Here is a 57,671-nt window from a genome sequence, read left to right on the forward strand (position 1 = left end):
ACTTCCACCACCAAAGCCTCCACCAAAACCGCCTCCACCAGATGATCCTCCGCCGCCCCAATCGCTACCGCCACCACCTCTATTACCACCGCCTAACAACATAGCCCAAAACAAGGCGTTTGATGCACCTCTGCCTCCAATAATTTCGCTCCCACCACCACCGCCTTTTCTAAATATGATGATGATAATTACAATAATTATGATTAAAAATATAGCACTCGAGCCACTTTTTTCCTTGCTTGTTGTTTTCGTTTCGGCTTTATATTCGCCTTTGGTGTATTTAATAATTGATGTGGTGCCTGCATCTAAACCTGCATAATATTCGCCTGCTTTAAAATTTGGTTTTATGTCGTTTTCTATAATTCGTTTGGCATACACATCAGGTAATGCACCTTCTACGCCATATCCGGTTTGAATTGAGATTTTTCTGTCGCCAACCGCGACAACAATCATTATTCCATTGTTTTTGCCACTTTGGCCCACACCCCATTTTCTGCCCAGCTCTAATGCATACTCATTAATGTCGTAGTCGCCTACCGATTTTAAAATTGCAATCGCAATTTGTGTTGAAGTAGAATCGTTAAAAGCGACAAGTTTGCTTTCGAGTTGACTTTTTTCTGATGCCGATAGCACATTTGCATAATCGTTTACCAGTGTGGTGGGTTTTGCAGGAAAATCTTGCGCAAAGCCTAAAGAAAATATTAGACTAAAAACCGCTAAAAAAAGTAATTTTTTCATTTTCTATTTGTTTTCCTGCTGATCTAAATAAATAATATCGTTGGGCAATTCGTTAATATCGCCCGCCTCGTAAGGAAAAAACAAAGCCAGCTTCTCTCCTGCTAGTGCTACACCTGCAATAATTCCATCTGCTAAATTTCCATTTTGAAAATGTGCACTCATAGCAACTTTAGTCATCTCCCAAAAATCATTAGGAACAACCTTATTTATTCCGGCATCGCCTAAAATGGCAAATTTTTGGTCAATGTGTGCCAAATAAATTAACACACCATTTCTTTTTGCAGTTTTATCCATGCCTAATTTTGCAAAATACTCCAAAGCCTTATCATAAGGGTCGGTTTTGCAATGTTTATCTATCGCAATTCTAATTTCACCAGATGTTGCTTGTTCGGCATCTGCAATGGCATTCGCAATTCTATCTTGGTCCGAAGCGGAAAATAATGACATATTTTAAATCTATTTAACTAAAAAGGGCAATGTTGTTTAAATTTAAACAGCCATTACCCTTAAATATTTTACTTTTGAGAATTAAAATTCAACCTTTGGAGCATCTTTAGCACCTGCATCAGATGCGAAATAACCTTTGGGTTTAAAACCGAACATACCCGCAGTTAAGTTGGTAGGGAACGATCTAATTTTGCTGTTGTAAACCTGTACCGATTCGTTAAAATCTTTTCTGGCTACCGTAATTCTGTTTTCGGTACCCTCTAATTGAGCCGATAACTCGCTAAATTGTTGTGTAGCTTTCAATTCAGGATAGTTTTCTGTAATCATAAGCAATTTACCTAAAGCCTGACTTAACTGACCTTGCGCTGCTTGATATTTCTGGATATTCTCTGGCGATAAATCATCAGCTTTTACAGTCATTTGAGTTGCTTTTGCTCGTGCTTCTACCACTGCGGTAAGTGTACCCTGCTCAAATTTAGCGGCACCTTTTACAGTACTTACCAAATTCGGAATTAGATCTGCACGGCGTTGGTATTGTGTTTCTACAGCACCCCATTTAGATTTTACATCTTCATCGTTCTTTACCATGGTATTGTAACCACATGAGCTTAGCGTGGTAACTGCTATAAATGCAGCTAAAATTCCGAATACTAATTTTTTCATTTTTATATTTTTTTAATTGTGATGTGGCAGTCAGATTTATCGTCCATTTAGATTTTTAAAATCTCGACCGGTTAATTTCTTTTTTATTGAGGTTCAATTTACAAATTAGATTACAAAAACTATACCTTGTTACAGTTTTTTTATTTTAACTGCCAGCTTGGCAAAAAATCTTTCTGTTGAAATGATTATAAGTTGTTAAGAATTTGCAGCATTGATTTATTTCAGTGAGGGATTTGCAACATTTCTCGAATAACTTAATCTTAAACATCCATAAAATCCCATGCACTTTGGTAAGCATTTAGTTTTTCTGCGTACGCAATAAAATCTGCGTAAAATGGAAATTGAGATAAAGTAGCGCTATCGCCAACAATAACCAATTTTTTTCTAGCCCTCGTCATGGCAACATTCATCCGTCTAACATCCGATAGGAAACCAATAGCACCTTCATTGTTGCTCCTCGTCATGCTTATATAAACCACATCGCGCTCTTGGCCTTGAAAACTATCAATTGTATTGGCAACGATTTTTGTGACGTGTTGTTGTACATTTGGCATGGCAAGCAAATAATCTTTTAATAAGTTTACTTGCTGTTTATAAGGTGAAATAATGGCAATACTTGGAAAGTTTTCAGCACTGTAATTTAAGTTCAGTTCATCAACTAAAATTGATAAATGTTTACATAAAAAGCTGGCTTCTTCGGGGTTGGTAGAACTAGTGCCTTCTAATTTCTCCTCAAAACCACAGCCAGCAGTATCTAAAAATATTAGTGGATGATCTTTTTCAAACAGTAATCGATTGGCGACCGAATGATGTGCTTTTAAAGCATTTTTATAAAATTTTTGAGCGGAGAAACCCATAATTGAAGTATTCATCCGATATTGTTCCTCCAGCAATATAACAGCTTCAGGGTGTAAATGCACACATTTTTCTAAAAGGGTAGTACTCAAGCCTTTTTTAGCAGCTTCTGTAGATTTTAGCGTTGGCGATAGCTGAAAATGATCACCTGCTAAAATTATTTTTTTAGCTTTTAGGATCGGGATCCAGCATGCAGGTTCGAGTGCTTGGCCAGCTTCGTCAATTACAATGGTTTCAAAAGTTAAATTTTTAACCGTATAATGATTCGATCCAACTAATGTTGCCGTAATTATTTGGGCTTTACTAATAATGTCGCTGATGATGTAATCTTCGGTTTTGCCAACTTCAGCCATAATTTTATGCGCTTCATCAAATAGCGCTTTTCTTTGATCTCGCTCTGCTTTACCAAAATTGCGCTTATATTTATGTGCCATGTTTTTATATTCGTTGGCTTGCTTTTTTAAGGTTTTTATTCCTTTAGTTTGGCTGTGTAAAGCCATTTTGCTATCTAAAGTTAAAGCCAATAACTGCTCAGACACCCGCGCTGGGTTGCCAACTCTCAATACATTTAAACCTTCATTATGCAGTTTTTCGCTTAGTAAATCAACTGCAGTATTGCTTGGTGCAACCACTAAAATTTGTTTGTGGTTTTGGGTTATTAGCACTTTTATAGCTTGAACCAAAGTGGTTGTTTTGCCAGTGCCGGGCGGACCATGAACAATGGCAATTTCATTTGCCGAACATATTTTATTTAAGGCGTTTTGTTGAGATTCATTAAGTGCGGGAACAGAAATTTCGGGTAGTTGGGTGTTAAAAGATGGACTTTTTTCGCCTGTTAATATTTTAATTAAGCGTTCATCGTTTTCATTTTTGATTAATGCACTAGCTCTTTTAAGCGCATTTTGCATTTCATCGTAACTGTTATTGTCAAAAAGTAAATCAATACCAAGTTTTCCATCGCGAGTCCAATCGGGCAATTCATCAACTTTTAAACTAAGTTTAAGTTTGTTTCCGCTTATGTAAGCAATCACACCTTCAATGCGGTCGGTTTTTACATCATGATTAGAAAACAATACAACCGATGAGCCATTACGAAGTTGATGTGAAATATCTTGATGACTCGGGCGCTCAATATCGATTGTCAAATAATCGCCTCTACCAATTTCTGTGCCTTTTATGCTTATTGGATACCAACTCCAACCGTTTGCTCTTCGCTCTGAAACCGATGAAGATGCTACCGATTTTTGGTATAATTTTAAGTCTTCTTCTTTTTCAATTTGGAGCAATTCGAGTTGCTTTTTGAAATAATCCATGTGGCAAAGATAAAATGTTATTTGCTTTTTTTGGATATTGGTTTGGGAGAGTGAGATTATGCGAGATATTAAAGTAAAAAGATTGCGAAGGCGTAGAAAAAATGCCTTCGCAATTACGAGTTAAGCAGATAATTATATCCAGATGATATTTTACGCTTTTTATTTACGATAGAATTTAGAACTTTGCAGTGCAAAATCGTTCATACATAATTTTTTCCATTTTGGATTCATCAAGCGCAAATCAGGATAGTACAAATCAGCCAGCAACCGGATCTGCATCTTACAAAATTTCGCCAAACCGTATTCGAGTGGCGGTTTCTTTATTTTATTTCGGACAGGGAATTGCATTTGCATCTTGGGCAAGTCGCATACCAGATATTAAGCACAGTTTAAACCTATCAGATGGGCAATTGGGCAGTATTTTGCTAGCCTTGCCGGCTGGACAATTATTAACGATGTTTTTTTCGGGCAGGTTGGTTACTCGTTTTGGAAGTAAAAGAATTTTAACCATTACCGCACCACTATATGTGTTGGCCTTAAGTAATTTAGGATTGGCAACTGCACCATGGCACCTCACGGTTTTTCTGTTTTTGTTTGGTGTAATTGGTAATATGTGCAATATTTCGGTAAATACTCAAGGCGCAGAAGCAGAAAAGTTATTTGGCCGACCGATTATGACGTCCTTTCATGGCGCTTGGAGCATTGCAGGTTTTACAGGGGCTTTGGTTGGTTTGTTAATGATGAATCTCCATGTTATACCTTATTATCATTTTTGGTTTATTGTAGTTTTAATTTGGATAAATGTCTTTTTTAATCACAAATATTTAGTGCCTGGTAAGGGCGCAGTTAGGGAAAGATCGCGGAAATTTGTAATGCCCGATTCGAGTTTATTGCAGTTAGGCATTATTGGATTTTGCAGTATGGCAACCGAAGGTGCGATGTTTGATTGGAGTGGCGTTTATTTTAAAGAAATTGTTAAAGCGCCAGCATCGCTGGTTATTTTGGGTTATGCATCTTTTATGGTAATGATGGCAACCGGCCGTTTTGTTGGCGATAAAATTATTGCAAAATTAGGAAGACGAAGAACAATTCAGTTTAGTGGTTTAATTATTTCTTCTGGTATGTTTTTATCGGTGCTTTTCCCTCACATCATTACTGCAACTTTAGGTTTTATGTTGGTAGGTATAGGTGTTGCCAGTATTGTGCCATCGCTTTATAGTATCGCTGGTAAGCACAATAAAGTAGCCCCAGGCATTGCAATTACAATTGTTTCGGGGGTAAGTTATTTCGGGTTTTTGTTAGGTCCGCCATTAATTGGTGGCATTTCGCAACTCTCCAGCCTACAATATTCTTACGGGGTAATTGGTTGTTTTGGCTTACTAATAAGTTTTTTGGTCGTTAAAATTAAGGCGATAGATTAGTGATTTATTTATGTGGCGAAAGGTATTGTAAGAATTTGTAACAGTTTAAAACGCTAATATGTTAACGCTTCGGTTTACATAATTCTTCGATTGTGAAACAAAGATTAGCCATCATTTCTAACTTGCCAAAACGAATCAAAACCAAAACTTTTTATCGATAAATATGTTTTAATAACGCTTATCTAACAAAGTTTATTAAACATTTTTTATATGGATAAATTGCAAAAAGCATTAGTTTGTGGGGTGTCTGGTACGAGCTTTATGACTGCTTCAAGCGCTCTAATGTCACTGTTGCCAAATGAGGAGTTTAGAGAAACAGATCAGTTAGAAAAGTTGATCGGAAGAATGTTCCCTTTTCTCTCCAAAAATGCGAAAGTGATTGCAGGTTGGGGCGCTCATTATGCAGTGGGTGTTATTTTTGCTTTAGTGTATGTTGAGCTTTGGGAGAAAAAGGAAATTGAACACAGCATTAAAAACGGCATTATCTTAGGTTTATTGAGCGGAATATTAGGCCTTTTTGTATGGAGAGCAACTTTTAAAAACCATCCTTTGCCTCCTAACAACCGAAAACTTCATTTTTATCTTCAAAGAATTCCTGCGCATGTAGTTTTTTCGGTATTTGCCACCATAACTTATAACATTTTAAAACAAAAAGAGCTACAACAGCAACCTGCATAGTGCAATAGTTTTACTTATTTATAGTTGCCGAGTTATAGTTGCCAATATTAAACTATTCGTAAAAAAAAGTGGCAACGGTGAACACGTACCAAATTTTGTTGATGGGTTAGAAAGACCGTAATTAGGATAATTTTTGAAATGTTTGATTTTTTTGTTTGTTGAATGAGATATTTATAATATAATTGAGCTAAAATTAATTACGATGAGCGAGGATAAAATCATCAAACTGTTGATGAAAGGCAGAACATTACCCGAGATTTCTGAATACCTAAAGGAGAAAAACGTTAGACCCAGTAGTCTCAGTTATTTAGAAAAATTGTTGAAAGCCATGAAAGATGAGCATAAGGCAAAAACCATGTTTCACCTAGGGGCTATTCTATCAACAAAAGCAATTACGAAGAAGGGGTTGAAGAAATAATTTGAATTTGATAATTTTTCAACTATACATTTTTCGTTAATGATGTTTCTGCTTAAAATTTAGTATAATTTTTAAAGTTCATTCAAAATTCATTTTTGTGAATTATTTTTAGAACATATTTAATTGAGAAATTTTCTTTATTGAGATGTAATTACAGCGAGTGATTTTCATCGATGTTATTGATTATGGCAGGGAAAACTTGCGATATTAAAGTGTATTTACACCATACACTCAGTTATTTATTACCATATTGTAAAACCTTAAATCTAAATATGAAACCATCTACACTGCCAAATGAATTGAAGACTTGGCATGATACGCACAAGCACACTGCATCGTTTGGACAAAAGTTAGCCGATAAGGTTGCTACGGGAATGGGTTCTTGGAGATTTATAATTATCCAAACGGTAATTGTAATTGCTTGGATGGTGATGAATGTAGTTGGTTTTATTTACCATTGGGATACCTATCCATATATATTATTGAATCTGTTATTTTCTACGCAAGCGGCCTACGCAGCACCGATTATTATGATGGCTCAAAACAGGCAAAACCAACGTGATAGAGCGCAAGCGGATAGTGACTATAAGACTAATATTGCCGCAAAGAAAGAAATTGAACAGTTAATGAAGAGGCTGGATGCTATTGAATTAGATAAACTTGATAAGATTATTTCGTTGTTGGAAGCTAATCCTAAAAGTTAAAAAACTAACGTTTTCCTGGTTTTTGAAAATGCCGAAGTTTGCGAAATAAATTGATTACTCGAAGCGTATATCAGAAAAGCCCCTCAACTTCTTGTATTGTAGATGCACTTTTGCTTATAAAATGCGAAGTAAATTTCCCTAACCGTATTACCCGATTTTTACACCTTTCCAAAAAGCAACATATCCTTTAATTTCTTTTGCTGCATCTTTTGGATTGGCATAATACCATGCTGCATCTTCGTTTTTCTGTCCGTCAACTTCTAAAGTATAGTAAGATGCTTCGCCTTTCCAAGGGCAAGTGGTGTGCTTGTTCGATGCTTGAAAAAACTCTTTTTTTAACGAGCTAGCAGGGAAATAATGATTGTTTTCAATTACAATTGTATCATTGCTTTCGGCCAAAGTTTTATTGTTCCAAGTCGCTTTCATAATTTTTATTTTTTTAAAGTTAACCGCTAAACAGAGAATTTGTTTGAAAAATTTGTGTATAATAAATATGGAGTTCAACATTAACTTTTCATTCCGTTGCAATAATTGATCTCACAAAGTTTTTTTACCTTTGCCGTTATGAAATATCTTATCGTTGGTTTAGGAAATATCGGTCCGGAATATGCACATACACGGCATAACATTGGATTTGATATTGCCGATGAACTGGTTAAAAGCTTAAATGGAAGTTTTGATAACATCCGTTTGGCTTATTACGCCGAGGTAAGTTTTAAAGGTAAAAAGCTCCATGTAATAAAACCAACTACTTTTATGAACTTGAGCGGCAAGGCTGTTAACTATTACATGAAAGAGCATAAAATAGCGCCAGAAAATGTTTTAGTTATTGTTGATGATTTGGCTTTACCGCTGGGTAAACTTCGATTAAAATTACAAGGAAGTAGTGCTGGACATAATGGTTTAAAAAGCATTGAAGAAGTTTGTGGCGGACAAAACTATGCGCGGTTACGTTTTGGTATTGGCAACGATTACCCAAAGGGGAGGCAGGTTGATTTTGTTTTGGGCTTGTTTGATAAGAAAGAACAATTGGAATTACCAGCTTTAGTTGATAAAAGTGTAGAACTGATAAAAAGTTTTGTAACGATTGGTCCTGCGCATACAATGACTGCTTTTAATAAATAATCATATTAAGAAAGCTCATAAACTAATTTTGATTTCCGTTATATGCTAGCGTAAATGTGTTGCGGTTTACGAGTTCCCCACCTTCTTTTAAAGGAGGGGGTGTAATAGGTTTGTATGGTGACGGTTTAAATGCCACTATAATAATTACAAATATTTAAGCTAGGTTTTATTTGCGTTAGGGATAGAAGCGATATACTTTTTTGTTAAAGATTACCTCAATAAATTACAAAAAAGATAAAGCGGATAGCCCGCCCGAACGCCCAAAGAAATCTTATAGTTTCTATTAAGTTTGCTGAAAACGACAACGGGTAGAATTAAAAGAGATTTATGCGCTAATGATTAAACAAAAAAAGACCACCTTTCGATGATCTTTTTAAAAATATGATGAACCTTAACGGTTATTTAGCCTGACCTTGCGCTCTCGCAATATACCCATCAATTAATTGCGCTTCTGCACTTTCTGGATACTGCGTTTTGATTTTTGTATATGCATCAGCAGCACTTTTAAAATCTTTGTCGGCCTCGTAAACTAAACCCAATTTTTTAAGAAACATTGGCGAGGTAAACTTGCTCGCCTTATCTGAAGCTTTTTTGTAGTAAGTAACTGCTTGCTTGTAATCTTTCAATTCGCTATAAGCATCGCCCAATAAGCCTAAAGCCAATGGATCTGCTACTGGACTGCCTGTTGCGCTGTATTTACTTAAAGATTCTACCGCTTTTCTGTAATCGCCTTTACGCAAATAAATACCACCTAAATACAAATTTGCTAAATTAGCAGACTTGGTATTGTCATAATCTGTAGCAATTTGCTCTAAACCTGGATAACCTGGGAAACCATTTTTACCTGGCTCGCCTTTAAGTGCGTAGTTAGATAAAGAATCGATGCCGACAGCTTGTTCTGCTCTAAACATTTTGCCAGAAGCTTCTTCTGCACGATTTTTTAGGTAAAAGTTTTGATACCAAAAATATACGCCAACCAATACAATGATAGCAGCAACTATAAATAATAAGCTTTTACCGTTTTCTTGTAAAAATGAACCTTTTCTGATCGGTTGAGTTGGGTGTTTATCTGTTGTGGACATGTTTGTTTTAAAAATTAAGATTGCAAAAATACATTTTTCAATCAAACTATCAATCTTTATTTCAAGTATTTAATTAAAAGCTAGTTATTTTAGTGCTTAAAAAACGGTAAATTGCGCCATAATTTATGTGGTTAAAGAATATTACGCTCCTTAATTTTAAAAACTATAGCGAAGCTGGGCTTAGTTTTAACGAAACTGTTAATGTTTTTACAGGCAATAATGGATCTGGCAAAACGAATATGCTTGATGCAATACACTATCTGTGCCTATCGAAAAGCTACTTTAATCCTATAGATAGTCAGCAAATAAAAACTGCGGAAGATTTTTTTATGATTCAAGGCGATTTTGATCGCAACGATAGGAATGAAAAAATTAGTTGTGGGGTAAAAAGGAATCAAAAGAAGCAATTTAAGCGCAATAAAAAAGAATATGATAAGCTTGCAGATCATATTGGATTGTTTCCGGTAGTGATGATTTCGCCTTATGATGTGAATTTGATTATGGAGGGTAGTGAGGAACGCCGAAAATTTATCGATAACGTTATTTCGCAAACCGATTCGCACTACCTCGATCAGTTAATTGCATATAACCGTGTGTTGCAAAACAGAAATGCGCTACTAAAGCAGATTGCAATAACAAAACGGTACGATGCCACTTTGTTGCAAATTTTAGATGAACAACTTATGGCGACTGGAAATAAAATTTTCGCCATTCGGAAAGCATTTATGACTGAATTTATTCCGCTTTTTAACCAATATTACGCGTACCTTACAGATCATAAAGAGTTGGTTGCGCTTAATTACCAATCGCAATTAAATGAGACTGGTTTTGATGAGTTGTTGAGAAAATCAGTTGAGAAAGATAGGGTTTTAGAGCGAACAACAACAGGAATTCATAAAGATGAGTTGGCATTTTTAATTAGTGATATGCCTTTAAAAAAGTTCGGCTCTCAAGGGCAACAGAAATCTTTTTTAATAGCTTTAAAATTAGCGCAGTATGCTTATTTGGCTAAAAATAAAGGATTTAAGCCGTTGCTTTTGCTTGATGATATTTTTGATAAATTAGACGATAATCGTGTGCAAAAATTAATGCAGATGGTTTCTCACCAAGATTTTGGGCAAATTTTTATTACAGATACTGGTATTGGCCGGGTAAAAACCATTTTCGAAGCCATAAAGGTGGAGGCAACTTTGTTTACAGTAGATAACGGACAAATACAACATGCGTAAACCGAATGATATTATTGTAAAGGATGCGATTAGCAAAATGATTGATGTTTATCGAATCCGTAAGAAATTTGATGAAACGGCGATTGTAGCCATTTGGCCAGAAATTATGGGTACTGCTATTGCAAATCGCACTACACAAATCTACATTCACGATAAGAAATTATTTTTAAGGATAGAATCATCGGTAATTAAAAATGAACTGCTTATGGTTAAACAGGGCATTATTAAAAGATTAAATGATCATGCTGGTAGCGAAGTGATTACAGAAATGATTTTTCTTTAACGGATTTTAAGCTGATCAGACAGAAATCTAAATTCAGTTTCCGTAACGCTATCCTGCAAAGCATAGGATAATATTGAAATTATCTTGCACCCGCATAAGCGTAACACTGGTATGCAAATGATGGAATAAAAAATGAGCTTGCCGAATCCTTTAATTTTTTAAAGTTTATTCAACAAGCTCAGTTTAGTAAGTATAATTATTAAGGCTTTTTTTAGCTTTTGCCACCAAAAATCTTTGATAAAACCCAGATGATTAGTGCAAGTACAATTACAACTACAATAACACCAGACCAAACACCGGCTTTAAAAATGCCTCCAATAACTTCGCAACTACTTAAAGTAGTACATAAAAAAGCAATAATTGCTAATGGGAATATCTTTTTCATATCTATGTCAATTTTAATATTTAACAATAGAAGTTTGTAAAAAGTTTTACCGAGCAGTTATTTTCCGTTTACTTTTAACAACTCAATTTCGAAAATAAGTGTGCTATAAGGAGGAATATCTTTACCTGCGCCATTTTCTCCATAAGCTAATTCGTAAGGAATGTAGAATTTATATTTCGAACCTGCAGGCATTAATTGTACACCTTCTGTCCAACCGGTAATTACTCTATTTAGTGGAAAAGATATTGGTTCTCCTCGATCGTACGAGCTGTCAAACTGTTTGCCATTAAGTAAAGTTCCTTTATAATGCACCAATACAGAATCTGTTGCTTTAGGTTTAACACCTGTTCCAGGTCTTAAAACTTCGTATTGAATACCACTAGCTGTAACCTGTACACCAGCTCTTTTTTTGTTTTCTTCTAAAAATGTTTTTCCTTCTGTAATATTCATTTTAAATTTATTTTTTTTAGCGAGTACTAAAGCTTCGTTTATAACTTTTTGAGCTTTTTGTGGATCCAATATTAAATTTTTGCCTGTAAAGGCATCTTTCAATCCCATCATAAAAATATCGTAACTCATTACATCAATTCCGTTAGATTTTATGCCAGCACCTACCGATGAACCGAAAGCATAACTTGCAGAATCTAATTGGGTTTTTAACCGTTGTATTGTGCCAGATTTTGTGCCTACTACACTATTCTTTTTAGTGATTGTTTTTTTTGCCATTGGCTTTTTTGCCACTGGTTTTTTTGTTTGTGCGAAACCGCCAATTGTTAAAGCAGTTAAAAATACTGCAAAGCAAATCTTCTTCATTAGTGATGTGTTAATATTTTAATAATGTTGTTTATTGTTTCTATTTCAATTTGGAAAGATACGAACTCTTTTAAAACAATAAAACCCCGAAAATGCGGGGTTTTAAAAAGTATTTTTGTTTTCTAAACTAGAAACGCTCGTCTGCTTTGAAAAAGAAATTGCCTTCAATTTCAGCGTTCTCGTCAGAGTCTGATCCGTGTACTGCGTTTGCATCGATAGATTTTGCATATTTTTGGCGGATTGTTCCTTCTGCTGCTTCTGCAGGATTAGTTGCGCCAATTAACGTTCTGAAATCTTCAATCGCATTGTCTTTCTCTAAAATAGCTGCAACAATTGGTCTTGATGACATAAAGGCAACTAAATCTTTATAAAACGGACGTGCCGCATGTACTTCGTAAAACTTACCAGCAGTTTCTTCAGTAAGTTTAGTGTATTTTAATGCAATAATTTTAAAGCCTGCATTTGTAATGTCGTTCAATATAGATCCAATATGGCCGTTTGCAACGCCATCTGGCTTAATCATGGTAAATGTTCTGTTTGTGCTCATCGTATTTTAGAGTTTTTTTGCAAAACTACATTTAAATTATCGAATTAAAATATTTGCATTACTCAAAACAGAATTTTTGACTTAAAACTGCGTGTCGATTCTTATTTTTGTACACTATATAAATGCTTTCTAACTAAAGCGTTAAATGCTGTACAACTAATATTAAAATTACTTAGCTTTGCAACGCAAAAAAATATGCTTACACTAACAGATTTAAAATCATTACTGGCTACGCCACAAAAAATTGTAATAACCACACACCATAAACCAGATGGCGATGCAATGGGCTCGTCGTTAGGTTTGTATGCGTATTTAATACAAAAAGGGCATCATGTGCAGGTAATTACGCCTACAGATTATCCTGCTTTTTTACATTGGATGCCTAACAATACCAATGTTGTCATTTTTAATGAGGATGAAGCGAAAGCAGCTAAATATGTAGCAGATGCGGCGATTATTTTTTGCCTTGATTTTAATACACTAAGCAGAATTAACGAGTTGGGTGAGCTGGTTAGAAATTCGGATGCTAAAAAAGTGATGATTGATCACCATTTAGAGCCCGAAGATTTTGATGATTATCGCCATTGGAACATAAATGCTTGCGCAGCAGCTCAATTGGTTTTCGATTTTATTGTAAATGAATTAAAAGATGGCGAATTTATTAATAAAGATGTAGCCACCTGTTTATATACGGGCATAATGACCGATTCTGGCTCTTTCAGGTTTGCTTCTGCTAATGCAGCAGTTTATCGCATTGCGGCCGATTTAATTGATAAAGGTGCAGAGCACGATAAAATTCATCAATTGGTATATGATAATTCATCAGAAGATCGCTTGCGGTTTTTGGGCTATTGCTTATCTAATAAATTAGAAGTTTTGCCTGAATTTAATACCGCAATTATCTCGGTAACTAAAGATGAGTTGGCTAAGTATAAAAGTGGCACTGGAGATACTGAAGGCGTGGTAAATTATGCACTTTCTATAAATGGTATTCGTTTAGCTGCCTTAATTATCGAAAGATCAGATAAAGTTAAGTTATCTTTACGTTCTACCGGAGATTTTCCTGCAAATGAAATTTGTAAAAAATACTTTAATGGCGGTGGGCATAGAAACGCTGCTGGTGGCGCAATAGAAAAACCTTTGAAAGATGTGGTTAACGAATTTAAATCTATACTTTTAGAGTATAAGGCACAATTATTAGCATAAATAAAATTGAAGACAAATAATAAATTTTAAAAATAAAAACAAAGCAATATTTTACATGAAAAAAGGAATTATCATTCTGTTTGCGGCAACATTAGGTTTGGCTGCTTGTAACAACTACAAAAAAGGTGAGGGCGATATGCTTTACAAGATTTACAAAAGTGAAGGCAAAGAAAAGATTAAAGAAGGCGATTTCGTTAAATTGAATGGTATTCAAATTATCGAAACTAAAACTAACGGCGATTCTACTTTAGTGAACACTTACGATCAAGATCGTCCGGCTTTTTTCCCAATTAGTAAATCTTTATTTAAAGGCGATATGGCTGCAGCTTTAAAATTAATGGGCGAAGGCGATAGTGCATCTTTTAAATTGAACTTAGATTCGATGGCTAAATATTCTGGTCAACCAAAACCAGCATCAGCTAAAACAAACTATGCAACTTTTACCGTTAAAATTGAGAAAGTTTTACGTAAAAAAGCAAATGAACCAGATTCACTTTTCGAAAAAGATAAAAGAGCTTTCTTCGAGACAGAATACAAAGGTTTAATAGCTAAAAACAAAGGAACCGAGGAAGCAAAAATTAAGAAATATATTGCTGATAACAACATCAAAGCAACAACTTCTGCTTCTGGTTTAATGTACGAAATTAAAACACCTGGTGATGCAGAAAGAGCAGCAATGGGCGATACTGTAATGGTAAATTACACAGGTAGATTTACTTCTAAAAAATCAAACGGAAAAGATAATGTGTTTGATACAAGTGATGAAAAAGTAGCTACAGCTGCTGGTGTACATTCGCCAATGGCAAAGTATGGCCCTCGTCCAATTGTTATGGGCCAAGTTGTACCTGGTTTTAACGAAGGTTTATCAATGATTGGTAAAGGCGGTAAAATTATTTTAGTTATGCCTTCTAAATTAGCTTATGGCGAAAACGGTGGTGGTCCAATTAATCCTTTTACTCCATTGGTATTTGAAGTTGAATTAACTGGTATTAAAAAAGCTAAAGCTCCAGTGGCAACTGCTCCAGTGGCTGGCGCTCCAGCAACTACAACAGCAGTTCCAACTGCTCCTGTAGCTCCTGTAAAAAAATAAAACAAAAGTATTTAACATATTGAGGCGTAAGATTTAGGTAATACCTATTCTTACGCCTTTTTTGTTGCTTCTGTGTCTAAAAATTAATAAACCTATTTACCATTACCTAAAAACCTAACAACATTTTTCATTTTAGTATATTTAGCCCATGATTTTTACCGATACCCACACGCATTTGTATTACGAGCAAGATGCCGAAAAACAGAGCCAGTTAATCGAGCGCTGCTTTGAAAATGATGTAACACGGTTGTTTCTGCCTAATGTAGATGTGGCTTCCATTGCGATGATTGATAACTTAGTGAAAAAATATCCTGAAAATTGTTTCGCAATGGCTGGCTTGCATCCATGCGATGTGAAGGAGGATTATCTTACTCAAATGGATGCAATTTATGCGAGTATTGCTGGGCGAAATATTTATGCCATTGGTGAAATAGGCATTGATTTATATTGGGATAAAACTACTTTGGCCATTCAGCAAGATGCTTTTCGAAAGCAAATTAGATGGGCAAAAGAGTTAGGCTTGCCTATTGTAATTCACTGTCGTGAGGCATTCGACGAAGTTTTCGAATTGTTAGAAAGCGAAAAAGATGAAAAGCTTCGTGGAATATTTCATTGTTTTACAGGAAATGTAAAACAAGCTAAACAAGCAATAAATTTAAATTTTTATTTGGGTATTGGTGGTGTAGTTACCTATAAAAAAGCAGGATTGGATACTGTATTAGCTGAAATAGATTTAGCTAATTTAGTTTTGGAAACCGATTCGCCGTATTTGGCTCCTGTTCCGTTTCGGGGCAAACCAAATGAAAGCAGTTACCTCGTTTACATAGCGCAAAAATTAGCAGATATTTATAAAGTTTCTATAGCGGAAATTGCAAATGTAACCACCCAAAACGCTAAAAAAGTTTTTGGCATTTAATTGATAAGTATCATCAATCATCTTATCTACGAGTGTATTAATTGGACTGTAATTAATAAAATGGCAAAAAAGAACCTTTTATAGGTTTAATTATATGAATTTTAACATTAATAAGCCTATTTAATTAAAATTCTTTTAGTTTCTTTGTGGTGAGCAACCTTTCCAAAACCAAATGAATAAAATTTTTGTAATTTATACTGGTGGTACCATCGGTATGGTGAACGATCCAGTTAATGGCATGTTAATTCCTTTTAATTTTGAACAGATAAAGGAAAACGTGCCAGAGTTGAGTCGATTGAATTACCATTTGGAAGTCCATTCTTTTGATCCTGTTTTGGATTCCTCTAACATGGATCCAGAAATTTGGAAAACATTGGCGGAGTTGGTGTACAAAAATTACGATTTATATGATGGTTTTGTAATCCTTCATGGTTCAGATACCATGGCTTTTACAGCATCTGCACTCAGTTTTATGCTCGAAAATTTGGATAAACCTGTGGTTTTAACAGGCTCTCAATTGCCCATCGGAGAAATTCGTACAGATGCAAAGGAAAATTTAATTACCGCTTTAGAAATCGCTGCGGCCAAGGAAAATGGAAAATCGTTAGTGCCCGAAGTATGCATCTATTTTGATTCGCAACTTTTTAGGGGCAATCGCTCTATAAAATACAATAGCGAAAAATTCGAAGCTTTTAGGTCGCCAAATTACGCTGTTTTGGCAGAAGCAGGTGTGCATTTGCAGTTTAATAAAAACTATATTTTAAAACCGCCTACCGAGAAGCTAATTTTAAGAACAAACTTTAATGCTAATATCGGTGTGCTTAAATTATACCCCGGCATTACGCCACAAGCTGTTCAAGCCATTACAACATCTAAAGTAGATGCAATTATTTTAGAAACCTTTGGCTCGGGTAATACCACTACGGTGCAGTGGTTTTTAGATAGTTTAAAAGATGCTATCGCTAATGGAAAAATTATCATCGATATTTCGCAATGTAAAAAAGGTTCGGTGCAATTAGGACGCTACGAAACAAGTAAAGAATTGCAAAAAATGGGCGTTTTAAGTGGCTTCGACTTAACTTTTGAAGCAACCGTAACTAAGTTAATGTTTGTAATGGGTTTAGGTTTGCCACTTGAGGAATGTAGAACGATTATGGAAAAATCAATCCGCGGAGAACTCACTAACGAAAAAACTCCTTTTGTATCATAGTGCCTGCAAAGTAAATTTTTATTAAAATATATGATTGCTAATAAAAATAATACCACAAACCAATTCGATATCGTCATCATCGGCGCCGGACCCATCGGAATGGCTTGCGCTATCGAAGCGCAAAAAGCCAATTTAAGTTATGTGATTATAGAAAAAGGTGCATTGGTTAATAGTTTGTTCAACTATCCAGTTTTCATGACTTTCTTCTCTACCTCGCAAAAATTAGAAATTGGTGGCGTTCCATTTGTTACCATCAATCCTAAGCCAAACCGTAACGAAGCCGTAGAATATTACCGTAGAGTGGCAGAAAAATTTAGCTTAAAAATCAATCTTTTTGAAACTGTAAACCGGGTAGTAAAAGATGCGGATGATGTTTTCGAAATTACTACTTCTAAAGCTGATTATATTGCCAGCAATGTTGTTGTAGCGACAGGTTTTTACGATGTGCCACTATTAATGAATGTAAAAGGCGAAAACTTGCCAAAGGTTACCCATTATTACAAAGATCCACATTTATATGCTTTTCAAAATGTAGTTGTTGTTGGCGCAAATAACTCTGGCGTAGATGCCGCTTTAGAGACATACAGAAAAGGCGCAAACGTTACCATGATTATCCGAAGCGGAGAACTTGGCCCGAATGTGAAATACTGGGTACGCCCTGATATTCAGAACCGGATTAACGAAGGAGCGATAACGGCTTACTTTGATTCAGAATTGATGGAAATTAAAGAAAACGACGTCGATATTAAAACCCCTGAAGGTATTATAACGATACCCAACGATTTCGTAATTGCCATGACCGGTTATCAGCCCGATTTTGCTATGTTGAGGAAATTTGGCATTGATTTGCCAGATAGTTTGTGCCCCGTTTACAATGAAGAAACGATGGAAACCAATGTTAAAGGGTTATATTTAGCAGGTGTAGTTTGTGGCGGTTTAGATACGCACAAGCTGTTTATCGAAAATTCGAGAGTACATGCAGAAATGATTGTGAGAGATATTTTGGGTTAGGCTCGAATTTCCAATCTTGTTAAGCGTGCGATGTACTAAAGCCATAACGCCGGGATAATGAAATATCGTTTTTTACTCGTCGCTAGCGTTAACGATTGGAGCGATATCCCTGGCCTGTCCGGCAGGCAGGCTTTTTGGTTTTTTCTACCAAAAAGCTAAAGTCCCGAAATTTCGGGATTAAAACGCCCAAATACTAATTATAAATGAATTGTAATTATCAATCCAAATTTTAAGTATAAAAAAAAGCAACCATCTTTTGCAGGCAAAGTTTTGAAAAAAGAGGCTATTTCAACTTTACTGCATTTTCAAATTTCCCCAAATTCTATCAATCAAATGCAATGCATAAGTAAAGAAATATCCCATTCCGCCCATTGTTTCCCGTTACGCAATTCTGCGCTACAATAGATTATCTTATTAAAAGAAATTAGCTTAAGTTTGCAATCAAAATTTTTCGCCTTAATGCCGGGAATCGAACAGATAAAGAAACCTATAGCCACAGATATTAAAGCGTTTGAGAAAACCTTTAAAGAATCGATGCACAGCGACGCACCGTTGTTGGATAGAATTACCCATTATATTGTAAAACAAAAGGGTAAGCAAATGCGCCCAATGTTTGTGTTTTTTGCTGCAAAATTATGCGGTGGCATTACCGAATCTACACACCGGGGCGCTGCGTTGGTAGAGCTTTTACATACCGCTACGCTTGTACATGATGATGTGGTTGATAACGCTTACGAGCGTAGAGGCTTTTTCTCTATTAATGCATTATGGAAAAATAAAATTGCCGTTTTAGTGGGCGATTATCTTTTGGCAAAGGGATTACTACTTTCTGTAAACAATAACGAGCATCGGTTGTTACAAATTGTATCAGAAGCGGTAAAACAAATGAGTGAGGGTGAATTGTTGCAGGTGGAAAAGGTTAGGAAGATGGATATTTCCGAAGATTTATATTTCGATGTAATCCGCCAGAAAACGGCTTCGTTAATTGCTTCGTGCTGTGCTGCGGGTGCTGCGTCTTCTGGTGCAGATGATGCAACGATTGAAAAAATGCGCTTGTTTGGCGAAAAAGTTGGTATAGCTTTTCAAATTAAAGATGATACCTTCGATTTTGGGACTGATGATGTTGGTAAACCTTTGGGGATAGATATTAAAGAGAAAAAGGTTACTTTGCCATTAATTTATGCGTTAAATAAGGCCGATAAAGTCGAAAGAAAACGGATCATTAATTTAGTTAAAAATCATCAAGACGAAGCGCCAAAAATTCAGCAAATTATCGATTTTGTAAATGAGAAACAGGGTGTTTACTACGCCAATCAAAAAATGTTAGCATACCAAAAGGAAGCTTTTGATATTTTACATCAATTTGAGGCTGGAGAAGCGAGAACAGGTTTAGAGCAACTCGTTTTATACACCACCGAACGTAAAAAATAATGAGCAACGAATTACTTTTCAGTATTGGCTTCCTTTTATTCATTGCTTTAATTTTGGCATTGGATTTAGGTCTTTTTAGTAAAAAAGAACACGTTGTTAGCTTAAAACAAGCTGGCATAATGAGCTTAATTATGGTGGCTATGGCCATTGGTTTCTATTTTGTGTTAATTACCGAAGGTCAGGAATTACATGGAATTACCGATTTTGCGCACTTAAAAGAAATAATTGTTCGGCATCAGCACCACATCAAAATCGTTCCCGATGATTTTGAACAGAGTTTAGCCATTTATAAACAAAACCTAGGTTTAGAGTTTTTAACAGGTTACGTTATTGAATACGCACTTTCTATCGATAACATTTTTGTAATCGTTTTAATATTTTCGGCTTTTTCTGTTGAGGAAAAATACTATCACCGTGTGTTGTTTTGGGGTATTTTAGGCGCCATTATAATGCGTTTTATCTTCATTTTTGTTGGCGCTGCGCTAATTACCAAGTTTGGGTGGATTCTTTATATTTTTGGTGCTTTCTTGGTTTTTACCGGTGTAAAAATGTTTTTTAGTAACGATGATGATGATAAAATAGATCCAGAAAATCATCCCGTTGTAAAATGGGCATCAAAAATATTCTCCATTCACCCTAAGTATGAAGGCAAAAATTTCTTTATAAAAATTGACCACAAACGTTTGGTTACGCCATTATTTTTGGTGTTGTTAATTGTAGAATTTACCGATTTACTTTTTGCAGTTGATTCTATTCCGGCAATTTTTGCAGTCACAAAAGACCCTTATATTGTATTTTTCTCTAATATTTTCGCCATAATGGGCTTGCGTTCCATGTTCTTCTTATTGGTAAATATTATTCATAAATTCCATTATTTAAAAACCGGATTGGCAATTTTACTCGCTTTTATTGGCGTAAAAATGCTTGGGCATGTGTATTTAGAGCGAATAGGTTTCACTACCAAACATTCGTTAATTGTTATTTTAGCAATTTTGGTCGTTAGTGTTGTGGCCTCTTTGGCCTTTCCGAAGAAAAAAGCACCTAAGAAAATAGCTTAAATATTGCTTCGTTTTGAATTTAGATTGTTAACGATTTTTTGAAAAAGTAACGACAGTAGCGTTTTTTTAAGTCAGTCCCGCTTTCCGTTTTACTCCATTACATTCCGTGCTCACTGCAATCGGGGTTAGAAAAAACTTTGTTCAGTAACCGTTAATGCAGGTTGCATAAGGCCACCTAAAACTAGTTAATTATAAATTGAATCATGAATAACCATCACGCTAACTCCCATCCTTTTTTCAAGGAGTTGTTAATTTTCCTTTGTAGTTTAAGGTTTGGTTTGCTCTTTTATTTTGTATCAACATGCGTTTAAGCTATTTTTCTTCTCAAAACATAACTCAATCATTTGTCTCAAAAAAAAACGGCTGACAAATTTTGTCAGCCGTTTGGGACTATATAAAATAGGGTTTTATACCTTAACTACAATTCTACTAAACCTTCAATCGCAACCATTTCATTGGCTTCGGCTTTATAATCTACATGGTCAACTTCGAAACCGAATAAGCTCCATCTAGCGCAAGTCTATGCTCGGTTATTCTAGCCCCATCTAGCGCAAGTCTATGCTCGGTTATTCTAGCGCAAGCGTCCCGCTTGTGATGTAGTGGGAAAATAAGAGATATTTCCAGTTTTTTACTCAACTTTAATTTTAAGTCACAAGCGAGACGCTTGCGCCAGATTGCGGTTTAAGGTTTTGGTTGGCTCTTTATATTTTACATAGACATACGTTTAAGCTATTTTTCTTCTCAAAACATAACTCAATCCCCATCTAGCGCGAGTCTATGCTCGGTTATTCTAGCGCAAGCGTCCCGCTTGTGATGTAGTGGGTAAAATAAGAGATATTTCCAGTTTTTTACTCAACTTTAATTTTAAGTCACAAGCGAGACGCTTGCGCCAGATTGCGGTTTAAGGTTTGGTTGGCTCTTTTATTTTACATCAACATGCGTTTAAGCTATTTTTCTTCTCAAAACATAACTCAATCATTTGTCTCAAAAAAAAACGGCTGACAAATTTTGTCAGCCGTTTGGGACTATATAAAATAGGGTTTTATACCTTAACTACAATTCTACTAAACCTTCAATCGCAACCATTTCATTGGCTTCGGCTTTATAATCTACATGGTCAACTTCGAAACCGAATAAGCTTAAGAAATCTGATTTATATCCAGCTAAATCTCCAAGGTTAGGTAAAGTTTCTGTGGTAGATTCTTCCCAAAGTTTAGCAACCTTAGCTTGAACATCTTCACGCATTTCCCAATCGTCTATTCTTATTCTACCTTTTTCGTCAACCGCAATTTCATTTCCGGTATATAATCTATCGGCGTACAAACGTTGAATTTGCTCAATTGTGCCTTCATGTATGCCTTCTTCTTTCATCACTTTGTACAGCAAAGAAATATAAAGTGGAATAACAGGGATTGCAGAACTTGCCTGTGTTACCAGCGCTTTATTCACCGAAACATAAGCCTTTCCGTTAATGTCTTTTAATTTATCACTAATTGTAAATGCAGTTGCTTCTAAATGATCTTTAGCACGTCCAATTGTTCCTTTGCGGTAAACGGCTTCAGTTAACGAAGGTCCTATATAAGAATATGCTACAGTTAGTGCGCCTTCAGCGAGTAAATTTTCAGCTTTTAAAGCATCAATCCACATCTCCCAATCTTCGCCACCCATTACGGCAACTGTATTTTCTATTTCTTCCTCATTTGCCGAATCTATGGAAATATCAGAAACGATACCTGTATGAAAATCAACTGTTTTATTTGTAAAAGAGCCACCAATTGGTTTTAAAGTAGAACGATGTAAAACTTCAGTTTTTGGATTTTTTCTAACCGGAGATGCTAGGCTGTAAATAACTAAATCTACTTGCCCTAAATCGGCCTTAATTAAATCGAGCGTTGTTTTTTTTACCTCATCACTAAAAGCATCACCATTAATACTTTTTGCATATAAATCACTTTGGTGGGCTTCATGTTCAAAAGCTGCCGTATTGTACCACCCTGGCGAAGCTGTTTTACCTTGTTGAGGTGGTTTTTCGAAATACACGCCAATTGTAGCTGCGTTTGAGCCATAAGCAGCAGTAATTCTTGAGGCTAAGCCGAAACCTGTAGAAGCTCCAATTACCAACACTTTTTTCGGGCCGTTAATCGCACCTTTAGATTTTACATATTCAATCTGGTTTTTTACGTTCTCGGCACAACCATCAGGGTGTGATGTTAAACATATAAAACCTCGCATTCTTGGTTCAATAATCATATTATATTGATGTCGTTTAAATTATCAATTTTTGTTTATGGTTGTCAAAGGTAGTAAAAAATGAAATTTGTTTGTCTTTTTGTTTGAGATAGACAGTCAATATATGCCAAATTAATTTTCTGTACCATCTAATTATTTATAATTAAATTTTTATCGTTAATTTTACCGCCCCATGAACGAAATAAAAACATCATTCGATTTTGAAAAGCCTATAGCCGATCTTGTTCAACAAGTTGAAAAGGTTAAACAAGTGGCCGAAAAAACTAAGGTAGATATGTCTGCCACTTTAGAAGAGCTCCAGCTTAAAATAGATGAAACAACCAAAGAAGTTTACAGCAACTTAACAGGATGGCAAAAAGTTCAAATGAGCCGTCATGCAGATCGGCCGCAAACGATGGATTATATTAGCATGATTTGCGATGATTTTATTGAACTACATGGCGATAGAACGGTTAAAGATGATAAAGCGATAATTGGTGGTTTTGCCTCAATTAACGGGCAAACGGTAATGGTTATCGGTCACCAAAAGGGTAAAAACACCAAAGAGCGCCAATACCGCAATTTTGGTATGGCTAACCCCGAAGGTTACCGCAAAGCATTGCGTTTAATGCGCTTGGCAGAAAAGTTTAATAAACCCGTAATTTCTTTTATTGATACAATGGGCGCTTACCCTGGGTTAGAAGCCGAAGAGCGTGGACAAGGTGAGGCAATTGCGCGTAATTTGTTAGAAATGTCGGTATTAAAAGTGCCAATTATTTGTATTGTTATTGGCGAAGGTGCTTCTGGTGGTGCTTTAGGTATTGGTATCGGCGATCGCGTTTATATGTTAGAACACACTTGGTACTCGGTAATTTCTCCAGAGTCGTGTTCGTCTATATTATGGAGAAGCTGGGATTTTAAAGAAAAAGCAGCCGAATGTTTAAAACTGACATCTGAGGATATGTTTGGCAACCACCTTATTGATGGAATAATAACCGAACCTTTGGGTGGAGCGCATCAAAACCCAGAATTGATGGGACAAACCTTAAAAGATAAAATTATTGGCGATTTGGCTATTTTAGGTAAAGAAAAAACCGATAAGCTGATCGAAAAAAGAATTAATAAGTTTTGCGCCATGGGCGTTGTAAACGAATAATATTAAATTAATTGAAACAAAAAATCCTGTTTTGCTATAACGACACAGGGTTTTTTTTTGCAACCACAATATATACAAAAGCTGGAAGTGGGTTTTGTATTAAAATTTTGTAAATTTTAAATAGTTAAAATATTTTTTGGGCGTTTTAACACGCTTTTCGCTGTATCTTTTTGGCTGTCCTTCGACTACGCTCAGGATGACAGCCAAAAAGGATGCCGCTACAATCGTTAACGCAAAAAAAAACATCCTGTTGCAGTTATATTGGCTGTTTGCTAGCGTTAGGGATGGGCGGGGCTTGGTGCCAATTTTTTATTGGCACGGTAGCGAAGCGAACCCCCAGACAGCCCGCGCCCGATTTTTCATCGGGCAACGCCCAAATTTAAAACATCAATTTACTAATTATTTTTAAAAAGTAAATTCTTGTTATTGCTATACTTAAGTTTTTTTGGGTTATTGTAAAAAAAAAGCGTTGCAAAACAAATTGCAACGCTTTTTTTTACATGTTACTTTCTACCGTTGAAAGTATATTGAGAACCGTGCCTCTAACCCATTTAATATTTTATCTATTTTAGCATTTAACTTTATCTGTTTGTTTGCTTTAGTGGCTTCTGCCATTTGGTTTAGCAAATAAAACCCAGTTTGTACATTTTGCGTACCCGTAATGCCATTTTTTGATTTGGATATATCTGCCAAATAGTTCAGCTCTTTCTGAATGTAATCTGCCGATGCGTTAATCATATCGTTAGCCTTATCCGTTTCACCCAGATTATATAAATTTTCTGCCATCTGGTTGCGGCCTAAAACAGTTCGTATGCCATAAAAAGTTTGAGGCATTACCGCGAAATAGCGATCTACAACTTTTTTTGCATCTTCGGCTTTACCTTCTTGTATTAAATTTTGCGCCAAACTATTAAATAGGTTTGTGAAAATAAAAGTATCATCTGATGATTGTGGGTCTAAATATTTAGCTGTTTTCATATTGCCCCACTTAAACTTCGTCATTACGTTGTTGTAGGTTACCGGTACATTAATCAAATCAGGTCTGTTATTTCCTGAGGCTGTATCTGGCTTAAAAGGTACTAAACGCAAAGCCATACCTTCACTGTATAAAAACTTATCTAAGCCATTATATTGGTCGGATGGTACTGTTGATGCGAAATAAATAGGCCTTTTCCAATTGTTGTGGGCTAAAATATCCAACATGGCTAATGTTCCTTTGGTTACATATCCCTTGTTAAACTTCCATTCCATTACTGGTGTAATTTTCGCACTATCGGCTGCTGCAACTGTTCCGCTTGCAATAACTTCCTGTGGATTAATCGTCATTTTTATGTTTTTCGTTGGCAAGAAGTTTGCGAATGTTCCGCCTTGCATTTCAACCTTATCATTTTTATTATCTGATAACATTACGCCAACTAAATCTTTCAGTTCTATACTGCCGGCAAACCTAGAATCAACTGGTAAAACATCACGTACGCCTTGCACGTATTGAGAAGGTTTCATTGAGATTGGCAATGGTGCAGAATCATTCTGTTTCTGTTTCATACCATTTATATACCAGTCGGTATCGAATAAACTTAAGTTTACAATGCGTATATCAGGTCTTACTTTCTCAACCTCTTGAATATACCAAAGTGGATAAGTATCGTTATCGCCGTAGGTGAATAGAATTGCATTAGGCGCGCACGATTGTAAGTAATCTATAGCTATATCATGCGTTACCAATTTTGTAGAACGATCATGATCATCCCAGCCTTGTTGTGCCATTATTATTGGCGCAGCAAATAGCCCAATAACTGTTGCCGCAATTGCGCCTACAGTTGGTGTAAGTTTTTGAAAAATCCATTCCCTTAAACCCAATACGCCCAAGCCAATAAATATAGAGAATGCGTAAAATGAGCCCGTGTAAGCGTAATCTCGTTCACGTGGTTCTAATGGTTTTTGATTTAAGTATAGAACGATCGCGATACCTGTAAAAAAGAAAAGTAGAGCCACTACACCGCCAAACTTCGGGTTGCGTTGGAATAACCAAACTGCACCAATAATACCGAGTATAAATGGTAAGAAAAAGAATCTGTTATATGCTTTGCTGTCAACTGTTGATGGTGGTAAATTGGTTTGATTGCCCAATCTTAAAGCGTCGATTGGTTTTACACCACTTAGCCATTCGCCTTCAAAACCACTACCTTGACCTTGAACATCATTTTGGCGGCCAACAAAATTCCACATAAAATAACGCATGTACATGTAGCCAATTTGATAAGAAAACAGAAAGCCAACATTATCCACTACATTGGGTTTTTTACTCGGATCGAGATGCATCCATTCTTTGTAAAAATCTGCATGCCTTGCATCATCGCTATACATACGTGGTAATAAAGTAACATCTTTATAAGCAACATCTGTTTTTTTGCCTGCTATTTCATACTTCTCATCGCCTTTTCTATAAATGTTTTTACCTTCAGTTACATTATCTTCTCTTTCGGAGTTGTAATTAGGGCCAAACAGTAAAGGTCTGTCGCCGTATTGCTCGCGGTTTACGTAGCTTAAAAACGAAAAAGCATCTTTCGGAGCACTATTATTTAAGTTAGGATCTGCTTGAGCGCGAATGATAATCATAGCGAAAGAGCAATAGCCGAAAATAATTAGTACCGTAGAAAGTAAAGCTAGATTTAAAATTTTATTTTGATGTTGGATGCTATAACGAATTGCAACAACAAAACCAACAATTATTAAAATTGCGAAAAATAATACACCAGTACCAAAACCTAAGCCTAAACTATTTACAAAAAACAAATCGAAATAAGCGCCAAGTGAAACAATGTATTGAATTACGCCATATTGAATGAAACCTAACACAAAAATACCAGCAGCCAAGGTTTTGAAAATGCCTGATGTAGTGGGTTTTTCTGTTCTTCTAAAATAATAAACAAATGCCATTGCCGGAATGGTTAACAAGTTTAGTAAGTGAACCCCAATTGATAAGCCCATAATGTATGCGATGAACAGTAACCACCTATCGGCTTTAGGTTCATCTGCATGAGCATCCCACTTTAAAATTCCCCAAAAAACTATTGCGGTAAACATTGAAGATTGTGCATAAACTTCTGATTCTACTGCCGAAAACCAAAAACTATCTGAGTAGGTATATGCTAAGGCACCAACTAAGCCCGCACCCATTATACTAATTAACTTACCAGAAGTTAACTCTTCGCCTACTTTATAAACAATTTTTTTAGCAATTGCAGTAATACTCCAAAATAGAAACAATATGGTTGCACCGCTCGATACCGCTGAACCAACATTCATCCAATAAGCGATTTTCGTATCATCACCGCCGGCAAATATTGAGAAAAAGCGTTGAATCATTAAAAATAATGGCGCACCTGGTTGGTGCACAACTTGCATTTTAAATGCCGAGGCTACAAATTCGCCACAGTCCCAAAAACTGGAAGAAGGTTCCAGCGTTAATATATAGGATAATGTTGCAACTACGAAGCAGAACCAACCTACTAAATTGTTAACTTTTGAGTAATTCATTATTTATTTATGTTTTTAAAGTTTGTATTGGCATAAAAATGCTGCCGAAAATAACCAATATAGTCGATATTAACTGCAAAATGTTGCTGGGTTTTAACATAATTTAACTGTTTTAGTGGTTTTTGAGGGATAATTAAGTTTATTTAATTTTTTTTCAAATCATGCTTGCATTTTTAAAATAACGTTCCTACATTTGCATTCCCTTTCGGAGACATACTCTGAAATTGCTTGTCCGATAGTATAAGGGTAGTACGACAGTTTTTGGTACTGTTTGTCTTGGTTCGAATCCAGGTCGGACAACAACATTTAACATCGGATTATGTTTTTTTAAGCATAATCCGATTTTTTTTAACCCGTAAATCACACGGAAATGCCATTGCAGTTTAACCCAGTAAAATTATTTTCGGGAACAGGTTCTAAGGAATTGGCAATGCAAATTGCTAAGCATTATGGCAAACCGCTTGGCGAATCAACTACACATCGTTTTAGTGATGGGGAATTTCAGCCTTCTCTTGATGAGAGTGTTCGTGGATGTGATATTTTTATCATTCAATCTACCTATCAACCCAGCGATAATTTAATGGAGCTTCTTTTAATGGTTGATGCTGCTAAAAGAGCGTCGGCACATTATATTACAGCCGTTGTTCCTTATTATGGCTTAGCAAGGCAAGATAGAAAAGATAAACCCAGGGTTGCGATAGGTGCAAAGTTGGTGGCTAATTTATTAAAGTCTGCAGGTATTCACCGTATCATGACGATGGATCTTCACGCTGCCCAAATTCAAGGTTTCTTTGATATTCCGGTTGATCATTTAGATGGATCGGTTATTTTTGTGCCTTACATTAAAAGCTTAGGCTTAAAAAATTTAACAATCGCTTCTCCAGATATGGGAGGTTCGTATAGAGCACGTACTTTTGCAAAGTTTTTTAATGCAGAAGTAATTATATGTGATAAGCGGCGGAAGCGCGCCAATGAAATCGAATCAATGTCGATTATTGGTGATGTAACCGGACAGGATATTGTATTGATTGACGACATCTGCGATACGGCAAGGACTTTATCGAAAGCGGCGGCTTTGATTATGGAAAATGGCGCAAATAGCGTAAGGGCAGTTTGTACACATGCTGTATTATCTGGCGACGCCATAAAAACAGTAGAAGATTCGGTATTATCAGAGTTAATTGTAACGGATACTATTCCTGTTTCTATTAAAAGCGATAAAATTAGAGTTTTAAGTACTGCAGAATTATTTGCACGCGCCATTACAACAGTAAATGAATATGGTTCGATGAGCGAGCTTTTTAAAATTTAAATTACGGTATAAGGTAAAAGGTTTAGGGTGTAAGGCCTTAATACTAAATACTCGATACTAAAAAAAAAATAAGGTGTAAGGTTAAAGGTGTGGGGCTTCAGCTCTTGATACTTGATACTAAATACTTGATACTAAAAAAAAATAAGGTGTAAGGTTAAAGGTGTGGGGCTTCAGCTCTTGATACTTGATACTAAATACTTGATACTAACAATTAAATAAATATAAAAATGAAAACAATCGCAATTAGCGGTTCTCCGAGAGAGAACGTAGGGAAACGCGATGCCAAAGAGCTTCGTTACGAAGGTAAAGTTCCTGCGGTATTGTATGGTGGTAAAACACAACAACATTTAGCTGTTGTAATCGCAGATTTGAGAGACGTAATTTACACGCCTGATGCAAATTTTGTAGAAATTGATGTGAATGGCACAAAAACGAAAGCTATCGTTAAGGATACTCAATTTCATCCATTAACTGATATTTTGATGCATATCGATTTTCTTCAGTTATTTGATGATAAAGAAATCGTTATGGAAATTCCTGTAAAGTTGGCTGGTACTTCACCTGGTGTTAAAATGGGTGGTAAGTTGATTCAGAAATTACGTAAACTTCGTGTTAAATCTTTACCTGCAGATATGCCTCAAGAGGTTAAAGTGAGTATTGAGAAATTGGAAGTAGGTGGTATATTCCGCGTTCGCGATTTGCAAAAAGCAAAATATGCAATCACAAACATTCCTGAAGATACAATCGTTTCAGTAACAATGTCTAGAGCATTAAAACAAGCAGAAACTGAAGCTGCAAAAGGTAAGAAATAATTTAAATTCACTTTTTAAGTGAGTAAAAGTTAAAAAGAGGTTGTATCATGTAAATGATCAACCTCTTTTTTGTTTTAGCCCTAAACATTCTGCCCTAAAAATCAAATGATAACTGGGATACTTCTCGAGTATCGAAAGGCAAATCATCATAAAATCTACTTAAGGTTATGCCTAATAAACGTACCTCTGTTGTACCAATTTCGGCCTCGTCTAAAAGTTTAATTGCTTCTTTATAAATAATGTTCGATTCATTTATGGTAGTGGCGAAAGATCTACTTCTGGTAATCTGCCTAAAATCGGCAAATTTTATTTTTAGCGTTACTGTTTTTCCTTTTAATTGATGTTTTTGCAATCGATCGGCAACAGTTACACTAATTTCTTGCAGTAAACTGTGCATAATGCCAGCATCGTTGGTGTCTTCTTTCAGCGTATCTTCTGCACCAACAGATTTGCTTGCTCTATTTGCCCTTACTGGTCGTTCATCAATACCACGAACAACTTTGTAATAAAACCTGCCCGACTTGCCGAACTGAGCAACAAGTTGTTCCTCACGCAGTTTTTTTAAATCGGCACCTGTATTAATTTGCATGGCCTTCATCCGCGCCGCAGTAACTTTTCCTATGCCGAAGAATTTTTCTACAGGCAGTTTTTCCATAAAAGCTTTAATTTTTGATGGACCGATAAATGTTAAACCATCTGGCTTATTCATATCTGAGGCGATTTTGGCCACAAACTTATTGATGGAAACACCTGCAGAAGCAGTTAAATTTAGTTCGTTTTTTATAGCATCTTTGATAGATCTTGCAATATCAATTGCAGAACCAATGCCGAGTTTATCTTCGGTAACATCCAAATAAGCTTCATCAAGAGATAAAGGCTCTATCAAATCAGTATATCGACTGAAAATTTCTCTAATTCCTTTAGAGACCGTTACATAAGCATCAAAACGAGGATAAACGAAAATTGCCGTAGGGCAGAGTTGATAAGCTTTATTGCAAGACATTGCAGATTTTATGCCATAAACCCTTGCTTCATAACTGGCAGTAGCCACAACACCTCTACTATCGGGCTTGCCGCCAACAACAATAGGCTTGCCTCGATACTCGGGAAAATCTCTTTGTTCTACAGATGCATAAAAAGCATCCATATCAATGTGGATAATTTTACGCTGTGTGTTGGTTGGCTCTTCAATCATCAATAACCATAAAAATCGTAATTTTCTGAAGATAACTGGTCAGTAATTTGTATTTTTAAATCAGCGCTATTGTTGATAAGAACTTTAAACTACCCCTAAACTCTCCTTGAAAAAATAAGGGAAGTTAATTTAGTGATATGAAAGCTGTAAAATGGCTTATTGACTTGCAATTGTTCTTTAATCTTTGCTCTTTGTTCTTGCTCTTCTATCTCAAATGTTCCTTGCTGATTAACCCTTAAGTAGTTTTTATGGTACGATAACTCGCGTTGAACGATGTGCTTTCAGCTTTTTGCTTTCAGCTTCCCTTTAAGTTGCATCATCCTTTATATCAAACTGCGTTTCTACAAGTTTTCCACCGGTGCGCAATTGGTTTTTTATAAGTTCTTCTTGCTCACGGCGATTTTTTACAATGTGTATTGCCGAAAATAATGCTTCGGTAAAAGAAGTAGAGTCGGCTATTCCTTTTCCTGCAATATCATAACCCGTACCATGATCTGGCGAAGTGCGCACAATGTTTAAGCCTGCGGTATAATTTACCCCGTTATGAAATGCCAACGTTTTGAAAGGGATTAAACCTTGATCGTGATACATTGCCAAAACTGCATCAAATTGCTTATAACTTCCGTTTCCGAAAAAACCATCAGCAGGATAAGGACCAAAACATATAATACCTTTACTATATGCCTCTTGAATAGCTGGCGTGATGATATCAGCTTCTTCGGTACCTAATAAACCATTATCGCTGGCATGTGGATTTAACCCTAAAACGGCAATTTTCGGTTTTTCAATCCAAAAATCATTCTTTAAACTATCATTTATAAGCTTAATTTTATTCACAATCTTATCTTTCGTAATCGCTCCCGGCACTTCCGAAACTGGAATATGGCCTGTAACTACGCCAACCCTTAGGCTTTCGCTAATTAAAAACATCAGCACATCTTTACTACCACTTTTTTCTTGTAGATATTCAGTATGTCCGGGGAATTTAAAGGTTTCAGATTGTATGTTGTGCTTATTAATTGGTGCGGTAACTAAGGCATCAATATCACCATTAACCAAATCGGCAGTTGCTCTTTCTAAAGAAAGTAATGCATATTTCCCGCCTATTTCGGTCACTTGACCTAGTTCTATTTTAACATCTTCCTCCCAACAATTAATCATATTGGCCTTTTTCGGCTGTGCTAAATTTGCATGATTAATCACGTTGAAAGTAAAATCGCCCAAATTATTCGCTTTTCTATGGAAAGAAGAAACCTTTGTGTGCCCATAAACAATTGGGGTACAATAATTTAAAATAGCAGGATTGGATAATGTTTTAATGATTACCTCTAAACCTATGCCATTTACATCGCCTATACTAATACCAATTTTAAGTTTATTGCTCATAATTACTGGAAATTTTAGCGCAAATTACTGATTTTCGATTAAACAGATGCTTACCCGATAAAAATTAGTTATTTTGTATAAATTTCAGCGATAGAAATATAGCATTCACTTACAAGCAAAAATTGGATAATATTTATCCCATTCCGTGCTTTCTGTGTTTCCGTGGCTAACGAAAATATAAAATATGAGTTTAGTAAAAGCAAAAAAACATTTAGGGCAACATTTTTTAACCGATAAAGGCATTGCAAAACGCATTGTAGATGCTTTAATAAGTACGGATAAGTACAGCCAGGTTTTAGAAGTTGGTCCGGGAATGGGTATTTTATCTGATTTTTTACTTCAACAAGAAAACTTTGAAACTTTCATGATTGATATCGACACCGAATCTTACCACTTTCTGAATGATAAATATCCGCAGGTGGGCAATCGTTTAATAAACGGCGATTTTTTGAAAATGGATTTCGATGCCTTTTTTCCTGATAAATTCGCCATCATCGGTAACTTTCCTTACAATATCTCATCTCAAATTTTATTTAAGATTTTAGATAATCGAAATAAGGTTGTGGAAATGGTGGGTATGTTTCAAAAAGAAGTTGCACAACGCTGTGCATCTCCATCAGGGACAAAGGATTACGGCATTTTAAGTGTTTTTTTGCAAGCGTATTACAAAATAGAGTATTTGTTCACGGTCAAACCGGGTACATTTAATCCGCCTCCTAAGGTAAATTCGGCAATTATTCGCTTAACCAGAAACGAGGTAGAGGCTTTAGATTGCGATGAAAAACTATTTTGGCGCGTAGTAAAAGCGGGTTTTAACCAACGTAGAAAAACGTTGCGCAACGCAGTTTCGGCAGTAATGCCTAAAGATAAAATGGACGATCATATTTATTTTGAAAAACGGGCCGAACAATTATCCGTAGAAGATTTTGTAGCGCTTACGCAACACGTAAGTAAATTGATGGAGGCTTAATTTTTTGCTTCAAAAAACGAAATACTTTCTTGCAAATCAATGATTATTTTGACTAATATTCTGCCTTACTTTACCCCACAAATTATGCACTTATGATTAACTATAAAGAGATTTTTGATAACCAAGCAATCAGTTATTCAGCTTATCGTACATTGATAGATGAACTTTTGCTAGATGGAAAAAATACCGGTTCCGATCATTCAGAAGATTTATTAAATTATAGCAAACTGAATGTGCAACGGATGCGCAGGGTTGATAAAACAGCTGTTTTAAATGCAGAACTAGCCTCAATAATTGAAAATTTAAAATTGAATTATAAGTTTTTAGTAATTGCAGAAGGTTGGTGTGGCGATGCAGCCCAAATTGTACCCGTGTTTAATAAAATGGCGATGCAATCTGATGGTAAAATAGATTTAAAATTTGTTCTCCGTGATCAAAACCTACCATTAATTGATGCTTACTTAACCAACGGTGGCAGAGCAATTCCTATTTTGATTGTATTAAACGAAACTGCTGATAGCGTTTTAGCAAGCTGGGGTCCTCGACCTCAAATTTTAAAGGATATTTTAATCGGGTGGAAGAAAGAAGGTATCGAAATGCCAGAACTCGCAGAACATTTACATGGTTGGTACGCAAAAGATAAAACGCAAAATACGCAGGCAGAAATGGTTGAGTTTTTGAAAGGGTTGGAGGGTTAAAGAGTTTTTAATACAGCTATCAAGTCTCTGTCTGAAAGCGTTTCTTTATCTGCCTTATCATAAATAGAAAGAAGATAAATCGTTTCGTTAACAAAACGAATATTTGTTATCAATCTGGCTCCTGCAGATTTTCCTTTACCTTTGCTTGCAATGGCTAGACGAATTTTATAACAATCGTTTCCAATCGGGGTGCCCGAAATTGGACTTTCTTTTAATTTTTCTACGAGTGCAATTACATCACTTTTTGCGGATTTATGTTTTTTGCATAGTTTTTTAAATTCTTTATCAAAAAGAGATGAGGTAAATACATTAAACCTCATCAATAAGTTGATCAAAGGTTTTTAATTTAATTTTGCCATCTTCAGCCAACTGGGTTTCTTGATAAGCTTTGGCTAAATCAGTTAACTGGATTTCTTTGGATTTGTCAATTTTTTTCACAGTTATCCCTCTAATACTTTTTAATGTCTCTAAAATTGAAAGTGCTTTTTCACCCTTTATTTCTAATGTAACTTCCATAAAATTAGTTCTTTATGTTTAAATGTACAAATTCATAATTAATACTAAGAATTAATCAACCGAAACTGTTAATCCTTCTTGTTGTAAAATTTTGCGGTAAACTTCCATTTCGGTAAAAGAGCCTTCTAATACTGGGCATTTACCTTCGTTATGCACTTTCCAAGCAATTTTTTCGCCTTGGGCCTCACTATAATCCAAATATTTCATCATACAGTAAATTACATGTTCGAAACTATTCACATCATCATTCCATAAAATAAGGCGGTGAACGGTTTTTAAGGAAGTTAAAATTTCTTCGAGTGTAAAGGTCTCTTCTTTGGTTTCTGTAGACATATTTACAAAAATAAACAATAATTCGAAGATTTGAGATATTAGATTTGAGATGTTAGACTTAAGCACTCGCAAATCGTTTTACCAGCTTTATGGGTAAGAATGTATGCAATCTCTTAGCTCAAATCACACCACTCATATCTTTATAAATTAATTACCTTTGGTTTAGCTAACAATCTAAAATATGTTTCAATCAAGAATTGCGGGATGTGGTTATTACGTTCCAAAAAACGTGTACACAAATAACGACTTAAGTCGTTTTATGGATACCAATGATGAATGGATACAAGAAAGGACTGGCATAAAAGAACGCAGATTTGCCGATCGTTACGAAGAAACCACCACAACAATGGGGGTAGAGGCTGCAAAAATTGCTATTGAAAGAGCGGGTATTACCGTAAAAGATGTAGATTTTATTGTATTTGCCACGCTAAGCCCAGATTATTACTTTCCGGGCTGTGGTGTATTGTTGCAACGCGAAATGGGGATGGGAGAGATTGGCGCGCTTGATATTCGCAACCAATGTTCGGGATTTGTTTATGCGCTATCTGTTGCCGATCAGTTTGTTAAAACTGGAATGTATAAAAACGTTTTAGTAGTTGGTAGCGAGAAACATTCGTTCGCCATGGATTTTGAAACACGGAGTAGAAATGTTTCGGTTATTTTTGGCGATGGAGCGGGGGCAGTAGTTCTACAACCCACAACCGAGCCGGGAAAAGGTATTTTAAGCACGCATTTACATAGTGATGGTGCTGATGCGGAAATTTTGGCAATGTATTATCCAGGTGCTCATGCCAATAAATGGATGAAGGATAAACCTGCTTTTCCCGAGCAGGAACTTGGTGGATTATTTATGACGCCCGAAATTTTAGCGAGTGGTGCGGCTTTACCCTATATGGATGGTCCGGCGGTTTTTAAGAAAGCTGTGGTTAAATTCCCTGAAGTAATTAGAGAAGCCTTATTGGCGAATAACCTTACAGAAAAAGATATTAATTTATTGGTGCCACACCAAGCAAATTTGCGCATAAGCCAATATGTACAGCAACTTTTAGGGTTGAGAGATGACCAAGTATTCAATAACATTCAGAAATACGGAAACACAACTGCTGCCTCAGTGCCAATAGCTTTGTGCGAAGCATGGGAAGCGGGTAGAGTTAAAGATGGAGATTTGGTTTGCTTAGCAGCATTTGGTTCTGGCTTTGCCTGGGGAAGCGCGTTGATTAGGTGGTAGGTTAAGTTGTACCTTGTAAGTGAGTAAGAGGAATATGAAGCAAAGACCGCGACAGTGCACAACTAAAGAAATTAGTGCTTTTAACCATATATAAGGAAGACGCAAGGGACGAGAAATAAAAAAAACGAGTAAAAAGAATAATGGTGTCGGCACCTAGACAGGTAACTGATAACTCGCAACTGATAACTGAAAATCGGTATTAGAACCCGCAACTGGTAACTAGAAACTGATAACCTCAGTACAAAAAAAATAAAAAAATGAAGTTTAAATTAGGAGATTTTGTGCGTTTTGTCGATGAAAAACGTGAAGGATATGTGACAAAGATTATTGATTCGCAAACATTGGGCGTTACCGATGAAGACGGTTTTGAGATTCCTGTTGTGGTAAGTAATTTAACATCGGTACACGGGCACGGTACTGTTGCTGCAGAAATTGATGTTCCAAAACCAATCCATGTTAACATTCCAAGTATTGCCAAATATGAAAATGGTATTTATCTGGCGGTAGCCAATGATAATAAGGCTGGTAACGTGGTGCACTTTAACTTGTATAATCAAACGCCAAACACGTTGCTTATCACTTTAAATACAGAACGTAAAGAAAAATTCGCAGGCTCGTTTCATGGCGCAATAGAACCAAACAGCGCTAAATTGGTATATTCGGCTTCATTGGCAGATTTAGATATTTGGCCAGAATTTCTGTTTCAGATGCTTCTATTCAGCACAGCTGATGTTAAACCTTTGCCACCTCTTGTGTTGCGCAAAAAATTTAGAGCGAAAGATTTTAGTACAGATCTAAAAGAATTACCGGGCACTACACAAAAAGGATGGTTGATTCGCCTAGATGAACAACTGCCACTTATTGATGCTCAAAAATTGAAAGAGAGCTTTTTTAAAGCAACAGATCAAAAGAAAACCGTTCCTGCGCCAGCAAAAGAAATTGATTTACATATTGAGAAACTAAGAGACGACCATCATTTTTTAGAAGCAGACGAAATGTTGCAAATTCAGCTTAACCATTTTAATACAGCAATGGATGGCGCCATCGTACACCATTTCGATAAAATAATTTTCATCCATGGATCTGGAAACGGAACTTTAAGGGATAAAATTCATAAACTGATAAGCAAAAATCCACAGGTTAAAACCTATATGGATGCAAGGAAAGAGAAATTTGGATACGGTGCAACAGAGGTGGTATTTAAGTAATGATGATTTTTATACAAACTTTTGAGCCTAAACTTTTAAGGTTCGATTTTATTAACATTATTTTTTGTTTCGGAAAAATGTTATAAATTTGTAACCATTGTATAAGGTTATGTAGTTTGGTTATGGAAGAGTATTTATCAATAGGGGAAGTGTCGGAATTACTTGGTAAAAGTAAGGAAACCCTAAGGCGATGGGATAGAGAAGGTAAATTCTCCGCAGTTCGGGAGCCGATGAGTAATTATCGCGTATATCGTAAGTCAGAAGTTCAAAATTTGTTTTCTAACTTTATTTCCCAAGATATCAAAGAAACATTTTCAAACTTTGTTGAAGCTGAAAATGAATATAAAGTTTTAGAATTATTTGCTGGGGCAGGTGGATTAGCGATTGGAATGGAAAAAGCTGGACTAAAGTGTGTGGCTCTAAATGAGATTGATAAATTTGCTTGTAAAACTTTAAGACAAAATCGACCGAACTGGAATGTTTTAGAAGGTGATATTAAAGTATTTGATTTTTCTGAGTATCATAATAAAGTAGATGTTGTTACTGGAGGTTTTCCCTGCCAGGCTTTTAGTTATGCAGGTAAAAAACTTGGCTTAGCAGATGCTCGAGGAACTTTATTTTATGAATTTGCTCGAGTTGTCAAAGAAGTAAATCCACCAATTTGTATTGGTGAAAACGTTCGCGGATTACTTAGCCATGAAAATGGCAAAACACTTCAAGGGATGATTTCTATTCTGAATGAAATTGGATACAATGTTATTCCTGTGCAGGTTTTAAAGGCAATAAATTACAATGTCCCTCAAAAAAGAGAAAGATTGATTTTAGTTGGAATTAGAAAAGATATTGCGCAGAAATATGAATATCCGAAACCTTACAATAAAATTTATCATCTAAAAGATGCTTTGAAAAAGAGCGAGCTATTCAATTGTAACGTACCGAAATCAGACGGTGCTAAATATCCAAAAAGTAAAATCGAAGTTTTAGACTTGGTGCCACAAAAAGGGTATTGGCGAGATTTGCCTTTAGATATTCAAAAATCTTTTATGGGTGGAAGCTTTTATTTAGGTGGTGGAAAAACTGGCATTGCAAGGAGAATTGGTTGGGACGAACCTTGCCTTACTTTAACTTGCAGTCCTGCACAAAAGCAAACTGAACGATGCCACCCAGAAGAAACACGACCATTTACTGTTCGCGAGTACGCACGAATTCAGACATTTCCTGATGAATGGAAATTTGAAGGGTCTTTAGCGCAACAGTATAAACAGATTGGTAATGCCGTGCCAGTAAACTTGGGTAAAGAAGTGGGCTATTCTATCGTAAAATTTTTAAACGGTTATTACGATTTCTTAAATTCGAAAAGCTGAGATACTTGTATTTCTCTCGCTAACGCTTCAACGCCTACATTAATTAAGTCTTGAGTATCAATATTTTCAATTGATGTTTGAAGATTTTTTACAAGGCCATCGTAAAATTTTGGAAACCCTGTAATTCGATGCCAAAAATCTTTGCCAATTATTACGGGATGAGTTTTGTCAATCAGTCTATAGTGCATACTTAGTTCATCTTGTTCGCCATAAAGAACGCCAACAATAAAATCTGTGTTGTTTATCCTTTTAAATGCTTTATTAGTTCTTGCTAAATTAATTGTATCGGTAAATTTTCTTATAAGCGGTTTTACGTCTTCAGAATTAATTGTGTTTGGCCCTGATTTCAATTGACACCATTTTCTACGGTGGTCAATCTTGTCCACAAATTCGATGTCCATACCTTTTATTAGCGAACCTTCGGCAATTTTTAAATCTACAAACATATTTTGTATCCTTGTTCCAAACGAAGTATTTATTGACGTACCCAATACTCTTGGGTAAAATAATGCTTTGGCAATACCGAGTGGAGAATATTCATTCTCTAAAACCTTGGAAAGATATTTTACAACTATAGGATTGATGTTGTAGTTTTTAAGCTTTGAATGTGTATTTAATGAAGCTGTAACATGATTTTCGAAAATGTAAGTTTCAAAATATTGTACAATTTCGTTAATAGTTTCATCTTGAGTTTTGGCGATCATAAATATTAGTACCTTGATATTACTTTGTAAATATATAATTAATTTTATCACAATAGGAATGATGTAATATTGAGTTTTGCCTGGAATATAGTTATGAATAAGAGGTTTTACTGTGATTGAAAAACTATTTATTTTAGAACGCGATAAATTATTTACGAGGCCTGAGGTGCTATCAAACATGAAATTATAATGAACATTTAGTAGAATCCTTAAATAAACAGTTGTTTTTATAACAGATATTTAGAATATATCCTTAATTTTAGCCCCTTACAACTGCCAAACTGACTTAAATAAAGCCATGGCGTGGTTGTTGTATTTCATCAATTTTCAATAATAAATACGATTTAAAATATAATGTTAGAATTTTTAGCTAAGGTTTTCGGAAGTAAATCACAAAGAGATATAAAAACAATACAGCCGCTGGTTGTTAAAATAAATGAAGAATACGCTAAGTTATCTTCTATAAGCAATGATGAATTGCGGGCGAAAACAATAGAATTTAAAGGAAGAATTTCTGCTTTTTTAACTGATATTGATGGAAGAATTGCTGCGCTAAAAACCGAGGCTGAAAGCGATGATTTAGATCTTCATCAAAAAACGGCACTTTACGATCAGGTTGATGCTTTAGGTAAAGAGCGCGATGTGGAATTAGAAAAAGTTCTTTTGGAAATTCTACCTGAGGCTTTTGCAGTGGTTAAAGAAACTTCTCACCGATTAAGCGAGAACGATTTCTTAGAAGTTACCGCTACACAATTCGATCGCGATTACGCAGCACGTAAAGACAATGTAAAAATTATTGGTGATAAAGCACAATGGGCAAATCGTTGGGATGCAGCCGGAACCGAAGTGGTTTGGAATATGGTGCACTACGACGTGCAGTTAATTGGTGGTGTGGTTTTACACAGCGGTAAAATTGCCGAAATGGCGACTGGTGAAGGTAAAACCTTAGTAAGTACATTGCCTGCTTATCTTAATGCTTTGGCCGGTAAAGGTGTACACATAGTAACCGTGAATGATTATTTAGCGCGTAGAGATAGTGAGTGGAATGGTCCTTTATTCGAATTCCATGGTTTAAGTGTAGATTGTATTGATAAGCACGAGCCAAACTCAGAAGAAAGAAGAAAAGCTTATGCAGCTGATATTACCTACGGCACAAACAACGAATTTGGTTTCGATTATCTGCGTGACAATATGGCGCAAACTCCAGATCAATTGGTGCAAGGTAAATTGCATTTTGCAATGGTGGATGAGGTCGATTCAGTTTTAATTGATGATGCGCGGACGCCATTAATTATTTCAGGTCCAATTCCGCATGGCGATCAACATGAGTTTTACGATTTAAAACCGCGTATTGAGCGTTTGGTTAATGCGCAAAAAGCTTACGTTTCTTCTGCATTAAACGAAGCAAAGAAATTAATAAATGCTGGGAATTCTGGCACCGAAGAAGGTGAAGGTGGTTTGGCGCTATTGCGTGCTTTCCGTGGTTTGCCAAAAAATAAGGCGTTAATAAAATTCTTGAGTGAAAGTGGTGTACGTGGTTTGTTATTAAAAACAGAAAACCATTACATGTCCGATCAATCTAAGAATATGCCGAAGGTAGATTCAGAATTGTTTTTCTACATCGACGAGAAAAATAATCAGGTTGAACTAACAGAAAAAGGTATTGAATTAATTACCCAATCGGGTGAAGATCCTGGCTTCTTTATCTTGCCTGATGTAGGTACAGAGATTGCTGATTTGGAAAAATCTGATCTTGCTCTGGAAGAAAAAGTAGTTCAAAAAGATGCGTTGATTCGCGATTATTCTGTAAAAGCAGAACGTATTCACTCTGTAAATCAATTGTTAAAAGCTTATACTTTATTCGAAATTGATGTAGAGTATATCATCGATGAAGGTAAAATTAAGATTGTTGATGAGCAAACTGGCCGTATTATGGATGGCCGTCGTTACTCAGATGGATTACATCAAGCAATTGAAGCTAAAGAAAATGTAAAAGTTGAGGATGCTACCCAAACTTACGCTACAGTAACATTGCAAAATTATTTCCGTATGTACCACAAGCTTTGCGGTATGACGGGTACTGCGACTACCGAAGCGGGTGAGTTTTGGTCTATCTATAAACTTGATGTTGTTGAAATTCCAACGAATAGAATTATTACAAGAAACGATGATCAGGATTACGTTTACCGTACCGTTCGAGAAAAATATAATGCAGTTGCATCCGAAATACAATTTTTAGTTTTCCCTTATTCGCATTACGAGCAAGAATATGAGCTTGATAAGGCTGGTGCTATTAAGCAAAAGGATGGCAAACCAGTTCCTAAATTGGATGCAATAGGACGCATAGTACCTAAAACAGATGCTAAAGGTGCATTAATTCCTGCTGTAAATCCCGAAACTGGACAATTAGAGCCAAGAGTTGGTCGCCCGGTATTGGTGGGTACAACTTCTGTAGAAATTTCGGAATTATTGAGCCGTATGCTTAAGCTTCGTGGAATTAGACATAACGTGTTAAATGCTAAAATGCACCAGAAAGAGGCAGATATAGTTGCTGAAGCTGGACAAAATGGAACAGTGACCATTGCAACTAATATGGCTGGTCGTGGTACGGATATAAAATTGGGCGAGGGTGTTAAAGGTTCTGGTGGTTTAGCGATCATTGGTACTGAACGTCATGAATCTCGCCGTGTGGATAGGCAATTACGTGGACGTGCTGGTCGTCAAGGCGATCCAGGTTCTTCGCAATTCTTTGTGTCATTAGAAGATAACTTGATGCGCTTATTTGGTTCAGAAAAAATTTCTGGGGTAATGGTGCGTATGGGTATAGAAGATGGTGAAGTAATTCAGCACTCTATGATTTCAAAATCTATCGAGCGTGCGCAAAAGAAAGTAGAAGAAAATAACTTCGGTGTTCGTAAGCGTTTGTTGGAGTATGATGATGTGATGAACTCTCAACGTACCGTTATTTATGCTAAACGTAAAAATGCCTTGTTTGGCGAACGTTTAGATGTAGATATGAACAACATGGTGTTTGATGTTGCTGAAGATATCGTTTCAGAATATAAACAAGAAGCAAATTTCGAAGGTTTCAAATTAGAGGTAATCAAAAATTTCTCTTTCGATACCGTAATTACTGAGAAAGAATTTTCATCGACTAATATTACTAATTTAACTGAAAAACTTTTTGATGAAGCAGAAACTTTTTACGCACGTAAATCGGATGCTGTTATTCAACAAGCTTTACCTGTTTTAAATCAAGTTTATGAAGAACGTGGTGAGCATATCGAACAAATTGTTGTTCCGTTTACCGATGGCATTCGTGCGATACAAGTTGCCGTAGATTTAAAGAAAGCCATTACCACTAAGGGAAAAGAGGTTGTTCGTTCATTCGAAAAAACAATTGTACTTGCTTTAATTGATGACAGCTGGAAAGAGCACTTGCGTGAAATGGATGATTTGAAGCAATCGGTTCAAAATGCAGTTTACGAACAAAAAGATCCATTGGTAATTTATAAAATGGAAGCTTTTAACTTATTTAAGAGCATGTTAAATGCAGTAAATAAAGAAGTGGTAAGTTTCTTATATAAAGGTGGAATACCAGTACAACAAGAAGCAGAGCAAGTAAGAGAAGCACCAGCACCACAAAAACAGCCAAAATTGCAAACGACTAAACAAGAGTTTGGTAATGAGCAATCGGGCGCAGAATTTGGCGATACTCGTGAAGTTGTTACGCAACAACCTATTCGTAAAGAAGTAACGGTTGGTCGTAATGAGCCTTGCCCTTGTGGAAGTGGTAAAAAGTATAAAAACTGCCACGGTGCAAATTTGTAATTATTAACTTATTAAAATAAATATAGGCTACATCGATTAGGTGTAGCCTTTTTTGTTTAATAATGGATTTTCAAAGCGATCGAGAGGCCGGGAAGACTAGTAGTAGTTGAGAAAAACAATCAATGGATAAAAGAACAAAGAGCAAGGATGAAAGATTGGATTTCTACTACTATCCACACAAAGTGATGCCTATTGCTGCGTGCAACCACGCCGAGAAATCGTCTGAAAAAATAATCAGATTACCAATCTAGCATTTGCACAACCCATAAAGAATGACGAATTTTGCACTAATTGAAGCTTAAAATTAATAGCAGCTTAAATTGAATCAATAATGAGAATACTATTTACGTTTTTATTTCTAATCACGCTATCTCAAACTTCCTTCGCACAAAAAGGGGCAATAGAAATAGTAAAAGACCCAATAATTGATAGTTTAATTGCAAAAAGATTAGAATTATACCGCAGTACTGGGGAAGTTAAAAACAATAGACCTATTGTTTCAGATTACGGCTATCGCGTTCAAGTTTTCTATGATTCTGATCGTCGAGAAGTTTTTAATCAGCAAGCCCGATTTAAAAATAGTTTTCCAGGATACAACACCTACATTACCTACAAAGAACCAAATTATTACATCCGTGTTGGAGATTTTAGAACTAGGATGGACGCGCAAAGGTTAATGAATGAAATACGTCCTGCTTTCCCCACTCTATTCATTTTTAGGGAGAAAATTAATGCACCAACTTTAGATATTACCAATGATGATCAAAGATAAAATTAAAGATTTAGCCGATCAAATATTTACTGATGTAGTAGGCTATCGCCGCCACATTCATGCAAATCCAGAATTATCTTACAAAGAATTTGAAACTTCTGCCTTTATAAAGGAAAAATTAACAGCTTGGGGTATTGAGTTTACAAGTTGTGCAAATACAGGGGTTGTTGGTTTAATAAAGGGAAATAAACCATCTGATAAAGTGATCGCTTTGCGTGGCGATATGGATGCTTTGCCAATACTTGAGGATAATAACAAGCCTTACCGATCGAAAAATAATGGCGTAATGCATGCCTGTGGTCACGATGTACACACTTCCTCACTGCTAGGAACAGCATATATTTTAAATGAGTTAAAGGATGAATTTGCAGGTACCATAAAATTAATTTTTCAACCTGCCGAAGAACTTTTACCAGGTGGTGCAAGCATCATGATTAAAGAAGGTGTTTTAGAAAATCCTAAGCCACAAGCTATTATCGGGCAACATGTTATGCCAATGATTGAATCTGGCAAAGTGGGTTTTCGTTCTGGGATTTATATGGCATCAACTGATGAATTGTACGTAACCGTTACAGGTAAAGGCGGCCATGGTGCACAACCGCACCAAAATGTAGATCCAGTTGTTATTGCATCGCATATTATTATTGCGTTGCAACAAATTGTATCTCGAATCGCCGATCCGCGTTTGCCATCTGTGCTTTCTTTTGGAAAAGTAACAGCAAATGGTGCTACCAATATTATTCCTAACGAGGTAAAAATTGAGGGTACTTTTAGAACCTTAAATGAAGAATGGCGTAACGAAGCGCACAAAAGAATGAAGAAAATGGCCGAAGGAATGGCCGAGAGTATGGGTGGAAGTTGCGATTTTGATATTCACAGAGGTTACCCATTTTTAATTAATGAAGAAAAACTTACGGCAAATGCACGTGCATTCGCCGAAGATTTTTTAGGCAAAGAAAATGTAATTGATCTGGATATTTGGATGGCTGCGGAAGACTTTTCTTTTTATTCGCAGGTAACGGATGCATGTTTTTATCGTTTAGGCACTGGGAATGTAGAAAAAGACACGTTCCACTCGGTGCATACACCAAAATTTGATGTCGACGAAAACGCCTTGAAAATTTCGACAGGTTTGATGGCGTATATTGCATTGAAGCAAATGGGAAATTAATTTCTTGTAAGTATTGCAATTGGTTTTTCAACTAGTTTTCTAATTTATTATCTTACAAATCCATGGTTTTTCTGCGTAAGAAAGGCATTGTTTTTGTCATTACAACCGCGTATGAAGAAACTTCTTTTAGTTAATGTATTGTTATTTTTTGGGTATTTTAGCAATGCTCAAGTTATTGATCGATTTAATCCCGACACTTTAAAAACGATAACACTCGATTCTACGATAAACATTAAAGCTGAAAGACTAAATGTTGAAACTTTCATCAAAGCGATTATAAGCGATACGAGTTTTTATCAATCTTTTAGGGATATGAAGCATTATAGTTTTATTGCTGAAAATAGAATTTATACCTACGATAAAAAAAATAAGGTCGATGGCAGTATCTACCGCAAAATTCGCCATAGTAACAGTGGTAGTCATAAAATGGAATATTTGGCCAAGCAAGATAAAGGCAATATTTACAAATCAAATGGAAAATACCAGCTTTACACCGTAGAAATGTTCGATTATATTTTTATGAATGCGTACAATAGTGATTTTATAAACGATGGGCCAATTGATGGAAAAAAGAAGGGCGGTGGCAACGAAGGATACAAAGAGAAACTTAAAACTTTAATATTTAATCCCGGCAGGCCAGTAAAGGGTGTTCCATTTATTGGTAGTAAAACGGAGATTTTTACGGCAAATATGCGCCAATATTACGATTATGGTTTTACCAGTGGCACTTATTTGGATTCAATCCCGGTTTATCGCTTTAAAGTTTCGGTTAAAGAAGATTTGAGCAGTTACACAAAAGATGGATTAATGATTAAGGATTTAGTGACCATTTTTGATAAGAGAAACTTCAACATTTTAGGCCGATATGTAGATATGAAATACAGTAATTTATTCTTTGATTTTAATGTGCAAATGAATATAGAAATGGGCTATTTCGGGGGTGAGAAATTGCCAACAAAAATTACTTATCAGGGCAATTGGAATGTTCCATTTAAAAAAGAAGAACGCGCAAGTTTTTTAGTGTTGCATAAAGATTATATGCTTGAAAAGAGAAAATAATCGTTCACTTTCTTTATCCCTTGTTCTTAAAACAAATTATTACCTTTAAACTTCATTTAAACTAAAAAGATGCAGAGAAGAATTTCCCTCGTTTTACTTATTTCGATAAGTTTTATTGCGTTATGTACCTCGGCGCAGGTGCTCACTTCAAAGCAGGTAGATAGTTTGGTAGAAAAAACGCTAACTACGTTCAACGTTCCTGGTATTGCTGTTGCCATTGTTAAAGATGGTAAAGTTATACACGCAAAAGGTTATGGCGTTCGTTCCATAAAAAGCAAGCAAAAAGTTGATGAAAATACATTATTTGGCGTTGCTTCTAATTCCAAAGCATTTACCGCTGCCGCACTCGGTATGTTGGTTGATGAGCATAAAGTTACTTGGGATACTAAAGTGACTGATGTGATACCAGAATTCAAATTGTACGATCCTTATGTTACAAGCCAATTCACCATCAGAGATTTGCTTACGCATAGAAGTGGTTTGGGTTTAGGTGCGGGTGATTTGATGGTTTGGCCAGATTCATCTACCGTTACAAAAAGTCAGCTCATCCATAATTTAAGGTTTTTAAAGCCAGTTTCATCCTTCCGCTCTAAATATGATTATGATAATTTGCTATACATCGTTGCCGGTGAAATTGTCGAGCGGGTTTCTGGAGTAAAATTTGAGGATTTTATCGAGAATAGGTTTTTTAAACCCTTAGGAATGACTAAAACGGCCGCATCTTGGTATCGTTTAAAAGATAAATCGAACATTATTGATGGCCACGCACCTTATGAAGGAAAATTGTTGCCCGTTGGATTGAGTTTTAGTGAGGTTGCAAATGCAGCGGCAGGTATTTATTCTAACGTTACCGATATGAGCAAATGGGTAATTGCTATGTTGAATAATGGCGCCTACGGAGATAACTTAAGTAAAAAATTATTTAGCAACTCGGTACATAAAGAGCTTTGGACACCGCAAACGATTATCAGGAATGGAAACCCGGAAAGCTTTACAAGTTATGGTTTAGGCTGGAATTTAAGTAGCGTAAACGGAATGTTTCAGGCTTCTCATACTGGTGGTTTATCGGGGATAGTTACGCAGGTAATTATGATACCTGAAATTAACCTTGGTATAATTGTTTTAACCAATCAGCAATCTGGGGCTGCATTTAACGCCATTAGCAATACCATTAAAGATGGCTACTTCGGTATCAAGAATCAAGATAGAATTGCAGTTTATAATGATAATCGCCTTAAAAACGAGAAAACTGGACATGAGGAGGTAGAGAAAATCTGGAAGGATATTGCCGCAAACCAAAGAAATAATACTTTTAAACCGGATTTTAAAAACTATTTAGGAAAGTATAAAGACGAATGGTTTGGTGAGGTGGCAATAACCAATGTAAATGGTAAAATGCATTTTGAAGCTAAAAATTCGCCAAAATTAAGAGGCGACATGATATACTATAAAGGAAATACTTTTATTGTTAAATGGTATGATCGAAGTTTGGATGCAGATGCCTTTATTAATTTTGGTTTAGATAATAATGCCTTAGCAGAAGGTTTTAAAATTGAAGCCATTTCTCCTTTAACTGATTTTAGTTTCGATTTCCAAGATTTAGATTTTAAAAAACAAGACTCCAAATCAAATGAAAATAATCTTTAGAACAGCTGTATTGCTAACCCTTTGCCTTATTATATTTACTTCGATGACATTTAAACCAAAACGGGTTATTTTTTTCGGCGATTCCGTTACGCAGCAAGGTGTATCAAAAAATGGATATATAACGTTGCTTAAAAAGGCGCTAGACTCAACAAAATATGATATTATTGGTGCCGGTATTGGTGGTAATAAAGTTTATGATTTGTATTTGCGCCTTGAAGATGATGTGCTATCCAAAAAGCCAGATTTAGTTTTTATTTACGTAGGGATAAATGATATTTGGCATAAAGAAACGCACCACACCGGTACAGATTATGATAAATATCTAAAATTTTACCAAGCGTTGATCAACAAAATTCAAGCCGCTGGTAGTAAAGTTGTGCTGTGTACACCTTCGGTTATTGGCGAGAAGAAAAATAATGCTAATTTACTTGATGCAGAGTTGGATAAATACTCAGAGGGTATTAGACAATTGGCGGTAAAAAATAATTTGCCTTTGTGTGATTTAAGAAAAGCATTTTCTAATTATGAAATGCAAAATAATCCCGAAGATAAAGAGAAAGGTATTTTAACTGTAGATGGAGTGCATTTAAGTGATGTAGGGAATAAATTCTTGTCGGATTTGATGTTATCCTTTGTAAAGTAATAAAGTTGCCTGTTACGTGTTGCGTGTTGTGGGTTTAGATTCATGACAGGGAACTCGTAGCCCGCAACTCGTAACCAATATGATAAACCGCGAAACAATAGATAAGATAATGGATACCGCCCGAATTGAGGAGGTAGTTGGGGATTTTGTGCACTTAAAAAAACGCGGAACAAGTTTAATCGGTAATTGTCCTTTTCACGGTGAGAAAACACCTTCCTTTCACGTATCGGTAACTAAAGGCATATTTAAATGTTTTGGTTGTGGCAAAGGTGGAGATTCTGTTCGCTTTATTATGGATCATGAAAAATATTCATATCCAGAAGCACTCAAATTTTTAGCCAATAGATACAATATCGAAGTTGAGGAAACTGAACTTACGCCACAAGATACCGAAGCTCAGAATGCAAAAGAAAGTTTATACATCGTTTCGCAGTATGCTACAACATTTTTTGTTAAACAACTATGGGAAACAAACGAGGGTAAAAGTATTGGTTTAAGCTATTTTAAAGAACGTGGATTTAGAGAAGACATATTAAAAAAGTTCGAGGTGGGCTACTCGCCCGATGTTTGGGATGCCCTAACTCAAAGTGCCACCAACAATGGCCATAAATTAGAATTTTTAGAACAAACTGGCTTATCCATTAAAAATGATAATGGTAAAATATACGATCGATTTCGTGGTCGAGTGATGTTTCCAATACACAATTTTACTGGTCGGGTTATTGGTTTTGGTGGGCGTACTTTAAAAACTGATAAAAACGTTCCAAAATATGTAAACTCGCCCGAGAGTGAAATTTATCATAAATCAAATGTTTTATATGGTTTATTTCATGCAAAAAAGGCGATTAGAGAGTTAGATAATTGCTATTTGGCAGAGGGTTATGCCGATGTTCTTTCCGTCCATCAAGCTGGGATAGAAAATGTAGTTTCCTCATCAGGTACTTCACTAACAACAGAGCAAATTAGGTTAATTGGTCGTTTTACCCAAAATGTAACTATTCTTTTTGATGGTGATGCTGCGGGAATAAAAGCTTCGTTAAGAGGTTTAGACATGATATTGGAAGAAGGGCTGAATGTAAAAATTGTTTCCTTTCCTGATGGGCATGACCCTGATTCGTACATGCACCACGTTGGAGCAGGTGCTTTTAAGATTCATTTAGAGCAAAACAGAAAAGATTTCATTTTATACAAAGCCAATGTTTTACTTAAGGATGCTGGCGATGATCCAATAAAAAGAGCTGGAATTATTCGAGATATTGTAGAAAGTATTGCAAAAATTCCTGATCCAATCAAAGCATCGGTTTTTGTTCGAGAGTGTAGTAATTTGTTAGAGATTGAAGAGCGTATTTTACTTTCCGAATTAAATAAAATGCGTTCGGCTAAACTTAAAAAGAGTTTCGACAGTAATCAACGTTCACAGCAATCCAATTATAATCCAAATTCTGGTTCACCGGAGCCTTTAGGTCCGCCAGATAATTTGTGGGATGATGATGCAACTACCTTAACTCAGGTTATAGAAATAGATGAAAACCAAGAGAAGGAAATTATTAGGCTGTTGTTAACTTACGGGCACGAGTTTGTAAATTGGGATAAGATTGATGATATGTATATTGGCTCTTTCGTAATGCAAAACTTAGCCGATGTTGAATTTGAAAATATACTATGTAAAAAAATTATAGATTTTTATAAAGTAGAGATAGATAATGGGCGCCTTCCGACTGCAAACCACTTTATGAAACATGAAGATAGGGATATAGCCGACTTGGCAATTACGCTTTCAGCATCGCCTTACGCGCTGAGCGAAAATTGGTTAAACAAGCATCAAATTTATGTGCACGATGAATCGATGGATTTAAAGTCGACTATTTTAGGTGGTATATTTCATTTGAAAAAGCGTAAAGTTGATAAAATATTATCTTCGTTGTTAAAGGAAATTAAAGATGAAAAGGATAATGATAACCAGATGATTTTGATGCAACGTTACGGAATCATCAAAAATGTAGAACGAGAAATTTCGAAATTTTTAGGCTCTGTAATTGTTAAGTAGGGATGTGCTACGGGTTGTGTGTTATGTGTTACCTGTCTGGATTCTTAAAGCAGGCATTTAAAAACACGCAACCGATAACCCGCAACCCATAACTCACAACTGATAATGTCTTGATGCTAGATACTAAATACTTGATACTACAATATGGCCACCCACAACGATTTAGGTAAAAAAGGAGAGCTGATTGCTAAAAATTACCTTGAGGAAAATGATTATGAGGTTTTAGATGAAAATTGGACACATGGAAAGGCAGAGGTAGATTTAATTGTTTACAAAGATAGAATGATCATCTTTGTTGAAGTAAAAAGTAGAACTTCAATAGCCTTTGGCCAACCAGAAGAATTTGTAGATTTAGCAAAGCAGAAGCAAATGGAGCATGCTTCTTTACAATATATCGAATTGATGAACCATCAAAACGAAATTCGTTTTGATATTATTGCAATAACATTTAACAAGAACAACACTTATACTTTAAAACACATTGAAGATGCTTTTTGGCCTGAAGATTAAACAAATTAAAAACCTGGTGTTGGTTGCAACACTCGCTACAATTACGTTTGCCTGTAAAACTGATCCAGCTTCTAAATACAGCAGCTTCATTACGCCTGATGGAGGAAGTACTTTTACGGCAGGGAAAGATATTAAGGTGAGCATCCAATTTGCTAAAGATAAAACCATTGATTCTGTGGTATATTTCATAGATTCTACCCGGGTTTCATCTCACAAAGATACTTTAGCAAAAGCTATAACAACTTCGGCGCTTAAACTCGGCAATCGCCTTTTAACCGCGAAAATTTACACTGACGGTACCGCAGAAGAATTAGTTGCCAATTTTATATTATTGGCATCAAACCCTCCAGTAAATTACACTTACAAAATTGTTAATAAATTTCCTCACGATATTTCTGCCTATACAGAAGGTTTGGGTTATTATGATGGTAAGTTTCTCGAAAGCACGGGAGAAAAGGGTAAATCGGAGTTGAAATGGGTTAATGTAAATACAGGCAAAACGATTCAAAAAACACAGTTAGCACCTCAATATTTCGGCGAAGGATCAGTTAAAATTGGCGATAAAATAATTATGCTTACTTGGCAGGAACAAACGGGATTTGTTTTCGACAGTAACACATTGAAAAAAATTAGCGAATTTTCTTATACCGCTGGTAGAGAAGGTTGGGGTATGACCTTCGATGGAGAAAGAATATTAACCACAGAAGGTAGCAATTCGATTATTTTTTTGGATAAGAATACCTATAAAAAAACGGGTTCAATTGAGGTTTACGATGATAAAGGCAAAATTGATAACTTAAATGAGTTAGAGTTTATTGATGGGAAAATTTATGCGAATGTTTACACCAAGAATTACATTATAATCATCAATCCAAAAAGCGGTGCTGTTGAAGGTAAAATAGATATGAGCGGACTTTTGCCTGCCGATTATTTTAAAACAGATGATGAAATTGGAAACAATGTTTTAAATGGAATTGCGTACGATAAAACGACTAAGCGCTTGTTTGTAACAGGTAAAAAATGGCCAAGTATTTTCGAAATTAAGTTGATTCAGAAATAGAGTTAGCATGTGATTTTTCTTATTCTATGTTGGTGAGGATTTATACCTATGTTGGTTGGGATTTGTAATCCCGACTCGTATAACTGAGGATTTCTAATCCTCGACTAAAAAAACAATTGATTTATATTAGTCTCGATCCTAATGTTGGTCGGGATTTGTACCTATGTTGGTCGGGATTTGTAATCCAGACTTGTATAACTGAGGATTTCTAATCCTCGTCTTAAAAAATGGATTTAAGTTTCTTGGAGTTTTTAATCGCAACTCGATAACCTAAGGATTTCTAATCCTCGATCAATAAAAAAAGCCCCAAAATTGTCTAAATTTTGGGGCAGATAAGCACTCTTTTATAATTAACTATTTTTTAGCTTCCTCAGTCACACCGTTAAAGTTGATCGGCTGTCTGTTCACGCTAATTACCGTTAATGATGCATATCCGTTTTCAGAAATGGTCAAGGTTAACTTATAATTTTCTGCTTTAACGTCTTTAGTATTAATTTGAATAGAATAAACACCTTTTTTATTTTTTGATTCCTTATATGAAAAGTCTTTCGAGGTAAATTTTATTCCACTTTCTGACGGATTCATCGGTGCCGTGTAAGCCCTGCCATAATAAGGTAGGTACGCTATAACACTGTCTTTAGTTACTTTCAAATCATATTGCGATCCAGTTAGCGCTATCGTGCCTCCACCTTGTGCTCCAGGTATAGCATTTAATACTTTACTTATATCTGCAGTGGCCATTGGTGTGGCAGAATTGGCAACAAACACATAATTTTTCTCTGCTACAATCTTTTTAGTAACTTCTGGCGAAGTTTGGGCAAGGGCAACAATACTCGAAGATAGTAAAGTAGCAATTAAAATATACTTTAGGTTTTTCATAATGAGAATTTTAGGTTAAGTAACAAATTTAGGCTGATGTAGTTTAAATTTTTTTATCAAAAAAATAGGCCTTACAATTTTATATCGAAAGGCCTATTTTAAAGGTAGTAAATTTTTAATTAAAATCCTCGGCTTTTAACGGCGAGTTGAGTTTAATTTCTTTTACAACAATTGTAAATTCTTGTCCGCCAGCTGGCGATTGCATGCTTTGGTTTATCTTAAAAGGAAACATTATGTCGCCAACTTTTTTATAGTCGCTATATTCCATCGTTTGCGAAATATCCACACCATTATTTGGTGTTACTTTTTCATCTTTTAACAACAAACCCGATTTTACATCGTAGTATTCAGTTTTCTTTTTACCATCTGCCGAGGTAATAATTAATTTATAAGTATCGGCATTGCCAACCTTTGCTATTCCAGCCGATTCTACTTTTCCACCATCGGTAAAATAATAAAGTTGGTTAAATAAGCCTTTATCATTTTTTGCATCGGCAATTTCTTCTGCAGTTAACACTGCTTTTTTGCCCATTTGCATTTGGTAGCCGGTATTGCCATTAAAAACTTGTTTCATTACGGTTTGTCCCATCATTGTAGCTTCGTTACTGCTAAAGTTTGGCGCTAATTTTTTCATTACTAAACCAAGCTTCGTACCTTGAATTTCCATATCGGCAACCTGTTCAATAGATGTTACCTTTTCTAAATTAGCCTCACCACCAATTGCAGTAATATAGCTTTTTATCACCTCTTGCGCAGATTTTGCAGGTGCTGTGCTAGCGGTTTCAGCCTTAACAGGATTTGCTAAATTATCAAATTCCTTAACAGCAAATCCATTTTTCTTTAATCCAGCAACAAACTGATCGGTTTTACCCACAATAACTACTCTGGTATTATCATGGTTAAAATATTTCTTTGCTACTCTTAAAACGTCATCTGTACTTACAGCATTTATCTTTTGTAAATAAGTGCGGTAAAAATCTTTAGGTAAATTATTAATTAGAATTGTACTTGCAAAGCTAGCAGTACGAGCAGGGTTTTCTAAAGCCAATGCAAAATTTCCATTATATAAATTCTTAGCATTTTGCAATTCTTCTTCCGAAACTTTCGTAGATCTAATTGTGTTTATTTCCCTTAAAAATTCTACTACGGCGCTATCTACTTTATCATTTCTAACCGCTGCAGATGCCGAGAATTTCGACTGAAAACGACCGCTGCCTGTGTTAGAATATGCGCCATAAGTAAAGCCGTGTTTCTCTCTCAGGTTCATAAATAACCTTGATTCAGCGCCACCGCCTAAAATTTGGTTCGCCAATAAAACAGGGAAGTAATCAGGATTACTCATCTGTAAATCGATTAAATTGGTTACGGTAATTTCTGATTGTACCGCATTGCTCAAGTTTACAACATCAACCTCTGTTTTTACAGGATTAGCAACTTTGGGTACGATTGGCAAGGTAAGCATATTGCCTTTCCAAGTTCCGAAGGCTTTTTCTGCTAAAGCCTTAGCCACAAGTGGCTTTATGTCGCCAACAAAAGTTAAATATCCTCTCGATGGTGTAACATATTTTTTATAGGCTACTTTAACATCTCCTAAAGTAATAGAATTGATGGATGCTTCCGTATCAAATTCTCCAAAGGGATTATTTTTGCCGTAAGCCAATGCTTCTACAACTCTACCCGAAACTGCTTTTGCATTTTTTTCGTTCGATTTCAAGTCTGTTAACGTTAACGATTTTAATTTTTCGAATGATGAGGCTGGAAATGATGGGTTTCTGATTCCATCTGCCATAAGCATAAAAGCTTGGCTAAAATAGCGTGTCAAAGCTGATGAGCTGCCACCGTAGGCGCCAATATTTACATCTGCGCCTAGTTGGTCAACGGCTTCATCAAACTGTGCTTTAGTTTTGGTTGTGGTGCCTTCGTTAAGCATACCGCCCATTAAACTAATCACACCAGCTTTACTTCCTTCGGTAATAGGACCAGCATCAATACTGTAACTTGCCGAAACTTTAGGTAGTTTGTGGTTTTCTACAACCAACACGGTAATGCCGTTGGCCAGTTTATAAACCACAGGGTCGCCAATGGTTATTATCGGTGCCGGACCCGGTTTTGGTTTGTGGCTTCTATCTATTTTTTGAGCCGATACACCTTGAGCCAATAGTGTTACTGCAACTATAATGAATATTTTCTTCATGTTTTTATAATTAATATGAACCTAGCTTGGTGTTATTTCTTTGGTAAATAATACAATACAACTCGTTGGTTTTTATTGAGGTATTTTTTAGCAACATCTCTAATTTCCTCTCGAGTGATAGATTTTATTACGTTTAATTCCTCGTTAATATCGTTAGTATTTTTATTGTGAAAGGTATAGCCATTAGCTAAATTTTCTGCCACGCCCAACATTTTGCTGTTCGCACTTACATATTCGTTTTCGAATTTATTTTGCAGTTTTTTATAGTCGCTTTCGCTAATTAATTCAGTTTGTAAACGCGCTACTTCAATATCAATATCTTTCAATAAATCGTTTAACGGCGTGTTTTTATTTGGGAGTGCTAGGGTTATGTAAGCGCCATAATCTTCTAATGAGTAATTAAAGGCCAACACTTGTAAAGCTGTTTTCTTTTCATCCACCATTTTAGTGCTTAATCTAGAACTTCCTCCGCCAGATAAAATAGAACTAATCATACCCAATACTTTACTTTCTCGTGTTTTCATTCCTGGTACACGATAAGCGGCCATAATTGCCGGAATTTGAATATTTGAATCGTACGCGGTATCGATAATTTCTTTCGTAATTGCTGGTAAAACGTATTGTGTTTTAACCACAGGTGCACCTTTTGGTACATCGTTAAAATAGTTTTTAACTAAATCTTTTGTTTTTTCTAAATCTAAATCACCGGCTACAACCAATACAGCATTATTGGGTACGTAGAATTTTTTAAAGAAAGATACAAATTCGCCTAATTTTGCCGAATCTAAATTAGCCATAGAACCAATTGGTTGCCAACGGTACGGGTGCCCAGCAAATAAGTGCTTAAAGATATTTTCTGAAAATTTACCATAAGGAGAATTGTCAATACGGAGGCGCTTTTCCTCTTTTACAACTTCGTTTTGTGTTTTTACACCAACTTCGTTAATAATTGGATGCATCATGCGCTCGCTTTCCAACCATAAGCCAAGTTCTAATTGGTTAGAAGGGAAAAGTTCATAATAAAAAGTACGGTCTTGACTAGTATTGGCATTGTTTTGTCCGCCATTACTGCTTACCAATTTCATAAATTCCCCTCTTTTAATGTTTTCCGTTCCTTCAAATAAAAGGTGTTCGAAAAAGTGGGCAAAACCCGTTCTTGTACTGTCTTCATCTTTTGAGCCAACATGGTACATTACGGAAACCGCAACTACGGGCGCAGTTTTATCTTGATGAAGAACAACGTGCAATCCGTTATCTAAATCAAATTCTGTAAACTGCACTTTCTGTGCAGATACATGAACAGCCATAGCCGAGAAAGCTAAGGCAAAAAGAATTTTTTTCATTAATAATTGTTTAATGGCTTTTGGGGAAGAATCCTTATCGGCCAGTTGTAAATAAAAAGTTAGTTTATCGCAAACGGATAATACGCTCAAGCTGTGTTTAAATGTTTAGCCTAAATTTATTTTGATTGGCGATGTATTTAGCTAAAACGAAATTAAAATTTTTTTAACGAAAATTGGTATGTTAAGGAGCGAAATAAATTACTTAAACGAAAAAATCCGTGAGGTGGAGCGCTCACGGATTTTTCAGTAATTTATTACGCTTATCTCCAAGCTTTGTATTGGTTTATTAAACCATTTGTCGAACTATCGTGACTTGACACTTCTGAATTATTTTCCAGTTCTGGCAGAATTTTTTTCGCCAGCTGTTTTCCAAGCTCTACGCCCCATTGGTCGAAGCTAAAAATGTTCCATATTATGCCTTGAACAAATATTTTATGTTCGTATATAGCTATTAAACTGCCTAAACTATATGGCGTAATTTTCTTTAAAAGGATGGAGTTTGTAGGTCGGTTACCTTCAAAAACCTTAAATGGTGCAAGTTCTTCTATTTTAGTTTCGGTATCGCCTGCATCTTTAAGTTCTTCGCTCACCTCTTCTTCGGTTTTTCCATTCATTAATGCCTCCGTTTGCGCAAAAAAGTTCGATAGTAAAATAGCGTGGTGTTCGCCAAGTGGGTTTAAACTTTGTGCTGGCGCGATAAAATCTGCGGGGATAATTCGCGTACCTTGATGGATAAGCTGATAGAATGCATGTTGGCCGTTTGTGCCTGGCTCGCCCCAAATAATTGGGCCGGTTTCATAATCAACTTCATTGCCATTTCTATCTACGTGTTTACCATTGCTTTCCATATCGCCCTGTTGAAAATATGCCGAAAAGCGATGCATATATTGATCGTAAGGTAAAATAACTTGCGTTTCTGCGTTATAGAAATTGATATACCAAATGCCCAATAAACCTAAAATTACCGGTAAATTGCTTTCAAATTCGGTGTTTTTAAAGTGATTATCAGTTGCGTGCGCACCTTTTAGCAACTCCTTGAAATTATCAAAGCCAATACTCAGCGAAATTGATAATCCGATGGCGCTCCACAAAGAATAACGGCCACCAACCCAATCCCAAAACTCGAACATATTTTCGGTATCAATACCAAAAGCAGCTACATCTTTCTCATTTGTAGAGAGCGCAACGAAATGTTTAGCAATCTCGTTTTCTGCGCCACCTTCGTGCAAAAACCAAGTGCG

The 57,671-nt window shown here is 35.9% G+C and carries 52 protein-coding genes and 2 pseudogenes (2 of these 54 running past the window's edge); 33 read left to right on the forward strand and 21 right to left on the reverse strand.

What is annotated here, in order from left to right; all coding sequences use genetic code 11:
- The 4 genes from EZJ43_RS02315 to EZJ43_RS02330 form a co-directional block, all read right to left on the reverse strand.
- On the reverse strand, window positions 1-738 hold the 5' portion of the coding sequence (locus tag EZJ43_RS02315) for a TPM domain-containing protein (protein ID WP_133261039.1). It extends 33 nt beyond the left edge of the window; only the first 738 of its 771 coding nucleotides appear in the window; it begins with the start codon at window positions 736-738; its stop codon lies beyond the left edge, outside the window.
- Between the two features lie 3 nt (window positions 739-741).
- On the reverse strand, window positions 742-1,185 hold the full coding sequence (locus tag EZJ43_RS02320; protein ID WP_133261040.1) for a TPM domain-containing protein: 444 nt from the start codon (window positions 1,183-1,185) through the stop codon (window positions 742-744).
- An 81-nt stretch (window positions 1,186-1,266) separates the two neighbouring features.
- Window positions 1,267-1,848, reverse strand: a complete 582-nt coding sequence (locus tag EZJ43_RS02325; RefSeq protein WP_133261041.1) for a LemA family protein — start codon at window positions 1,846-1,848, stop codon at window positions 1,267-1,269.
- Window positions 1,849-2,108: 260 nt separating this feature from the next.
- On the reverse strand, window positions 2,109-4,016 hold the full coding sequence (locus tag EZJ43_RS02330; RefSeq protein WP_133261042.1) for an AAA domain-containing protein: 1,908 nt from the start codon (window positions 4,014-4,016) through the stop codon (window positions 2,109-2,111).
- Window positions 4,017-4,237: 221 nt separating this feature from the next.
- On the opposite strand from EZJ43_RS02330, the gene EZJ43_RS02335 reads away from it, so the two are divergent.
- The 4 genes from EZJ43_RS02335 (at window position 4,238) to EZJ43_RS02350 (ending at window position 7,237) form a co-directional block, all read left to right on the forward strand.
- Window positions 4,238-5,437: an MFS transporter gene (locus tag EZJ43_RS02335; protein WP_133261043.1), complete on the forward strand. Its 1,200-nt coding sequence runs from the start codon at window positions 4,238-4,240 to the stop codon at window positions 5,435-5,437.
- 210 nt (window positions 5,438-5,647) lie between these two features.
- The gene (locus EZJ43_RS02340; RefSeq protein WP_133261044.1) at window positions 5,648-6,115 is read left to right on the forward strand and encodes a hypothetical protein; all 468 of its coding nucleotides are present in this window, start codon (window positions 5,648-5,650) and stop codon (window positions 6,113-6,115) included.
- A gap of 202 nt (window positions 6,116-6,317) precedes the next feature.
- Window positions 6,318-6,533, forward strand: coding sequence for a hypothetical protein (locus EZJ43_RS02345; protein ID WP_133261045.1), 216 nt, complete (start codon window positions 6,318-6,320; stop codon window positions 6,531-6,533).
- 272 nt (window positions 6,534-6,805) lie between these two features.
- Entirely contained in the window at window positions 6,806-7,237 is a 432-nt protein-coding gene (locus tag EZJ43_RS02350) for a DUF1003 domain-containing protein (RefSeq protein WP_133261046.1), read from the forward strand.
- A 147-nt stretch (window positions 7,238-7,384) separates the two neighbouring features.
- Here the strand turns inward: EZJ43_RS02350 and EZJ43_RS02355 are convergent, their stop codons facing one another.
- A complete protein-coding gene (locus EZJ43_RS02355) occupies window positions 7,385-7,663 on the reverse strand; it encodes a DUF427 domain-containing protein (RefSeq protein ID WP_133261047.1) in 279 nt (92 codons plus the stop codon).
- Window positions 7,664-7,801: 138 nt separating this feature from the next.
- Here EZJ43_RS02355 and pth point away from each other — a divergent pair, with 138 nt between their 5' ends.
- A complete protein-coding gene (gene pth, locus EZJ43_RS02360; RefSeq protein ID WP_133261048.1) occupies window positions 7,802-8,362 on the forward strand; it encodes an aminoacyl-tRNA hydrolase in 561 nt (186 codons plus the stop codon).
- Window positions 8,363-8,760: 398 nt separating this feature from the next.
- Here the strand turns inward: pth and EZJ43_RS02365 are convergent, their stop codons facing one another.
- Window positions 8,761-9,444 carry a YfgM family protein gene (locus EZJ43_RS02365; RefSeq protein ID WP_133261049.1) on the reverse strand — a complete coding sequence of 228 codons (684 nt, stop codon included), beginning with the start codon at window positions 9,442-9,444 and terminating at the stop codon, window positions 8,761-8,763.
- A 125-nt stretch (window positions 9,445-9,569) separates the two neighbouring features.
- Between EZJ43_RS02365 and recF the strand changes: the two genes are divergently transcribed.
- Both recF and EZJ43_RS02375 read left to right on the forward strand, forming a co-directional pair.
- A complete protein-coding gene (gene recF, locus EZJ43_RS02370; RefSeq protein ID WP_133261050.1) occupies window positions 9,570-10,673 on the forward strand; it encodes a DNA replication/repair protein RecF in 1,104 nt (367 codons plus the stop codon).
- Window positions 10,666-10,956, forward strand: coding sequence for a DUF721 domain-containing protein (locus EZJ43_RS02375; protein WP_133261051.1), 291 nt, complete (start codon window positions 10,666-10,668; stop codon window positions 10,954-10,956). The genes recF and EZJ43_RS02375 overlap by 8 nt, the downstream gene beginning before the upstream one ends.
- Window positions 10,957-11,167: 211 nt before the next feature.
- On the opposite strand, the gene EZJ43_RS17020 is transcribed toward EZJ43_RS02375, so the two are convergent.
- The 3 genes from EZJ43_RS17020 to EZJ43_RS02385 form a co-directional block, all read right to left on the reverse strand.
- Window positions 11,168-11,341 carry a hypothetical protein gene (locus EZJ43_RS17020; RefSeq protein ID WP_165953070.1) on the reverse strand — a complete coding sequence of 58 codons (174 nt, stop codon included), beginning with the start codon at window positions 11,339-11,341 and terminating at the stop codon, window positions 11,168-11,170.
- A gap of 57 nt (window positions 11,342-11,398) precedes the next feature.
- Window positions 11,399-12,154, reverse strand: coding sequence for an FKBP-type peptidyl-prolyl cis-trans isomerase (locus tag EZJ43_RS02380; protein WP_133261052.1), 756 nt, complete (start codon window positions 12,152-12,154; stop codon window positions 11,399-11,401).
- Between the two features lie 127 nt (window positions 12,155-12,281).
- A complete protein-coding gene (locus tag EZJ43_RS02385; protein WP_133261053.1) occupies window positions 12,282-12,701 on the reverse strand; it encodes a nucleoside-diphosphate kinase in 420 nt (139 codons plus the stop codon).
- A 195-nt stretch (window positions 12,702-12,896) separates the two neighbouring features.
- Here EZJ43_RS02385 and EZJ43_RS02390 point away from each other — a divergent pair, with 195 nt between their 5' ends.
- The 7 genes from EZJ43_RS02390 to EZJ43_RS02420 all read left to right on the forward strand — a co-directional run bounded on the left by EZJ43_RS02390 (window position 12,897) and on the right by EZJ43_RS02420 (window position 20,623).
- On the forward strand, window positions 12,897-13,907 hold the full coding sequence (locus EZJ43_RS02390) for a DHH family phosphoesterase (RefSeq protein ID WP_133261054.1): 1,011 nt from the start codon (window positions 12,897-12,899) through the stop codon (window positions 13,905-13,907).
- A gap of 55 nt (window positions 13,908-13,962) precedes the next feature.
- A complete protein-coding gene (locus tag EZJ43_RS02395) occupies window positions 13,963-14,997 on the forward strand; it encodes an FKBP-type peptidyl-prolyl cis-trans isomerase (protein ID WP_133261055.1) in 1,035 nt (344 codons plus the stop codon).
- A 148-nt stretch (window positions 14,998-15,145) separates the two neighbouring features.
- Window positions 15,146-15,913 (forward strand): TatD family hydrolase, encoded by a 768-nt coding sequence (locus tag EZJ43_RS02400; RefSeq protein WP_133261056.1) that lies wholly within the window; start codon window positions 15,146-15,148, stop codon window positions 15,911-15,913.
- 172 nt (window positions 15,914-16,085) lie between these two features.
- Window positions 16,086-17,123, forward strand: coding sequence for an asparaginase (locus EZJ43_RS02405; RefSeq protein ID WP_133261057.1), 1,038 nt, complete (start codon window positions 16,086-16,088; stop codon window positions 17,121-17,123).
- A gap of 30 nt (window positions 17,124-17,153) precedes the next feature.
- Complete coding sequence (locus EZJ43_RS02410) at window positions 17,154-18,134, forward strand: YpdA family putative bacillithiol disulfide reductase (RefSeq protein WP_133261058.1); 981 nt, start codon at window positions 17,154-17,156, stop codon at window positions 18,132-18,134.
- Window positions 18,135-18,593: 459 nt separating this feature from the next.
- Window positions 18,594-19,565, forward strand: coding sequence for a polyprenyl synthetase family protein (locus EZJ43_RS02415; protein ID WP_133261059.1), 972 nt, complete (start codon window positions 18,594-18,596; stop codon window positions 19,563-19,565).
- Window positions 19,565-20,623, forward strand: a complete 1,059-nt coding sequence (locus EZJ43_RS02420; RefSeq protein ID WP_133261060.1) for a TerC/Alx family metal homeostasis membrane protein — start codon at window positions 19,565-19,567, stop codon at window positions 20,621-20,623. Before EZJ43_RS02415 ends, EZJ43_RS02420 begins: the two co-directional genes overlap by 1 nt.
- Before the next feature lie 1,053 nt (window positions 20,624-21,676).
- Here EZJ43_RS02420 and fabV read toward each other — a convergent pair.
- Window positions 21,677-22,873, reverse strand: a complete 1,197-nt coding sequence (fabV, locus tag EZJ43_RS02425) for an enoyl-ACP reductase FabV (protein WP_133261061.1) — start codon at window positions 22,871-22,873, stop codon at window positions 21,677-21,679.
- Window positions 22,874-23,045: 172 nt separating this feature from the next.
- Between fabV and EZJ43_RS02430 the strand changes: the two genes are divergently transcribed.
- The gene (locus EZJ43_RS02430; protein ID WP_133261062.1) at window positions 23,046-24,008 is read left to right on the forward strand and encodes an acetyl-CoA carboxylase carboxyltransferase subunit alpha; all 963 of its coding nucleotides are present in this window, start codon (window positions 23,046-23,048) and stop codon (window positions 24,006-24,008) included.
- A 510-nt stretch (window positions 24,009-24,518) separates the two neighbouring features.
- Here the strand turns inward: EZJ43_RS02430 and EZJ43_RS02435 are convergent.
- Window positions 24,519-27,548 carry a glycosyltransferase family 117 protein gene (locus tag EZJ43_RS02435; protein WP_133261063.1) on the reverse strand — a complete coding sequence of 1,010 codons (3,030 nt, stop codon included), beginning with the start codon at window positions 27,546-27,548 and terminating at the stop codon, window positions 24,519-24,521.
- Window positions 27,549-27,918: 370 nt separating this feature from the next.
- Here EZJ43_RS02435 and EZJ43_RS02445 point away from each other — a divergent pair, with 370 nt between their 5' ends.
- Together EZJ43_RS02445 and EZJ43_RS02450 are read left to right on the forward strand one after the other, a co-directional pair.
- Window positions 27,919-28,860, forward strand: a complete 942-nt coding sequence (locus tag EZJ43_RS02445; protein ID WP_133261064.1) for a ribose-phosphate pyrophosphokinase — start codon at window positions 27,919-27,921, stop codon at window positions 28,858-28,860.
- A 227-nt stretch (window positions 28,861-29,087) separates the two neighbouring features.
- Entirely contained in the window at window positions 29,088-29,672 is a 585-nt protein-coding gene (locus EZJ43_RS02450) for a 50S ribosomal protein L25/general stress protein Ctc (protein ID WP_133261065.1), read from the forward strand.
- A gap of 94 nt (window positions 29,673-29,766) precedes the next feature.
- Here EZJ43_RS02450 and dinB read toward each other — a convergent pair whose 3' ends face one another.
- Window positions 29,767-30,867 carry a DNA polymerase IV gene (gene dinB / locus EZJ43_RS02455; protein ID WP_133261066.1) on the reverse strand — a complete coding sequence of 367 codons (1,101 nt, stop codon included), beginning with the start codon at window positions 30,865-30,867 and terminating at the stop codon, window positions 29,767-29,769.
- A gap of 306 nt (window positions 30,868-31,173) precedes the next feature.
- Window positions 31,174-32,253 (reverse strand): 4-hydroxythreonine-4-phosphate dehydrogenase PdxA, encoded by a 1,080-nt coding sequence (gene pdxA, locus EZJ43_RS02460; protein ID WP_133261067.1) that lies wholly within the window; start codon window positions 32,251-32,253, stop codon window positions 31,174-31,176.
- A gap of 184 nt (window positions 32,254-32,437) precedes the next feature.
- On the opposite strand from pdxA, the gene rsmA reads away from it, so the two are divergent.
- Window positions 32,438-33,223 (forward strand): 16S rRNA (adenine(1518)-N(6)/adenine(1519)-N(6))-dimethyltransferase RsmA, encoded by a 786-nt coding sequence (gene rsmA, locus EZJ43_RS02465; protein ID WP_133261068.1) that lies wholly within the window; start codon window positions 32,438-32,440, stop codon window positions 33,221-33,223.
- A gap of 92 nt (window positions 33,224-33,315) precedes the next feature.
- The gene (locus EZJ43_RS02470; protein ID WP_133261069.1) at window positions 33,316-33,921 is read left to right on the forward strand and encodes a thioredoxin family protein; all 606 of its coding nucleotides are present in this window, start codon (window positions 33,316-33,318) and stop codon (window positions 33,919-33,921) included.
- Here EZJ43_RS02470 and EZJ43_RS02475 read toward each other — a convergent pair.
- The 3 genes from EZJ43_RS02475 to EZJ43_RS02485 are packed head-to-tail and all read right to left on the reverse strand — an operon-like array spanning window position 33,918 to window position 34,770.
- The gene (locus tag EZJ43_RS02475) at window positions 33,918-34,241 is read right to left on the reverse strand and encodes a type II toxin-antitoxin system RelE/ParE family toxin (RefSeq protein WP_133261070.1); all 324 of its coding nucleotides are present in this window, start codon (window positions 34,239-34,241) and stop codon (window positions 33,918-33,920) included. The two genes, EZJ43_RS02470 and EZJ43_RS02475, sit on opposite strands and share 4 nt — an antisense overlap.
- Complete coding sequence (locus tag EZJ43_RS02480) at window positions 34,231-34,437, reverse strand: hypothetical protein (RefSeq protein WP_133261071.1); 207 nt, start codon at window positions 34,435-34,437, stop codon at window positions 34,231-34,233. The genes EZJ43_RS02475 and EZJ43_RS02480 overlap by 11 nt, the downstream gene beginning before the upstream one ends.
- Before the next feature lie 51 nt (window positions 34,438-34,488).
- Window positions 34,489-34,770 (reverse strand): ATP-dependent Clp protease adaptor ClpS, encoded by a 282-nt coding sequence (locus EZJ43_RS02485; protein ID WP_133261072.1) that lies wholly within the window; start codon window positions 34,768-34,770, stop codon window positions 34,489-34,491.
- Between the two features lie 181 nt (window positions 34,771-34,951).
- On the opposite strand from EZJ43_RS02485, the gene EZJ43_RS02490 reads away from it, so the two are divergent.
- The 3 genes from EZJ43_RS02490 (at window position 34,952) to dcm (ending at window position 38,570) form a co-directional block, all read left to right on the forward strand.
- Complete coding sequence (locus EZJ43_RS02490; RefSeq protein WP_133261073.1) at window positions 34,952-35,998, forward strand: 3-oxoacyl-ACP synthase III family protein; 1,047 nt, start codon at window positions 34,952-34,954, stop codon at window positions 35,996-35,998.
- A gap of 257 nt (window positions 35,999-36,255) precedes the next feature.
- Window positions 36,256-37,206 carry a Smr/MutS family protein gene (locus tag EZJ43_RS02495; protein WP_133261074.1) on the forward strand — a complete coding sequence of 317 codons (951 nt, stop codon included), beginning with the start codon at window positions 36,256-36,258 and terminating at the stop codon, window positions 37,204-37,206.
- Window positions 37,207-37,328: 122 nt separating this feature from the next.
- A complete protein-coding gene (gene dcm / locus EZJ43_RS02500; protein ID WP_133261075.1) occupies window positions 37,329-38,570 on the forward strand; it encodes a DNA (cytosine-5-)-methyltransferase in 1,242 nt (413 codons plus the stop codon).
- On the opposite strand, the gene EZJ43_RS02505 is transcribed toward dcm, so the two are convergent.
- A complete protein-coding gene (locus EZJ43_RS02505; RefSeq protein WP_165953071.1) occupies window positions 38,543-39,274 on the reverse strand; it encodes a PmeII family type II restriction endonuclease in 732 nt (243 codons plus the stop codon). The two genes, dcm and EZJ43_RS02505, sit on opposite strands and share 28 nt — an antisense overlap.
- 354 nt (window positions 39,275-39,628) lie before the next feature.
- On the opposite strand from EZJ43_RS02505, the pseudogene EZJ43_RS17635 reads away from it, so the two are divergent.
- From EZJ43_RS17635 to EZJ43_RS02550, 11 genes and pseudogenes are all read left to right on the forward strand, one after another.
- A pseudogene (locus EZJ43_RS17635) lies at window positions 39,629-41,500 on the forward strand (preprotein translocase subunit SecA); the annotation flags it as partial.
- 189 nt (window positions 41,501-41,689) lie between these two features.
- Window positions 41,690-43,105 (forward strand): annotated as a pseudogene (locus EZJ43_RS17640) (preprotein translocase subunit SecA); the annotation flags it as partial.
- 122 nt (window positions 43,106-43,227) lie between these two features.
- Complete coding sequence (locus tag EZJ43_RS17525; RefSeq protein WP_262708844.1) at window positions 43,228-43,356, forward strand: hypothetical protein; 129 nt, start codon at window positions 43,228-43,230, stop codon at window positions 43,354-43,356.
- A gap of 80 nt (window positions 43,357-43,436) precedes the next feature.
- Window positions 43,437-43,877, forward strand: a complete 441-nt coding sequence (locus EZJ43_RS02515) for an SPOR domain-containing protein (protein ID WP_133261078.1) — start codon at window positions 43,437-43,439, stop codon at window positions 43,875-43,877.
- On the forward strand, window positions 43,864-45,048 hold the full coding sequence (locus EZJ43_RS02520) for a M20 metallopeptidase family protein (protein ID WP_133261151.1): 1,185 nt from the start codon (window positions 43,864-43,866) through the stop codon (window positions 45,046-45,048). Before EZJ43_RS02515 ends, EZJ43_RS02520 begins: the two co-directional genes overlap by 14 nt.
- 111 nt (window positions 45,049-45,159) lie before the next feature.
- Window positions 45,160-46,107, forward strand: a complete 948-nt coding sequence (locus tag EZJ43_RS02525) for a hypothetical protein (protein WP_133261079.1) — start codon at window positions 45,160-45,162, stop codon at window positions 46,105-46,107.
- Between the two features lie 69 nt (window positions 46,108-46,176).
- Window positions 46,177-47,754 carry a serine hydrolase gene (locus EZJ43_RS02530; protein ID WP_133261080.1) on the forward strand — a complete coding sequence of 526 codons (1,578 nt, stop codon included), beginning with the start codon at window positions 46,177-46,179 and terminating at the stop codon, window positions 47,752-47,754.
- Entirely contained in the window at window positions 47,738-48,397 is a 660-nt protein-coding gene (locus tag EZJ43_RS02535) for an SGNH/GDSL hydrolase family protein (protein WP_133261081.1), read from the forward strand. Before EZJ43_RS02530 ends, EZJ43_RS02535 begins: the two co-directional genes overlap by 17 nt.
- Before the next feature lie 79 nt (window positions 48,398-48,476).
- Complete coding sequence (gene dnaG, locus EZJ43_RS02540) at window positions 48,477-50,444, forward strand: DNA primase (RefSeq protein ID WP_133261082.1); 1,968 nt, start codon at window positions 48,477-48,479, stop codon at window positions 50,442-50,444.
- 144 nt (window positions 50,445-50,588) lie between these two features.
- Window positions 50,589-50,954 (forward strand): YraN family protein, encoded by a 366-nt coding sequence (locus EZJ43_RS02545; protein WP_133261083.1) that lies wholly within the window; start codon window positions 50,589-50,591, stop codon window positions 50,952-50,954.
- Entirely contained in the window at window positions 50,932-52,014 is a 1,083-nt protein-coding gene (locus EZJ43_RS02550; protein WP_133261084.1) for a glutaminyl-peptide cyclotransferase, read from the forward strand. The genes EZJ43_RS02545 and EZJ43_RS02550 overlap by 23 nt, the downstream gene beginning before the upstream one ends.
- 354 nt (window positions 52,015-52,368) lie before the next feature.
- Here EZJ43_RS02550 and EZJ43_RS02555 read toward each other — a convergent pair whose 3' ends face one another.
- The 4 genes from EZJ43_RS02555 to pgi all read right to left on the reverse strand — a co-directional run.
- Window positions 52,369-52,893 carry a DUF4251 domain-containing protein gene (locus EZJ43_RS02555; RefSeq protein WP_133261085.1) on the reverse strand — a complete coding sequence of 175 codons (525 nt, stop codon included), beginning with the start codon at window positions 52,891-52,893 and terminating at the stop codon, window positions 52,369-52,371.
- A 115-nt stretch (window positions 52,894-53,008) separates the two neighbouring features.
- Window positions 53,009-55,087 carry an insulinase family protein gene (locus EZJ43_RS02560; protein ID WP_133261086.1) on the reverse strand — a complete coding sequence of 693 codons (2,079 nt, stop codon included), beginning with the start codon at window positions 55,085-55,087 and terminating at the stop codon, window positions 53,009-53,011.
- A 32-nt stretch (window positions 55,088-55,119) separates the two neighbouring features.
- On the reverse strand, window positions 55,120-56,430 hold the full coding sequence (locus EZJ43_RS02565; RefSeq protein ID WP_133261087.1) for a M16 family metallopeptidase: 1,311 nt from the start codon (window positions 56,428-56,430) through the stop codon (window positions 55,120-55,122).
- A gap of 260 nt (window positions 56,431-56,690) precedes the next feature.
- Window positions 56,691-57,671 carry the 3' portion of a glucose-6-phosphate isomerase gene (pgi, locus tag EZJ43_RS02570; protein ID WP_133261088.1) on the reverse strand. Its footprint extends 666 nt past the window's final position, so only the last 981 of its 1,647 coding nucleotides appear in the window; its start codon lies beyond the right edge, outside the window; the stop codon is at window positions 56,691-56,693.

The organism is Pedobacter changchengzhani (genome assembly GCF_004354365.1).
Lineage (GTDB): Bacteria > Bacteroidota > Bacteroidia > Sphingobacteriales > Sphingobacteriaceae > Pedobacter > Pedobacter changchengzhani.

Excerpts from the sequence above, each read along its gene's own strand:
- EZJ43_RS02475 (WP_133261070.1), bottom strand. The coding sequence starts at position 34,241 with ATGAGGTTTAATGTATTTACCTCATCTCTTTTTGATAAAGAATTTAAA.
- EZJ43_RS02350 (WP_133261046.1), top strand. The coding sequence starts at position 6,806 with ATGAAACCATCTACACTGCCAAATGAATTGAAGACTTGGCATGATACG.
- EZJ43_RS02505 (WP_165953071.1), bottom strand. The coding sequence starts at position 39,274 with ATGATCGCCAAAACTCAAGATGAAACTATTAACGAAATTGTACAATAT.
- EZJ43_RS02430 (WP_133261062.1), top strand. The coding sequence starts at position 23,046 with ATGAACGAAATAAAAACATCATTCGATTTTGAAAAGCCTATAGCCGAT.
- EZJ43_RS02485 (WP_133261072.1), bottom strand. The coding sequence starts at position 34,770 with ATGTCTACAGAAACCAAAGAAGAGACCTTTACACTCGAAGAAATTTTA.
- EZJ43_RS02565 (WP_133261087.1), bottom strand. The coding sequence starts at position 56,430 with ATGAAAAAAATTCTTTTTGCCTTAGCTTTCTCGGCTATGGCTGTTCAT.
- dcm (WP_133261075.1), top strand. The coding sequence starts at position 37,329 with ATGGAAGAGTATTTATCAATAGGGGAAGTGTCGGAATTACTTGGTAAA.
- EZJ43_RS02355 (WP_133261047.1), bottom strand. The coding sequence starts at position 7,663 with ATGAAAGCGACTTGGAACAATAAAACTTTGGCCGAAAGCAATGATACA.
- EZJ43_RS02535 (WP_133261081.1), top strand. The coding sequence starts at position 47,738 with ATGAAAATAATCTTTAGAACAGCTGTATTGCTAACCCTTTGCCTTATT.
- EZJ43_RS02375 (WP_133261051.1), top strand. The coding sequence starts at position 10,666 with ATGCGTAAACCGAATGATATTATTGTAAAGGATGCGATTAGCAAAATG.
- EZJ43_RS02385 (WP_133261053.1), bottom strand. The coding sequence starts at position 12,701 with ATGAGCACAAACAGAACATTTACCATGATTAAGCCAGATGGCGTTGCA.
- EZJ43_RS02400 (WP_133261056.1), top strand. The coding sequence starts at position 15,146 with ATGATTTTTACCGATACCCACACGCATTTGTATTACGAGCAAGATGCC.
- EZJ43_RS02420 (WP_133261060.1), top strand. The coding sequence starts at position 19,565 with ATGAGCAACGAATTACTTTTCAGTATTGGCTTCCTTTTATTCATTGCT.
- EZJ43_RS02530 (WP_133261080.1), top strand. The coding sequence starts at position 46,177 with ATGCAGAGAAGAATTTCCCTCGTTTTACTTATTTCGATAAGTTTTATT.
- EZJ43_RS02410 (WP_133261058.1), top strand. The coding sequence starts at position 17,154 with ATGATTGCTAATAAAAATAATACCACAAACCAATTCGATATCGTCATC.
- EZJ43_RS02320 (WP_133261040.1), bottom strand. The coding sequence starts at position 1,185 with ATGTCATTATTTTCCGCTTCGGACCAAGATAGAATTGCGAATGCCATT.
- EZJ43_RS02395 (WP_133261055.1), top strand. The coding sequence starts at position 13,963 with ATGAAAAAAGGAATTATCATTCTGTTTGCGGCAACATTAGGTTTGGCT.
- EZJ43_RS02555 (WP_133261085.1), bottom strand. The coding sequence starts at position 52,893 with ATGAAAAACCTAAAGTATATTTTAATTGCTACTTTACTATCTTCGAGT.
- EZJ43_RS02480 (WP_133261071.1), bottom strand. The coding sequence starts at position 34,437 with ATGGAAGTTACATTAGAAATAAAGGGTGAAAAAGCACTTTCAATTTTA.
- recF (WP_133261050.1), top strand. The coding sequence starts at position 9,570 with ATGTGGTTAAAGAATATTACGCTCCTTAATTTTAAAAACTATAGCGAA.
- EZJ43_RS02345 (WP_133261045.1), top strand. The coding sequence starts at position 6,318 with ATGAGCGAGGATAAAATCATCAAACTGTTGATGAAAGGCAGAACATTA.
- EZJ43_RS02525 (WP_133261079.1), top strand. The coding sequence starts at position 45,160 with ATGAAGAAACTTCTTTTAGTTAATGTATTGTTATTTTTTGGGTATTTT.
- EZJ43_RS02435 (WP_133261063.1), bottom strand. The coding sequence starts at position 27,548 with ATGAATTACTCAAAAGTTAACAATTTAGTAGGTTGGTTCTGCTTCGTA.
- dinB (WP_133261066.1), bottom strand. The coding sequence starts at position 30,867 with ATGATTGAAGAGCCAACCAACACACAGCGTAAAATTATCCACATTGAT.
- EZJ43_RS02380 (WP_133261052.1), bottom strand. The coding sequence starts at position 12,154 with ATGAAGAAGATTTGCTTTGCAGTATTTTTAACTGCTTTAACAATTGGC.
- EZJ43_RS02415 (WP_133261059.1), top strand. The coding sequence starts at position 18,594 with ATGCCGGGAATCGAACAGATAAAGAAACCTATAGCCACAGATATTAAA.
- EZJ43_RS02470 (WP_133261069.1), top strand. The coding sequence starts at position 33,316 with ATGATTAACTATAAAGAGATTTTTGATAACCAAGCAATCAGTTATTCA.
- EZJ43_RS02330 (WP_133261042.1), bottom strand. The coding sequence starts at position 4,016 with ATGGATTATTTCAAAAAGCAACTCGAATTGCTCCAAATTGAAAAAGAA.
- dnaG (WP_133261082.1), top strand. The coding sequence starts at position 48,477 with ATGATAAACCGCGAAACAATAGATAAGATAATGGATACCGCCCGAATT.
- EZJ43_RS02490 (WP_133261073.1), top strand. The coding sequence starts at position 34,952 with ATGTTTCAATCAAGAATTGCGGGATGTGGTTATTACGTTCCAAAAAAC.
- EZJ43_RS02445 (WP_133261064.1), top strand. The coding sequence starts at position 27,919 with ATGCCATTGCAGTTTAACCCAGTAAAATTATTTTCGGGAACAGGTTCT.
- pth (WP_133261048.1), top strand. The coding sequence starts at position 7,802 with ATGAAATATCTTATCGTTGGTTTAGGAAATATCGGTCCGGAATATGCA.
- EZJ43_RS02520 (WP_133261151.1), top strand. The coding sequence starts at position 43,864 with ATGATCAAAGATAAAATTAAAGATTTAGCCGATCAAATATTTACTGAT.
- EZJ43_RS02545 (WP_133261083.1), top strand. The coding sequence starts at position 50,589 with ATGGCCACCCACAACGATTTAGGTAAAAAAGGAGAGCTGATTGCTAAA.
- EZJ43_RS02325 (WP_133261041.1), bottom strand. The coding sequence starts at position 1,848 with ATGAAAAAATTAGTATTCGGAATTTTAGCTGCATTTATAGCAGTTACC.
- rsmA (WP_133261068.1), top strand. The coding sequence starts at position 32,438 with ATGAGTTTAGTAAAAGCAAAAAAACATTTAGGGCAACATTTTTTAACC.
- EZJ43_RS02560 (WP_133261086.1), bottom strand. The coding sequence starts at position 55,087 with ATGAAGAAAATATTCATTATAGTTGCAGTAACACTATTGGCTCAAGGT.
- EZJ43_RS02495 (WP_133261074.1), top strand. The coding sequence starts at position 36,256 with ATGAAGTTTAAATTAGGAGATTTTGTGCGTTTTGTCGATGAAAAACGT.
- EZJ43_RS02405 (WP_133261057.1), top strand. The coding sequence starts at position 16,086 with ATGAATAAAATTTTTGTAATTTATACTGGTGGTACCATCGGTATGGTG.
- EZJ43_RS02515 (WP_133261078.1), top strand. The coding sequence starts at position 43,437 with ATGAGAATACTATTTACGTTTTTATTTCTAATCACGCTATCTCAAACT.
- EZJ43_RS17525 (WP_262708844.1), top strand. The coding sequence starts at position 43,228 with ATGGATAAAAGAACAAAGAGCAAGGATGAAAGATTGGATTTCTACTAC.
- EZJ43_RS02365 (WP_133261049.1), bottom strand. The coding sequence starts at position 9,444 with ATGTCCACAACAGATAAACACCCAACTCAACCGATCAGAAAAGGTTCA.
- fabV (WP_133261061.1), bottom strand. The coding sequence starts at position 22,873 with ATGATTATTGAACCAAGAATGCGAGGTTTTATATGTTTAACATCACAC.
- EZJ43_RS02550 (WP_133261084.1), top strand. The coding sequence starts at position 50,932 with ATGCTTTTTGGCCTGAAGATTAAACAAATTAAAAACCTGGTGTTGGTT.
- EZJ43_RS02450 (WP_133261065.1), top strand. The coding sequence starts at position 29,088 with ATGAAAACAATCGCAATTAGCGGTTCTCCGAGAGAGAACGTAGGGAAA.
- pdxA (WP_133261067.1), bottom strand. The coding sequence starts at position 32,253 with ATGAGCAATAAACTTAAAATTGGTATTAGTATAGGCGATGTAAATGGC.
- EZJ43_RS02340 (WP_133261044.1), top strand. The coding sequence starts at position 5,648 with ATGGATAAATTGCAAAAAGCATTAGTTTGTGGGGTGTCTGGTACGAGC.
- EZJ43_RS17020 (WP_165953070.1), bottom strand. The coding sequence starts at position 11,341 with ATGAAAAAGATATTCCCATTAGCAATTATTGCTTTTTTATGTACTACT.
- EZJ43_RS02390 (WP_133261054.1), top strand. The coding sequence starts at position 12,897 with ATGCTTACACTAACAGATTTAAAATCATTACTGGCTACGCCACAAAAA.